Genomic DNA, 55,546 nt, shown 5'->3' with positions numbered 1-55,546 from the left:
GCCCTTGAGCAGTGCCAAACGGCGGCGCAGGCTCTCCTTAAAATCGGTGATCACGCCCTGCATTGCCGCCTCAGTGATGGCGGCCACCTCTGCTTTGCGCCCGGCCGCATCGGCAATTTCATCAATACATTCGATATTGATCAGGGTGGAATCCATATCAAACGCAATCAGTTTGAAATCCTGCAAGCGCAACGCAGCATCTATATTTTGAATCACAAGGCCGGGGGACAATTCTGTGGATGGCATAGCTATATGGTGGATACAGAGAAAATAAAAAATAAGGCGGCCCGGCCCCAGCCATCTGGCCCAATATGTCCAGCTCAGGCCGGTGGCGGACGCAGATACAACTGATCAGACCAAGTAGCCAACCATTCTGGCTTAAAGGCCACAAAGACGGCGGTGAGCATGCCCGTCATGAAGGCATCACCCCAAGCCATGAGCCAATGGGCCACCATCGACAGATTGCTGTCCACCCCCGGCAACGGTTGCCCCAACCATTGCGCCAGCCCCGATGAGGCAAACAGGCAAATCGCAGTGCCCAAAAAAGCCCGGCCCAACACATAAACAAACAGATGTTCCCCGGTCAGTCGCCGCAGCAAGGCACCCAGACCCAGTGCCAAAGTGGCGGGCAGCACGCCTTGCCATAGCGCCAAAGCCATCATGCTATCGAGCGATAAGGCACCACTGAGCATCTCGGCAATAAAGGCCACCAACAGCAGCAGGGGTACGGCCAACGGCCAGCCCAGCATCAACGTGACCATGCAGGCGCCCGAGAACTGCAATTGCAGCGGCATAGCATGCAATTGGGGCAAGGCCCACATCCACGGCAACACCACCAAGGTCGCCAATACCGGCGTGAGTAAGGTGCCACCACGCAACCAGCGCCACGGGCGCATCCACAGGGCCACAGCCAAGGTGCAGACCAACAAGCTGGCATTGAGAAAGGAGTCGCTGGCAGGAATCATGGGGTGTGGCCGTACCAATCGGCCAGTAACAAGCAGGGCATACGCGAGAACCCGTTGGTGTGGTGTGTGACCAAGGTCTGGTTATGCGCCAAGGCTGTAGTACCTGCGATCAGCGCGTCTATGGTGCCAATGGGTGTTCCCTGTGCAATCAAGGCATACAGGCCATATTTCAGTCAGAACCACCCCGCCGCAGGGGTAGCGATGGCGCTGGCTGGGGTTTGGCGCGGGCGACGACACCATCACCCATGCGAATGGCGACTTGCAACACAACGCCCCCAATGTAATGGGCAAAATTATACGTTCTGTCCCATTACATGGCTGGTACAGCCTCGCCCAGCGGCTTTCCCAAACTGCGCAAAATCTCGCGCACGGCTTGGGCACGGTCTTGTGGGTCGGGCAGGGCGCGTTCAATGCGCAGCTTTTCGTTGCCAGCCAACTTGATGTGCTTGTGCTTTTGCACCAGTTCAATAATGCGCATCGGATCGATGGGCGGCTGAGGCTTGAAGGTGATGATGATGACGCCCGGCGTGGCATCCACCTTCATGACGCCATAGGGCTGACTGAGCACACGCAAACGATGGACATCGATCAACGTTTGGGCTTGCGGTGGCAGCTTGCCAAAGCGGTCAACAATTTCTTCCAGCAGTGCATCCATTTGGTTGGCAGTTTTGGCCGTGGCCAGCTTTTTATAAAAGCTCAGGCGCAAATGCACATCGCCGCAATAATCGTCTGGCAACAAAGCCGGGGCATGCAGGTTGATGTCGGTGGTGGCCGAGAGTGGGGCCAATAAATCCGGCTCTTTACCCGCTTTCAGGCAGCGCACGGCCTCTGACAACATTTCGTTGTAGAGCTGAAAACCTATCTCCATCATGTTGCCGCTTTGGTTCTCGCCCAGCACCTCGCCCGCGCCACGGATCTCCAAATCGTGCATGGCCAAATAAAAGCCGCTGCCCAGCTCTTCCATGGCTTGGATGGCGTCTAGCCGCTGTTGTGCCTGTTTGGTCAGGCTTTCTACATCAGGCACCATCAGATAGGCATAGGCTTGGTGGTGGCTACGGCCCACCCGACCGCGCAACTGGTGCAATTGTGCCAAGCCAAATTTGTCGGCCCGGCTCATGATGATGGTGTTGGCGGTGGGCACGTCAATGCCGGTCTCGATGATGGTGGAGCACAGCAGGATGTTGAAACGCTGCGCCACAAAGTCGCGCATCACTTTTTCCAGTTCGCGCTCGGGCATTTGGCCGTGCGCCACGCCAATGCGCGCCTCGGGCAAGATTTCTAGCAACTTTTGGCGGCGGTTCTCAATCGTTTCCACCTCGTTGTGCAAAAAGTAACACTGGCCGCCGCGCTTGAGTTCGCGCAGCACTGCCTCGCGAATCACGCCGTTGTTCTCACTGCGCACAAAGGTTTTGATGGCCAAGCGCCGTTGTGGGGCCGTGGCAATCACACTCAGGTCGCGCAGGCCTTCTAGTGCCATGCCCATGGTGCGCGGAATCGGGGTGGCCGTCAGGGTGAGCACATCGACCTCGGCGCGCAAAGCCTTCATTTGCTCTTTGTGCCGCACACCAAAGCGGTGTTCTTCGTCAATGATGAGCAGACCCAGATTTTTGAATTGGGTGGACTCAGACAACAGCTTGTGCGTGCCCACCACAATGTCCACCGTACCATCGGCAATGCCCTTGATAGCGGCAGAGATCTCTTTGCCCGAGCGAAAGCGTGACACTTCGGCAATTTTGACCGGCCATTTGGCAAAACGGTCTACCAGCGTTTGGTAATGCTGCTCGGCCAGCAACGTGGTCGGGGCCAGCAAGGCCACCTGCTTGCCCCCAGTCACCGCCACAAAGGCCGCACGCAGCGCCACTTCGGTTTTACCAAAACCCACATCGCCACACACCAGCCTGTCCATGGGGCGGGGGCTGATCATGTCTTGGATCACGGCGTGGATGGCGGCGTTTTGGTCGGCGGTTTCTTCAAAGCCAAAGTCGTTGGCAAATTGTTCGTATTCTTGCGGGTGGAAGCGGAAGGCAAAGCCTTCGCGGGCCGCACGGCGGGCGTAGATATTGAGCAGCTCGGCCGCACTGTCGCGCACCTGCTCGGCAGCTTTGCGCTTGGCTTTTTCCCATTGGCCGCTGCCCAGCTTGTGCAGCGGGGCTTCGTCAGCACTCACGCCGGTATAGCGGCTAATCAGGTGCAACTGGCTGACCGGCACGTAGAGCACGGCTTGGGCTGCGTATTCCAAATGCAAGAACTCTTGCAGGGCCGGGCTGCCATCGGCGTTTTTCTCGCCCAAATCCATATTCACCAGCCCCCGATAGCGACCAATGCCATGCTGGCTATGAACGACCGGATCGCCGATATTGAGTTCACTCAAGTCCTTAATCAGCGCCTCCACATCGCTGACTTGTTCTTGCTTTTTGCGCCGGCGGGTGCTGGCCCCAGCAGCAAACAATTCGGTCTCTGTGATGAAATCTATGCCCTGTTCTACACAGGAGAAACCCGCCGTCAAGGCCGCAGTGGCCATGCCCAACGGCTCGGTGCTGGCTACAAAGTCAGCCAATGACTCAAACACCACCGGCTGCACTTTGCCAGCGCGCAGAAAGTCCAGCAAGCTCTCGCGTCGGCCATTGCTTTCGGCCAGCAGCAACACGCGCTGTGGCGTCTGGGCAATGTAGGTGCGCAAACGGGCCAATGGGTCTTCAGACCCCCGCACCACCGATACATCTTGGATGCTTTGGATGTCGGACTTGTCTGCCACCGCATCGCTGTTGGCGGGGCGCAGTGCCAGTTGGGCATGGGCCTTGCACTGGCCGTAGAACTGTTCAGCACTCAAGAACAGGGCTTGCGGTGGCAGCACGGGGCGCTCTGGATCGCCCTGCACCAAGCGGTAGCGATCTTGGGTGTCTTGCCAAAAACGTTGGAACACCGGTTCCAAATCACCATGCAGCACCACGGTGGCATGTTCGCCCAGGTAGTCAAATACGGTGGCAGTGTCGTCAAAGAACAGTGGCAGGTAATACTCAATGCCTGCGGTGGCTACCCCGTTGCCCATGTCTTTGTAGATACGGCTTTTGGTTGGGTCGCCCTCCAGCAACTCGCGCCAGCGGCTGCGAAACTTGGCCCGTGCGGCTTCATCCATCGGAAACTCGCGCCCCGGCAGCAAGCGCACCTCAGGCACGGGGTAAAGGCTGCGCTGGGTATCGGGGTCAAAGGTGCGGATACTGTCAATTTCGTCATCGAACAAATCAACCCGATAGGGCACGGGCGATCCCATCGGAAACAGATCAATCAGGCCACCGCGCACCGCATACTCGCCAGGGCTGACCACCTGTGTCACATGGTTGTAACCTGCCAAGGTGAGTTGGGCGCGGAATTGGGCCTCATCTAGCTTTTGTCCCACCTTGAAATGGAAGGTGTAGCCCGCCAGAAAGCTCGGTGGTGCCAGCCGGTACAGGGCCGTGGTGGCCGGCACAATCACCACATCGGCCCCTGTATCTTGCGCTTTTTGGCGGATACGCCAAAGTGCAGCCAGACGTTCGCTGATCAAATCTTGGTGCGGCGAGAACGTGTCGTAAGGCAGCGTTTCCCAGTCCGGAAACAGCGCACAGCGCAAGCCTGGCGCAAAGAATGCCAGCTCATCGAGCAAGCGCCCAGCATCCGTAGCATCGGCAGTCACGATGGCGGTGGTTCGGCGAGCAGCCTGCTCGCGCTCGCCCAGACAGGCCAGCAGCAAAGCATCGGCACTGCCCAGAGGGCGAGGAAGGGTAAAGCGTTTGCCAGGAGAGAGTTTGGGGAGGTCCATGCGCTCAGGAGGAAAATGGCCGCACCTCGGCCCCGGTGGCGCAAACGGCGCGCGCACCGTGCGCGGCGGGAATTCGCAATTCTAGAATGCGCCACCATGACTGCACCTTTGCTCTCTTCCCTCAGCCTGCCTGCGGCTTCTGTCTCCCCCCTCCCTCGGTTCTGGGCTGTGATTCCCTGTGCAGGGACGGGCAGCCGCGCTCTGGCAGCCGACCGTACCGATGGAGCTTCTGTGCTGCCCAAGCAGTACCAAACTGTGGCCGGTCAACCACTGGTATTGCACACCTTGGCCGCGTTTGCCTTGGTGCCACGCATACAAGCCACGCTGGTAGCGGTGGCTGCGGGCGATCGGTTTCTGGACGCCTATCCCTTGCCGTCCCTCTTGCGTGCAGAATGCGGTGGCCCCACACGGGCCGAGACGGTGCTGGGGGGCTTGCACGCATTGCGCCAACGCGGCGCGCAGGAGCATGACTGGGTCTTGGTGCATGACGCAGCCCGTTGCCTCATCACCCCACAGCAAATTGACGCACTGATCGATGCCTGTGCCACCGATGGCGTTGGAGGCCTGCTGGCCCACAAGCTGGCAGACACCTTAAAGACGGCCACCCATGGCCCCGGTGGTTTGCGGGTGGGCACCACGCTTGATCGCAGCGACAAATGGCTGGCCCAAACGCCTCAGATGTTTCGTATAGGGCCTTTGTGCCAAGCACTAGAGCACCTTGGGCCAGCGGCCACAGACGAGGCCAGCGCCATTGAAGCGATGGGACTGCACCCACGTCTGGTACCTGCCAGTGCGCTCAATTTCAAAGTGACCTATCCCGAGGACTTCGCACTGGCCGAGGCCGTGTTGGCCCAACGTGCCCATGCCGCCACACTAGAGCGTTTTGGTGGAGAGCGTGGGCTGGCCAGCGATGCCCCACCACGCACTATTTTTTAAGGACAAACTGCGATGAATTTCAGAATTGGCGAAGGCTGGGATATCCATGCACTGGTGCCAGGACGCCCCCTGGTGCTCGGTGGCATTGAGATTGCACACCACCACGGTCTGCTGGGGCATTCCGATGCCGATGCATTGCTGCACGCGATCACTGATGCGATATTAGGCGCAGCTGCGTTAGGAGACATTGGTAGCCATTTTCCAGATACCGATGCCACCTTCCAGGGTGCCCACTCGATGGTGCTGCTCGCCGAAGCACTGCGCCGAGTACGTGCGCAAGGTTATGAGGTGGGCAATATTGACAGCACCATCGTGGCCCAGGCTCCCCGTTTGGCCGCCCATATTCCAGCCATGCGCCAAGCTATTGCCCAGGCGCTAGGCTTGCAACTGCCACAAATCAACATCAAGGCCAAGACTGCCGAGCGTTTGGGGCCAGTAGGCCAAGGACTGGCCATCGAGGCCCGAGCCGTGGCCTTGTTGTTCAGCCCTGTGCCGGGGTTGGACGCGGCGGCAGCTTGCGCTTAACCTGCGGGCGTTGCAGCCTTTGCTGTGGGTCGGCACCGTCGGGCAAGTCGTGGGCACGTTGCAGTTGTATATGTGCCACCAACCCCCCGGCGCTGGAATTAGCCAAAGCAAACACCCCTCCCATACGCTGCACCGTTTTGTCCACAATCGATAAGCCCAAACCCGCACCAGCAGCCGCCGTGCGGGCCGAGTCTCCCCGGAAAAATGGCTTGGTCAAATTAGCCAATTGTTCCGAAGGCACCCCCGAGCCGTGGTCACGCACCTTGATCAGCACCCAGTTTTCATTGCCCTTGGCCGCAATATCTACATGGGTGATGCCTGCACTATCGGGGGTTTTGCCGTAGCGGCGGGCATTCTCCAACAGGTTGGAGATGATGCGTGCCAGCTCCACCTCGTCTGCCAGCACATTCAGGTCTTCAGGCACCGTCATGGTGATCTGTAACTCCCGATGGTCTTGCACTGCATAAACGCAGGAAGCCACCACAGCTTGCAAGTTCACGGGCTTGAGGGTGACGTGGTCAGGGCGGGCGTAATCCAAAAACTTGTCGATGGTGGCATCGAGCTGCACGATGTCAGCCACCATGTGCTCGCGGGCCACTTCGTCAGAGACGCTCATTTCGGTCTCTAAACGCAGACGCGCCAATGGAGTACGTAAATCGTGCGAGATACCAGCCAGCATCACAGCACGGTCTTGCTCCAACTTGGCCAGTTTTTCTGCCATGCGATTAAAGCCAATGTTGACTTCGCGAATCTCGTTGGTCACAGCCTCTTCATCCAAGTGGCTGGCAGCAAAATCGCCATCTTGCACCTTGTTGGCAGCATAAGACAGCTGCTTGAGTGGCTGATTGATGAGCCGGGCGATGGTGGCTGCACCAGCGAGTGACAACACGCCTGCGGTAACCAACCAAAACAGCCAGGTGTTGCCGCTGGCCGGGCTGATGCGGGTGCTGTCCATGCGCAACCACTGTGCCTCCCTGCCGGTGCTAAAGCTCACCCACAACCCCGCATCACCGTTGACACTGCTGGCTACGATGGTGCTTCTGCCCAGCCGTTGGGTCAGTGCTTGCTGCAAACGTTGGTTTGGGGTGGAAGGCGGCAGCAGCGCAAAGTGGTCTTCCGGCAAGCGGGGCACGATGCGCAGCCCTTCCTGATCGGCCAAATGCTGTAGCAACGAAGCCCTCGCTGGTGGATCGGTGTGCAGCAATGCCGTGCGGCTCAGGTTGACCAAAGAGGCCACTTGCTGTGCTGTATGCAGGGCGCGGGGTTCAAACTCCAACTCTCGCAGGGTTTGCAACCACGCCAAAATGCTGACCACCAGCAACAAGCCCAACAAAAAGAAAGTCCGCCAAAACAGATTCAGGCGCATCCGTTTGCTGGCTTCTCTCTGGATTTTGTTGGGTTCTAGCGGGGCAGGGCTGGTCGCATCAGGGTGTGCCGTGTGACTCATGGCTGCACGTCCCCTGTCCCTGATGCCCATGCGTCCTTAGTGGTTGCCATCGGGCACAAAGACGTAACCCACCCCCCAGACGGTCTGGATATAGCGTGGTGCTGCGGCATCGTCTTCAATCAGTTTGCGCAGGCGCGAGATTTGCACATCCAAACTGCGGTCAAATGGCTCAAACTCGCGGCCACGGGCCAACAGGGCCAACTTCTCTCGCGACAACGGCTGGCGGGGGTGGCGCACCAAGGCCTTGAGCATGGCAAATTCGCCCGTTGTCAATGGCAGTTCATCGCCACTCTTTTGCAGGGTACGGGTACCCATGTCAAAAGTGAAGGGGCCGAAAGTCACCACCTCATTCTCCCCCGATGGAGCGCCTGGGGCTTCTTGCGGTGGGCGTCGACGCAGCACTGCGTGGATGCGGGCCAACAGTTCGCGTGGGTTAAAAGGCTTGCCCAAGTAGTCGTCTGCACCTACTTCCAGACCCACAATCCGGTCTACATCTTCACCTTTGGCGGTGAGCATGATGATGGGTGTGCGGTCATTGGAGGCTCGCAGACGCCGACAAATCGACAGACCGTCCTCGCCCGGCATCATCAGATCCAGCACGATCAAATCGACCGTTTCGCGCAGCAACAATCGATTGAGTGCCTTGCCATCTTCGGCCACCATAACTTCAAAGCCTTCTTGTGCCAAATAGCGGCGCAGAAGATCGCGAATGCGGGCGTCATCATCGACAATCAAAATCTTGTCGGCCCGGTGGTTGGTGCTTGCCATATCGTACCCCGTGGTTATTTTTGTAACATTGCTGTGTAACAGCGGCCATTGTTACCACTTTGCACTGGTCTACCTTGGTGTTTTATGCCATTGCCTGACCAAAGGTTACAAGTTTTGCCGTCGGGGCACATTGCTGGCACCGCTCTGGTGCCAAACCAAGACTTATTGCGCTGCCCAGCCGCCGTCCATGTTCCAAGCCACGCCGCGCACGTTGTTGGCGGCAGGCGAGCAGAAAAACACCGCCAGCTCGCCCAATTCTTCGGGAGTGGTAAATTGCATAGAGGGCTCTTTTTCGCCCAAAAGCAGACGGGTGGCTTCTTCGTTAGAAATGCCCAAGTCTGCTGCCTTGGCATCTACCTGCTTTTGCACCAGCGGTGTGAGCACCCAGCCAGGGCAGATCGCATTGCAAGTGATGCCGGTGGTCGCATTTTCCAGTGCCGTGACCTTGGTCAGCCCCACCACCCCATGCTTGGCCGCCACATAAGCCGCCTTTTGTGCCGAAGCCACCAGCCCATGCACCGAGGCCACATTGATGATGCGCCCCCAGTTGGCCGCCTTCATCGCAGGCAGGGCCAGACGGGTGGTATGAAAAGCACTGCTGAGGTTGATGGCAATGATGCTGTCCCAGCGTTCTACGGGGAAATCCTCAATGCGGGCCACATGTTGGATGCCGGCATTGTTGACCAAAATATCCACGGCGCCAAACTCTGCGCTGCAATAGGCAAACATATCTTCGATATCGCTGGCCCGCGACATATCGGCGCCGTGGTAGCCCACTTTGGCTCCCCCCCCTTGGCCTGCGGCCAACACTTCGGCGCGGGGGGCTTCAACATCACCAAAGCCATTGAGCACCACATGGGCACCCTGGCGTGCCAGGGCTTTGGCAATGCCCAAGCCAATACCGCTGGTGGAGCCGGTAACGAGCGCTGTTTTGCCTTTGAGCATGGAATCTCCTGCGAATGAATTACGATGGAATAAAGCCATTATCTCGCCATGTTTCTTGGAGCCGACCCCATGATTGAACCTACGCTGAACTACGTACCCTGCCCTGTGGCTGCACCTGCTGGCAAGCCCGAGGCGGTGCGACGCATGGCGTATTGGGAATGGAACGCCACTGGCAATCCACAACACTCCCATGTCGTGGTCTGCGTACATGGCCTGGCCCGCCAAGGGCGGGATTTTGATGTGCTGGCCCGCAGTCTGAGTACGCACGCGCGTGTCATTTGCCCCGATGTGGCAGGCCGTGGCCGCAGTGACTGGCTGGCCGACCCCCAAGGCTACCAAGTGCCCCTGTATGTGGCTGACATGCTGGGCCTGCTCGCCCAATTGCACCAGCAAGCCCCTATTGCCACACTAGATTGGGTAGGCACCAGCATGGGAGGTCTGATTGGTTTGGGCCTCCTGGGCCAGCCCGGTCTGCCTCTGCCCGTACCCGTGCGCCGCTTGGTGCTCAACGATGTTGGGCCCGTCATTGAGTGGGAGGCTCTGGCACGCATTGGCGAATATGTCGGGCAAATGGAGCACTTTGATTCAGTAGCACAAGCAGCCGATGCCTTGTGGGCGATGTCGGGGGCCCATTTTGGGCCGCACACTGCGCAGCAATGGCTGGATTTGTGCACACCCCAACTGCGCCAGCGGCCCGAAGGCGGGCTGACCCTGCATTACGACCCCGCCATTGCTGTGCCGTTTCGTGCCTTGGCCCAGGCCACCCCAGAGATGGCCCAAGCCAGCGAGGCCGCCCTATGGCAACTTTATGACCAAATAACCGCCCAAACCTTGCTGTTGCGTGGCGCACAATCGGATCTGCTGTCTGCAGCCACAGCAACGGCAATGACCCAACGTGGCCCCAAGGCCCAGTGTGTCGAATTTGAAAAGGTGGGGCACGCCCCCACCTTGGTTGCAGCCGAGCAGGTAGCGGTAGTGCGTGATTTCTTATTGCAGGTCGATAGCCAAGGTAGTGCATGATTGTTTCTCCCAGCCCTGAGGCCAATGTCTTGTCCTTGTCCGAGGAGGTGGTGGTGGCCCCGCTGATTGCGGCCACATCCCACACCCTGCCAGAACAGGAGAACGCATTGGTTCGTGCCCGCGCCTTTGCAGAGCCTTTAATTGCTGGCGAGAACCTAGCCACTGGCGAAAATGCCCTCACCCATGCCGATGCCGTAGCCGCCATTCTCAAAACGATTGGTGGCTCTGAAGCCATGCAAGCGGCCAGTTATCTGGTGCATGCCTGTATGCACCTGAACAAGCCCGAAGAGGTGATTGCCAAGGCGTTTGGTCAAAACTTTGCCACCTTGGCCGTCGAGACCACCAAGCTGATGCGGGTGCAAGAGCGGGCACGCGCCGTGCATCCACCCGTGCAACAAGTCAACGACCCGGCAGTGCAGACAGAAAATGTACGCAAAATGCTGCTGGCCTTTTCGCGGGACTTGCGCGTGGTCATGCTACGGTTGGCTTCGCGCCTGCAAACTTTGCGCTACCACGCAGCCAGCAAAACGCCAGTGCCGCCCAGCATCTCACACGAGGCGCTGCATGTATTTGCACCACTGGCCAACCGGCTAGGCATCTGGCAGATCAAGTGGGAGCTGGAGGATCTGGCCTTTCGCTTTCTGGAACCTGAAACCTACCGCGAAGTAGCCTGCTTGCTGGACGAAAAACGGGCGTGGCGCGAGGTCTATATGGCACAACTGCGTGCCAGAGTGGAATCTGAACTGCGGGCACGCAGCATCAGCGCCAGCGTGCAAGGACGGCCCAAGCATATCTACAGCATTGTCAAAAAAATGCGCGGCAAGTCCCTGCACTTTGACCAGTTGTTTGATCTGCGAGCACTGCGGGTTATTGTGCCCACGGTGCGTGACTGCTATGCAGCCCTGAGCTGGATTCATGCACAGTTCGAGTCCATCGCCGAAGAGTTTGACGACTATATCGCCCGCCCCAAGCCCAATGGCTACCAATCACTGCATACAGTGGTGCGTGATGAGGGTGGGCGTACCATTGAAATCCAAATCCGCACCCAAGCCATGCACGACCACGCCGAGCACGGTGTGGCAGCACACTGGGCCTACAAAGAGGCTGGCACCAAAGGCTATGCCGGTGTTTCTGCCAGTGGCGACTACGATGCCAAAATTGCCGTGCTGCGCCAATTGTTGGCCTGGGAGCGTGATCTGGCAGGGGCACCGCAGCAGCAAGGCTTGTTTGATGACCGCATCTATGTGCTCACACCCGATGCAGCTATCGTCGAATTGCAGCAAGGCTCCACCCCTGTAGATTTTGCCTATGCCGTGCATACCAACTTGGGCCACCGCTGCCGGGGTGCCAAGGTCAACGGCAACATGGTGCCACTCAATACGCAGCTGCAAAACGGCCAAACCGTAGAGATCATCGCCACCAAGGAGGGTGGCCCCTCGCGCGATTGGCTCAACGCCGAACTGGGCTACCTCAACAGCAACCGGGGCCGTGCCAAAGCACGGGCGTGGTTCAACGCCCGCGCTTTGCACGAAACCGTGGCCCGTGGCCGTGAAGCAGTAGAAAAGCTCTTGCAACGCGAGGGCAAAACCGCCATCAAATTGGACGATCTGGCCGGGCAGTTGGGCTTCAAATCGGCAGACGCTTTGTTTGAGGTGGTGGGCAAAGATGAGTTTTCACTGCGCAACATCGAAATCCTGCTGCGCCCGCCCGAGCCTGCACCGCAAATTGAAGACTATTTGCTGCTCAAAAAAGCCCGTTACGCCGACCGCACCCCCAAAGGGGGTGTGCTGGTGGTCGGGGTCGATTCGCTCATGACGCAGCTAGCCAAATGCTGCAAGCCTGCCCCACCAGACGATATCCGTGGCTTTGTCACGCGTGGCAAAGGGGTGAGCGTACACCGTACCGATTGCACCAACTTTCATGAATTGGCTGCCCGCACCCCCGAGCGCGTGATCGAGGTGGAATGGGGCTTGCCTAAAAAAGCCGATGTGGCTTCGGTTTATCCCGTCGATGTGGTGGTGCAAGCATCCGACCGCCAAGGCCTGCTGCGCGATATCTCTGAAGTCTTTGCTAAAGAAAAGGTCAATGTGATTGGTGTGCAAACCCAAAGCGTCAAGGGCACGGCTTGGATGACCTTCACTGTAGAGGTGTCGGATGCCGGGCGTCTAAAAAGGGTGCTTACTGCGGTTGCAATGGTGCCGGGGATACGCTCGGCCCGTCGCCGTTGAAATTTCTTCCATCAATCCAATAAACCGTTTTTATGGTGCTACAATAGCGTTCTCTGTTAATTCAGAGGCGCGTAGCTCAGCTGGTTAGAGCACCACCTTGACATGGTGGGGGTCGTTGGTTCGATTCCAATCGCGCCTACCAACACGAAGAACAAAGCCGTTCAACTAAGTACAGTTGAACGGCTTTTTCATTGGGCGAATGGGTTAGCTACTGTGCAGGATAGGCCAAGGCGGTACACTGCAAGCCAGCACAAAACGGGGGAACAAACGGGGGAACAATTGGCCGGGATGCGAGAAACAGGGTTTTCTGTTCCCCCATCCCCCAATGAAAACGCCCCGTTTCTGCTGTTCCCCCACCGTCTGGAGGAACTGCCCCATGTTGACCGACACCGCCTGCAAGAAAGCCACCTGCCCACCAGATAAGAAGCGCGAACGCCTAGCCGACTCTGGTGGCCTGTACCTTGAAATCAGCCCCAACGGCTCTAAACGCTGGTTTTGGAAGTACCGCAAGCAAGGCAAAGAAGGCCGCATGGCCTTAGGCAGCTACCCAGACGTGGGCTTGGCTGCTGCCCGTACTGCCCGTGATGAAGCCAAGAACATCAAGGCGGGCGGGTTTGACCCAGTGCAGGAACGCAAGGTAGGCCAGCTCAAGGCCGCCGCCAATTTGGGCGATGGTTTCGAGCTGGTGGCCCGTGAGTGGTACACCAAGAAATCACCCCATTGGAGTGAGCAGCATTCCGTGCGAGAACTGCGCAACCTAGAGAAAGACCTGTTCCCGTGGCTAGGCCCACGCAAGGTGGGCGATATTGAGGCCGTGGAACTGCTAGCAACGGTGCAGCGAGTAGAGGCCCGTGGTGCCCTAGAGTCTGCCCATCGGGTGCTGTGTACCGCCCGTGGTGCGCTGGCCTACGCTGTGGCCACAGGCCGCGCCAGCCGCAATGTAGCCTTGGACTTGGCTGGTGCCCTGACCCCACACCGTACCAAGCACTTTGCCGCCATTACCGAACCGGCCAAGTTGGCAGGGCTGCTACGCGCCATCCGGAGCTATCAAGGTGGCCCTGTAGTGCGTACTGCGCTGGCGCTGGCCCCCATGTTGTTCCAGCGCCCGAATGAGTTGCGCGGCATGGCATGGGCAGAACTGGATTTAGAGGCTGGCCTTTGGACTATCCCCGCTGCCAGAATGAAGCGCACCAAGGACGGGAAAGAGAATGGTGCTCCCCACTTGGTGCCACTGCCCCAACAGGCCATAGAGCTACTGCGTGACCTGCACCCCCTGACCGGGCACACGGGATTGGTGTTTCCGGGGGAGAGAGGCACCACCCGCCCAATCTCGGACAACACCTTGCGCGTTGCCCTGCAAACCTTGGGGTTCGGCAGTGATATGCAGACCGTCCACGGCTTTCGGGCCACTGCACGCACCATCTTGGCCGAACGCTTGGAGTTTGACCCACTGATTGTGGAAGCCCAGTTGGCCCATGCGGTCAAGGATGCCAATGGCCGGGCCTATAACCGCACCAGCTATGTAGAGCAGCGCCGCGCCATGATGCAGACATGGGCCGATTACTTGGACAAGCTGCGCATTGGGGCCGACATCATCCCGCTGCACAGCAAGACGGCCTAGGGCACTAGCGCCCACACCACCAGCCCGGCCACTGTGCCGGGTTTTTCTTTGGCGCACAACACAAGCCCCTTAGCGAAACCTGCACAACAGTCTGACCATGCGGCTCGAATTACCCGCACTGGAGAACGCTAGGAGGGAGCCAGACTACCCACATCGCCCCGTGTGCTGCTGGCTGGGGCTAGGTTCTTCCCAGCAAGCAGCCATGCGGGTAATTCGAGCCGCATGGTCAGGCTGTTACGCGAATTTTCCCAAGGGGCTTAAGTGAAGTCTGTGCCTTTCTGTCTGGAGCCACAATAGCCGCAGCGCCCCGCAAAAGTTAAACTGTGTGCAACATTTGGAGAAACACCATGCACACATCTACCCTTCGCGCTGTGGGTGGTTCCATCGCCTTGACCATCCCGCAAAAGCTGGCCCGTGCCTTGGGCTTGCACGCTGGTGATGTGGTGAACTTGGACGCCGAACAGGGCCGCCTGATCGTGGCCCCAGCTACCCGGTGCAGCTACACCCTAGAGCAGGTGCTGGCTATGCAAGGGGACGCACCGCTGGCGCTGGATACCGACTGGGACACCATGCCCGCAGTAGGCCAGGAGGTGGCCTTGTGAGTAGCCCCGTGTTTCAGCGGGGCGACATCGTGGCCCTGACCTTTGACCCCACCTTGGGTCGTGAGCAACAAGGCCACCGCCCGGCGCTGGTGTTGACCCCACAAGCCTTTAACCGATTGGGTTTGATAGGCGTGTGCCCCATTACCCAAGGCGGACAGGGTGCCCGTGCTGTGGGTATGGCGGTATCCCTGACCGGGGCCGGTACAGAGACAGCCGGGATTGTGCTGGTGCAACAGTTCCGCATGATTGACGCCAGTGCCCGCCGTGCCCGTTGGATAGAACGTGCGCCTGACCACATTACTGAGGAAGTACGCGCCCGGCTGGCTGCATTGCTCGATTGACCACCAGCGCCAGCCACACCACCAGCCCGGCCACTATGCCGGGGTTGTGCTTTCTGGGGACGCCATAGGCTGGAATGCGCGCCAAATTCAAAAAATAAATCGGGGGAACAAAAACAAACGCGCGCGACTTGTATTTTTAGGTGCTACCTTACCTACTCTACAGAGGGAAAACAGGCCCAAAAGACGGTAGCACCGCCGGTGCTACCCGGTGCTACCACCAGTGCCAGCCCGTGCCATTGTTCGCTGGTGCTGGTGTCTATCCCCGCTGGTGCTGTGGCCGCCTGACCCACAGCTACACTGTTTCAGCCACCAGCTAGGCCGGGCCGCAAACCGGGCCAAACAGACAGGCCCCCGACTGTCCCCGCTGGTGGCTCCTATCAATCGGGGGAGCATCGGGGGATGCAATGACAGTAAGCCTTGCATGGCGTAATGCCGTGGCTTTGACAAATTCACGATGGATGTATGGCGACTACTTCGAGAAAACAGGATTCGTAGAGCGCCTACCTATTGAACTGGTGGCACGCTTTCAAATTGATTACAGGCCGTCTGCGAAAGTTTCAATGGGGACTGGCTTCGGAATGAAGAATGCTGACCCTGTGCCGGGTAATATGCTTCGGGCATTTGTTGAGCGCATATGGGATGCCTGCAAAGCGGGAGAGCTTTCCTATGTGCGTGAGTCGCATCAATTGCTTGGTGAAGATGTCCTGATGATTGCCTCCCAAGACTTTGCAAAATGGCTGGCTACCAATGAGATGCTGCCATCCGAGCATATTCAGGCTTGGTTCGATGAAACTGGGGTTACCTTTGGCAAGGCGAAACCAGTAAAGGAAAAGCCACTAGCCACCAGCGAAAGAAATAGCCTGCTTCTCATTATTGCCGCCTTGTGCAAAGAGGCCAATATCGACTACACCAAGCCCGCCAAAGCAGCAGGCCAAATACTGCACACGGCAGATATCATGAGGCTACAGATTGGTGAAACTACCATTGAACGCCACCTCAAGAGAATTCCTGATGCCGTGGGAGCCCGCATGAAATAAGGATTTCATGGGCCATGACGTGACCAGATAGGCCGTGGCCCCTTTTGTGGGGCAGAACCCGGCCAAATTGCTGCCATTGCAACTAAATACAAGGGCGGCCAAGATGGCTATTTTGCGAATTGACGGGGTACGCACCTGCACCGGGCACCGCTCCAAAACCAGTATTTACAACGCGGTACGCGCCGGGTTGCTTACCAAGCCCGTACCCATAGGGCAGCGTGTTGTAGGGTGGCCCGATTACGAAATTGAAATTCTGGTGTCTGCCCAAGTGGCAGGCCAAACACCTGACCAAATCCGTGAACTGGTGCAGCAGCTCCACGCCCAACGTGCCGAACGCTTCAAGGCACTGCTGATGCCTGCACAGACCACCAGCGCCAGCCCAGTCCCCGCCAACGTGGTGCAACTGGTGGGGGCAGCAGCATGAGTGCCCCAGCCAAAGATCACCAAGAAAATGTAGAGCAGACCCTCATGCACCTGCATGAGGCCATTCAAGACGTCCACGTTTACCAAGGCGATCAGGCCCAAGCCTTACAACGCATTGAGGCCGTTTTGCTGCGTATTGAGGCTGCATTGACCGGCGGCAAGCCCCACCCTGTGGAGGTGCAGTAATGGTCGTTGCCATCTTCTATCTGTTCATTCGCTTTCGCCAGTGGAGGGCTGCCAAATGAGAAAGGCCCACTGCAATCCGAAAATCACAGCAGGCCACACAGACAAGGCCCATTCTGCCACCACGGTGCAGGCCGTCAAGCCGCTGGCGCTGCTCTGCACTTGCTTGGCTTTGGCTGGCCGTGCTACAGTCCGCCCCGGTGCCGAAAACACCCTACAAATAGCGGCAAGCCGCCCCGAGAGAGCGGTTTTGTCATGCCCAAAATTTGCCGTTGCCGGTATTGCGGCAGCGCGTGGTTACGGGCTGGATGGCCGAAGCGGTAACGCCCGGCGCACGACTATTTGCGTGTTTTCGCATCCAGCCCACCCCCTGTACCCGAAAAGTGCAGAGAGTGGTTTTCAAACTCAAATAGGAGTTGGAACCATGACCACATCCCCCGTGGCCAGCCGCTGCGCTGCGCCCACACATCAGGCCACCCCGGCCAACACCACCCCCAACACGACCGAAGAAGCACAGGCCCATGCCTTGCTGCAAGCCATCACCAGCACCAGCTTGGCCGGGTTCTACCTGCGCCGCGATAACGTGGCCCAAGCCCGGCGCAAGCTGCGCCAAGCCCTGCAAGCCCTGCACACATTGGGGGTAGCAGCATGAGTGACTTTGACCTGAAAGACCCCAAAGGCCGCCCAGCATCGGCGCCCAACTTTTCGCCCTATGACGCCTACCGCCACGATGCCGCCGCCATGGTGGGGGAACTTGGGGTGGCCCGTATCGGCGCTGCCCACGATGGCATCCGCGCCATCATCACCATCCTGCAACAGCGTGAGGTAGATATGGAGAGCGATGGTGACAACGTACTGGCCTTGCCTTCTGCGACCGTGGTGGGGCTTCTAAACGCCATTGCTTGCTGCGCGGACTTTGCCGAGATGCACGCTACTGGTTGCAAACCGATTGATACCCACCGCTTTGCCTGCAACACCACTGACCACCATGCAGCCATGAGGGCCGCCGTAGCCGCTGCAAAACGCCCGGTCAAAGCCGAGTAAGGAGCCACTCCCATGACTGATTTTCAGAACCCGCACCACAGCGGGATGGGCGAAGCCTTGCCCAAACTGCGCACGGAGACTCCCCATGCCGCTGGATAAATCCCGCCTGCCAGACCCAGCCAGCTACTACGAAGCCCAAGGCTTACGCCTGATAGGCCCACGCCGCGCCCAGTGGAAGACCACCCGCTGCGAATTTCACGGCGGCAGCGATAGCCTGCGTATCAACACTGAGACAGGCGCTTTCGTGTGCATGGCCGGTTGCGGCACCCGTGGTGGGGATGTGTTGGCCTACCACATGGCAGCAACTGGCACCGGCTTTGTGCAAGCGTGCAAAGACTTGGGGGCATGGGTGGACGATGGCACCACCCCGCCCGGCCATGTGCGTGCAGCACCACTACCAGCACGCGCCGCCTTAGAGCTGCTGGCCTTTGAAGCCCACCTTGTCGCCATCGCCGCCGGAAACATCGCCTACGGAGTGCAACTGAGTGACGAAGACCGCTGCCGCATGCAGCAAGCCGCTGGCCGTATCCAAATGATGCAGGACTTTTTCCAATGACACACGACATCGAACGCATTCAAGCGTTGGGCGCTTTGGCAGACCAGCATGTTTTGCCACGCCACATACCCAAGCCCCCAGCCCAGTTACCGGCCATGCCAGCACCCGCACCACAGGCAGCACCGACTGAAGCCATATCGTTGGTGGATACGGCTGGCGCTGCTGGTGATGCGTGGCCCGAGTTGGTGCCCCTGCCTGAAGACACCAGCGACACCACACCGCCCGCCCCCTTCCCCTTTGCTGCACTGGGGCCACTGCTAGGCGCTGCGGCCCAAGCCATTGCCCAAGACGTGCAAGCGCCCGATGCGATGGCCGGGGGCAGCGTATTGGCCGCTGCCAGCTTGGCCGTGCAACCGCTGGCAGACGTGGTGTTGCCACATGGCAAAGCCTGTCCCCTGAGCCTCTACCTTGTCACCAGTGGCAGCAGCGGCGACCGTAAAAGCGCGGTGGACGATGTGGCCTGCATGGAGATTGCCCGGCGCAAGCAAGAGCAAAGCCGACAGCACCACCATGCAATGCAAGCCTACCAGCAAGAACAGGCCAGCCACAAAAAAGGCGACCCTGAGCCGCAAGAGCCAATGATGAAATCCCTCACTGTGGGCAATGCCACCGTGGAAGGCGTAGCCCGGCTACTCAGGGGGCAAAGCAGCGTTGGCGTTTTCAGTGCTGAAGGGGGTGAAGTGCTGGGAGGCCACAGCATGAAAGAGGTCAACCGCATGGGGGCGATGGCCTTTTTCCTCAAGGGGTGGAGCGCAGAAACCCTAGACGTGATGCGCGGTGGCACGGGCTACAGTTCTTTGCTTGGCCGCCGTATTGCCCTACACATCATGGTGCAGCCCTTACTGTTGCGTGCCCTGCTGTCTGACCCGCTGGCAGACGGTCAGGGCTTCTTGGCCCGCTGCTTGATAGCGCAACCCCAGACACTGGCCGGAACGCGCTTTTATAACGGCCACAACCCGATGGAAAGCCCAGCGGTGCTGGCCTACGCCCACCGCATGGGGCAACTGCTGGACACCCGCCCGGAACTGTGGCCCACCGGGGATGGCTACGAACTCAAGCCCAAGCGCCTACCCCTAGACCCTGATGCACGCACCCTATGGGTTGCGTTCTACAACGCTGTGGAAGCACAGCAGGCAGACGGGCAAGAACTAGAGCAGGCCCGCGCCTTTGCCAGCAAAGCTGCCGAACAGGCCGCCCGTATCGCTGCCATCATCGCCTTGTTCAACAACCCCCAAGCGGTGGCGGTTGACGTACTGGCAATGGACGGTGCCATCGGGCTGGTGAACTTCTACCTGACCGAACATGTGCGCCTGATGGGCACCGGCAAACAGGCACAGACAGACAAGCGGTTGCGCGCGTTGTGGGATTGGATGCAGGAGCAGGGGGCAATTGTTCAACAAAAAGACATCTTGCAGCGATGCCCGAATCCAATCCGCAAGCTGAAAGCCCAAGGCATCAAGCCCCTGTTAGAACAGTTGGGGCAGCGTGGGTATATCCGCGCGCTGGGTGCTGGCTGGGAGGTGCGCCATGTTGATTGACATGGAAGCTGTACGAACAGCCGCAAAAAACAATACTGTTACCCCTTGCTACCCTGCTAATCCTGCTAACGGGAAGCATGGGGAAATTAGCAACGTTAGCAAGGTAGCAGGGGGTAGCAATGCACTGCCGCCTGACCCCGGCATGGCCCAACTGCTGGCGCTGGCAATGGCCTACTGTGACCGCACGGGCGCAAGCGACAAGGCCCGCGCAGATTGGCGCAGTGACATACAGGCCACCTCGCCCGGTCAACGTGAGGGACTGGCGGCCTACCTTCGGGGGCCACTGGCAAAGTTGGTGCCCACGGCCCCGGCCAGCACCACATGGCGCAAAGCCGCCAAGCCACTACCCAAGTTCCACCGTGCCCAGCCTTGGAAAGCCATAGATCGTGCGTTCCAAGCCCACTACTGGCAGTGCCCAGACTGCAAAGTGGCAGGCCGCACCGGTGGCCCGCTGTGCCCCCAAGGCCAGCCATTGAAAGACGCCGTGGATCAGGCATTTGACGCCGCCTAGCCCACCTGCTGGCGCTGCCTGACACCCAGCGCCAGCCACCCCCACCCAAGACCGAAAAAACGACCGTATCAAAGACCGAAGAACGTCCAAAAACTGACAAACCAAGGTAAACACCATGTCACTGACCATTGCAGAAACCAGCACCACCGACTACACCCCACCCGAAGCGGGCACCTTTACCGCCCGGCTGGCTAGCCTGATCGACTTGGGCACCCAGACCAGCGTTTGGGAGGGAGAGGAAAAACGCGCTCACAAGGTGCTGCTGTCTTTTGAAATCACCGACCCCGACAACCGCCGCAGCGATGGCAGCCCCCACACCATCAGCAAACGCTTTACAGCCAGCCTGCACGCCAAGGCGGGCCTGCGCAAGTTCTTGGAGAGCTGGCGCGGCAAACCCTTCACCCCCGAAGAACTGGCAGGCTTTGACCTCAAGAATGTGCTGGGGCTGGCCTGTCTGGTGGGTGTGGTGCATGAAACCAAGGGCGACAAGACCTATGCCAACTTGGCCAGCGTAATGAAGCTGCCCAAGGGGATGCCTGCTGGTGCTGGTGAACTCAACCCGGTGGCCTTCGATCTGGCTGCACCTGATTGGCAGGTCTTTGCGGGCCTGTCCTCACGCCTGCAAGGGCAGATTGCAGATAGCCCCGAGTACCAAGCCATCCCTAACAAGCCCAAGGTGATCAGCGTGGGCAGTCCTGCCCCTGCCCCAGCGCCAGCCTCTACGCGCTCTGCTATGGCCCCTGTAGCGCCTGCTGCCGCCCAGTCCGCACCTCCGGCCCATGCCACCGAGTTTGCGCCCTTTGACCCCGATATGGACATCCCCTTCTAAGGAGCACGCACCATGAATCTGTTTATCGACATCGAGACCGTGCCCAGCCAACACCCTGATGCACTGGCTACCGTGGCCCTCAACATCCGGCCACCGGGCACCTTGAAGAAGGCCGAATCCATCGCTGCATGGTGGGCGAATGAGGCAGACCAAGCCACACAAGAGGCATGGCGCAAGCAAGCCTTAGACGGTGGCACCCAAGGCGAAATCATCAGCATTGCCTGCACTGATGGTGATGGCCGGGACTGGGTGGCTTGCCGTGCCCAAGGGGGCGACACTGAGGCCGTGCTGTTGCAGTCTTTCATCGACATGGTGGAAGGCTGGACGCAAGCCGAGGCGGTGCAGGTGGCTGGCCGGGCCAGTGCCTTCCCGGTGGATGACCACTTCCCGGTAGCCCATAACGCGGCCTTTGATCTGGGGTTCCTGTGGCGCCGGTGCGTGGTGCATGGGGTACGCATCCCCAAGTGGTTGCGGGGGCCGATGGCACGCGCTGGCTGGGACTACGGCGACACCATGCAGGTGTGGGCAGGGTACGGCAAGTTCATCGGCCTAGACGCCCTGTGCAGTGCGCTGGGGCTGCCCAGTCCCAAGGCCGATGGCATGGATGGCAGCCAAGTCTTTGACCGCTGGCTGGCTGGGGACTGCGATGCCATTGCCCGCTACAACCTGCAAGATGCCCAGGCCGTAGCTGCTGTTTGGCATCGACTGCAATTGGTAGGAGCTGTCTGATGGGTGGCATGTCTCGCAACAAAGGCAAGTGCGGCGAGCGTGAGCTGGCCCGCCTGCTGTCTGATCTGACTGGCTACCCCGTTGCCCGCCGGGTACGCAACCTTGCTGGAGAGGATGACCTGCAAGGGCTGCCCGGATGGTCTATCGAGTGCAAGCGGTATGCCGCTATCACCCCGGCCCTCATCGCTGGCTGGTGGGCACAGGCACAGCGGCAGGCCCAAACCATTGGTCAAATGCCGGTGCTGTTCTACCGTGCTGATCGTGGCGACTGGATGGCCGTGTGGCCCGTCTGCCTGCACATTGGAGGCACCGACACCACCGACCACCTGACCGCTACACCGTCAACGTGGTGGGCGATGACAGGGGATGCTGTGTAGATTGAAAAGGTACTCCGACAGCTTTTCCCAGTGCGGGTAATCCGAGCCCCATGCAGGGTGTAGTCAATCCTTATAAAAGTTACTGACAACTGTTCCAGTTAGCCCATGCCAAAAGCCACCAGCGCCAGCGCACGCCATTCGAGAAATGCCGCCATGCGGGCCGACCGTGCCCGTGGCTGGAGTTATCGCAAACTGGCTCAAGTGCATGGCGTCTCGCTGGCGCTGGCCTACCGATTGGCCCGTGATGTTCACATGGTGCTGCACAGCCCGTGGCACCGTGCCAGACTGCCCAAGGAAGCACCGCAGCCTGCGTACCTAGAAGACATTGCATGTCGCTACAAGTGGGTGCTATACGCCAGCCACCGCAATAGCCCACCTTGACCACCAGCCCGGCCCAGTGCCGGGTTCTTACTTTTGGGGCCGCATGACCGTTAACAGAAGCGCCCAAACACCACCACACTTCAAACCCAAAGCGGGGGAACAAAACGAAACGGGGGAACAAATGGGGGAACAAATCGCACTTTTTGCGCTTTCTTCATTGGGGAATTCAATTCCAATCGCGTGATTTTCTGAATCAACGGGTTTTTTCATGGGCCATTTTGCCCGGTCGGCTCTTGTCTTCCAAGAAGCATGGAGATTCCTGCCCAAAGGCTCCCCGCCATAGCAGGTGCCTTTGAAGCCGTGCCGCTACCCAGTCCAGTTAAGCCAGGGTGTAGGCTGTTTTGACCGTGGTGTAAAACTCTTGTGCATAGCGGCCCTGCTCTCGGGGGCCATAGCTGGAGCCTTTGCGTCCACCAAACGGCACATGGTAGTCCACCCCTGCCGTGGGCAGATTGACCATCACCATGCCCGCTTGGCTGTGGCGCTTGAAATGGCTAGCGTACTTCAAACTGGTGGTGGCAATGCCAGCCGATAGGCCAAATGGCGAGTCATTGGCCATGTGCAGAGCTTCCTCGTAATCCTTGACGCGGGCTACACTGACCACTGGGCCAAAGACCTCTTCCCGGTTGATACGCATACCCGCCTCGGTATCTACAAACAGTGTAGGGGCCATGTAGTAGCCCTCTTTGCCACTGCCACTGCCACTGTGGCAGGCCACACGGGTGCCACCGGCTGCCAGCAAAGCACCCTCGGCCTTGGCAATTTCCACATAACCAAGGTTCTGCTCCAATTGGGCCTGACTGACAACGGGGCCGATATCCGTGCCGGTAGCGCGGGCATCACCCACCCGCAGTTGGGCCATGCGTGTTTGCAATGCTTGAATAAAAGCCGGGTAGATTTTGTCGGTCACAATCAAGCGACTAGAGGCCGTGCAACGTTGCCCAGTGGAATAAAAGCCACTTTGCACCGACAGCTCCACCGCCTGGGCCAGGTCGGCATCATCGAGCACGACCTGTGGGTTTTTGCCGCCCATCTCCAGTTGTACCTTCTTGCCACTGTGCACGCAGGCTTGGGCGATGCCTCGGCCCACGCCCACAGATCCCGTAAAGCTGATCGCAGCCACATCGGGGTGCTGCACCAGCGCATCGCCTATCACCCGCCCCCGCCCCATGACCAGGTTGAATACGCCTGCGGGTAAGCCACTGCGGTGAATGATGTCTGCCAGCGCCCAAGCACACCCAGGCACCAACTCGGCGGGCTTAAAAACCACACAATTACCAAAGGCCAATGCTGGAGCAATTTTCCAAGCAGGAATAGCGATCGGGAAGTTCCAAGGGGTGATCAAGCCAACTACGCCTATAGGCTCGCGGGTGATCTCGACACCAATGCCCGGACGTACGGATGGCAGGGTCTCACCAGACAGGCGCAAACACTCACCCGCAAAAAACTTGAATATTTGACCGGCACGGGCCACCTCGCCCATAGCTTCAGGGCGGGTTTTGCCTTCTTCGCGGGCCAACAATTCGCCCAGTTCTTCTTTGCGTGCCAGAATTTCGCTGCCGATTTTGTCCAGTGCATCGTGGCGTGCCTGTATGCCAGACAACGCCCATGCAGGAAAGGCGGCGCTGGCTGCAGCCACGGCTGCCTGCACATCTTCGGCCCCACCTTGGGCATATTCGCCAATGGTGTCAGACAGATCGCTGGGGTTGATATTCGGGCTGTAGGCAATGGCGGCCGTCCACTGGCCGTTGATAAGGTTGTCGTAGCGGGACATAGGGGCTCCGTGTGCTGCAAGCGCCGAGGGCTGGCCCCGGCAGAGGATGGGTAAAAGGTCTGGTCAGCGCACCATGCAAGGGCGCTTGTTGTCAAATGTCCAGCCGGGCATCAGGTACTGCATGGCCACGGCGTCGTTGCGCGCCCCCAAGCCATGCTCCAAATACAAGGCATGGGCGCGTTGCAAAGCAGCCCGGTCTACGGTCACGCCCAAACCGGGGGTCTGGGGCACTTCGACAAAACCACCTTGGATTTGCAGTGGGTTCTGCGTCAGGTATTGGCCGTCTTGCCAGATCCAGTGGGTATCAATGGCGGTGACCTTGCCGGGTACAGCAGCGGCCACATGGGTGAACATAGCCAGCGAGATGTCAAAATGGTTGTTGGAATGTGAACCCCAGGTCAGCCCCCAATCGTGGCAAGTTTGGCCCACACGCACCGAGCCAGCCATTGTCCAGAAGTGTGGATCGGCCAGCGGAATATCCACCGACTGCAAGGACAGGGCATGGGCCATCTGACGCCAATCGGTAGCAACCATGTTGGTAGCGGTAGGCAAGCCCGTGGCACGGCGAAACTCAGCCATGATCTCGCGGCCAGAGAAGCCGCCCTCGGCACCACAAGGGTCTTCGGCATAGGCCAACACGCCATGCATGTCGCGCATCAGGCGAATAGCATCTTTGAGCAGCCAACCGCCGTTAGGGTCGAGGGTGACACGCGCCTGAGGAAACCGGCGAGCCAACGCCGTGACAGCTTCTACTTCTTGTTCACCGGCCAATACGCCCCCCTTGAGCTTGAAGTCATTGAAGCCATAACGGGCATAAGCGGCTTCGGCCTGGCGCACAATGGCCTCAGGGGTCATGGCGGTCATGTGGCGCACCTGTGTCCAGTCGTCACCGCCGGTCTGATCTTGACCAGGCTGGAGGTAAGGCAGGTCTGTCTGGCTGCTGGGGCCCACAAAAAACAAATAGCCCAGCATTTCTACACGGTCACGTTGTTGGCCTTCACCCAGCAGGGCCGCCACAGGCACGCCCAAATGCTGGCCTAACAGATCCAGCAGACAGGACTCTATGGCCGTCACGGCATGGACACCAATGCGCAAGTCAAAGGTTTGCAAACCCCGCCCTCCAGGATCACGGCCTGCCAGGGCTTGTCGTACCTGTTGCAACAAGTGCAGGTGTTGTCCGATGGAGCGGCCCATCAGTAAGCTTTTACTGTCTTCCAGTGCCTGACGAATGCTTTCGCCACCGGGCACCTCGCCCACGCCCGTATGGCCTGCGCTGTCATGGATCAGCACAATGTTGCGCGTGAAGTAGGGTGCATGTGCACCGCTGAGGTTCATCAGCATACTGTCACGGCCCGCAACGGGAATGACTTCAATTTGGGTGATAGTGGGGGTCAGGCAAGACATAAGAAGGGGTTCTGCAAGATGTGGAACAAGGGGTGGGGAGCGGCTATTGGGCAGCAGACCAAGGCACCTCGGCCACAGGAGCGCCGGTGGCCATGAACTGCTCTAAATTGCGCAAAGTCAGGTCGGCCATAGCACGCCGGGTTTCCAAGGTGCCGCTGGCAATGTGGGGAGCCAATACCACGTTGTCCAGCGCCAACAGCGCCGGAAGGGGGTAGGGTTCATGCTCGAACACATCCAAACCCGCCCCGGCAATGCGGCCCTCTTGCAAAGCGGATACCAGTGCAGCCTCGTCCAGAACGTTGCCGCGTGCCACGTTGATCAGAAAACCCCGTGGCCCCAAAGCATCCAGTACCTCTGCATTGACGAGGTGGTGCGTACCATCGCCCCCAGTGGCTGTAATGACCAAAAAATCGGCCCAACGGGCCAGCTCCAACAGGGATGGCTGATAGAGATAGGGCGAATCTGCCAGTGGACGGCGATTGTGGTACGCCACCGGCATGTCAAAGCCACTGGCACGGCGGGCCACGGTGCTGCCAATACGACCCATTCCCAAGATACCTAAACGTTTGCCACTGACACGGCTCTGGAGGCCAAAACGCTGCTGACTCCAATGGCCCTGACGCACAAAACGGTCGGCAGCAGACAAGCCACGGGCCGCATCCAAGAGCAGTGCCAAGGCCATGTCGGCCACGCAATCATCCAACACGCCTGGGGTGTAGCCCACACGCACACCACGGCGCAATAAGGCCTCTTTGTTTAATGCGTCAAAGCCTACGCCAAAACTGCTGACAAACCGAAGCCGGGGCAGGGCATCCACCACCCAAGCAGGCACACCCATCGCGGCAGAGGTGACCAGGTATTCAAACTGCGCACCCTGCTCTGCCAAGAACTGCTGCGGGTCGGCCTGCTCAGACAGAAGATGCACGTCATAAATCTGCGCCAGTTCGGTATCAAGCTGGGGCAGCGGCATCTTGCCGTACTGGAGGATGCGGGGTCGGGAGTGCGCCATGCCGGAGGCTCCTTGCGGTGGTTCGATATTTGGAAAGGGGCTAGACAGGGCTGGCCTGTCCAGGGTCAGTCGGCTGTGATTTTTCGGGTCTGGATGAGCTGCTTCCAGCGTTCCGACTCCTTGGCCTGGAAGCGGGTGAACTCTTCTGGGCTGTTGCCCACAATTTCCAACCCCTGCTCTACCAAGCGGCGTTTGATATCGGGCTGTTGAACCGCCGCAATGGCGGCCTTGACCAACTTGGCTTTGACATCGGCAGGCAGTCCTTTGGGGGCAGCCATGCCCTGCCAAGAGTAGATGTCAGCCCCCTTGATGCCGGACTCACCCAAGGTGGGCACGTCTGGCAATACTGGGGAACGTTGGGTGCCCGTGATCGCAATGGCGTGCAATTTTCCGCTGCGCAGATGGGACAGCACCGCATTGACGTTTTGGAATGAAAAGTCCACCTGCCCACCGAGCAAATCGGTAATGGCTGGGGCGCCCCCCTTATAGGGCACATGCATGCCTTCTGTGCCCGTTTGTTGCCAGAACAATTCGGCGGCCAGATGGTCGGAAGAGCCATTGCCCGAGCTGGCAAAGCTCAGTTGCCCAGGGTGGGCCTTGAGCGTGGCAATGACTTCGGCCACGGTGCGGGCTTTCTGGCGGGGGCTGGCTACCAGCACATTGGGTGCCTGAACGGGAATGGTGATGTAATCAAAATCCCTAGCGGCGTCATAGGGAACGCTCTTGACCAGGTGCGGCGTGACCACAAACGGCCCCAAGGACGCTACCAGCAATGTGTAGCCATCGGCTGGAGCGCGCTTGACGGCCCCCGCACCAATCGTGCCCGTGGCGCCAGGACGGTTGTCCACCACAAAAGGCTTGCCCAATTGTTCCCCCATGCTTTGGGCCAAAGCGCGGGCCACGGTGTCGGTAGAGCCGCCCGCCGGAAAAGGCACGATGATGTTGACGGCTTTTTCTGGCCAGCCGCCCGCAGCCTGGGCCGTCAGTGCCAATGCGGCACCCCATGCGATCAGTAGCTTTTTCATATAGTTGTCTCCTCCAACAGCGGTTTTACTGTGCGCCCAAAGAGGCGATCAGGCTAGCCAACTCTTCAACCTCGTGGGGCTGGAGATCAGCCAAGGGCGTGCGCACCGGGCCCGCATCGTGGCCCACAATCTTGGCACCGGCCTTGATGATGCTGACGGCGTAGCCTGCACTGCGGTTGCGGATCTTCAAGTAAGGCATAAAGAAGTCCTTGAGCAAACGGTGCTGGGTAGCATGGTCGTCCGTGCGTACGGCCTCATAAAACTCCATAGCCGTCTTGGGAATGAAGTTGAACACGGCAGAGGAATACACGGGTGTACCCAACGCTTTGTAAGCGGCGGCATACACTTCAGCGGTGGGCAGGCCACCCAAGTAGGCCAAGCGATCCCCCATCGTCAGGTACATGGCAGACATGGCCTCGATGTCACCCACGCCATCTTTAAAACCGACCAGATTGGGGTTGCGTTCGCACAGCCGGGCCACGGTTTCGGGGGTAAAACGGCTGATGCCACGGTTGTAAATGATGACGCCAAACTGAACGCTCTGGCACACAGCCTCGACGTGGGCGGCCAATCCTTCTTGACTGGCTTCGGTCAGGTAGTGGGGCAGCAGCAAGACGCCATGAGCACCTGCTTTTTCTGCGGCTTGGGCACACTCGATAGCAAAACGTGTAGAGCCACCAGCACCGGCAATGATGGGCACCTTGCCACGGCAGGTATCCACCGCCGTTTGGATGATGCTGGGGTATTCGCTAGAGGTCAGTGAGAAGAACTCCCCAGTGCCGCCAGCAGCAAACAAGGCGCTGGCACCATAAGGGGCCAACCACTCCAGCCGGGCTGCATAGCCCTTGGCGTCGAAGTTGCCATCGCTATCAAAGTCCGTCACAGGAAAGGACAGCAGGCCGGAGCTCATCACATCTTTAAGGTCTTGGGGTGTCATGGTGTATGCAGGAAGTAAAAAAAGAATGGTGAATAGGGGGTCGCTGGAGGCGCAACCACGGCTTAATCGAGCTTGAGGCCCACTTCCTGCACCACCTTGTGCCAGCGTTGGCGCTCGGTGCTGATAAAGCGGGCGGTTTCGGCGGGGGTCATGGTGACTACTTCGGCGCCCTGGCTGCTCAAGCGCGAACGCACTTCGGGGCTGCGAATGGCGGCCACCAGTGCATCGTGCAGGCGCTGCACCACAGCCTCGGGGGTCTTGGACGGCACGATCACGCCCTGCCAAGTGCCCGTCTCAAAACCAGGCACGCCCTGCTCCGCAATGGTGGGAACATTGGCGGCCAAGGGCATTCGGGTGCCCTTGGAGAGCCCCAGCAGCTTGAGCTTGCCGCTTTGCACATGGGGGTAAGTAGCCAACATGCCGTTCATGAGCACTTGGGTCTGGCCTGCCACGGTGTCCTGCACCGATTGCACCCCCCCTTTGTAGGGGATGTATTCCCATTTCGCCCCCGTGCTGCGGGCCAGCTCTACACCTGCTAAGTGGGGGGCACTACCAGTCGCAGTGACAGCAAAGTTGAGCGGCTGCTTTTTAGACAGTGCCACCAGTTCTTGTAGATTGTTGGCAGGCACCGAGGGATGTACCACCAGCAAATGGGGCGAATAAGCCAACATGGCGGTGCCACGCAGATCTTTGCCCAAATCAAAGGGCAATTGGGTGTAGAGCGATGGCGAGATAGCCAAAGCCCCTAAGTCACACAACAACAGGGTATGCCCATCGGCAGGGGACTTGGCAACAAAATCGGCCCCCAGATTGCCATTGGCGCCTGCCTTGTTTTCAATGATGACCGGCTGCTTGAGTTGCTGTGACAGCAGCGGGCCAATAGTGCGGGCAATGATGTCAGAACTCCCCCCCGGTGGGTAGGGCACCACAATGCGCAGGGTCTTGGTAGGCCAGTTTCCTGGGTTCTGGGCCAGCGCGCCACCACAGGCCACCAGCATGGTGGCTGCACAAGCAGCGCGAAGGAATTGTTGTCGTTGCATAGGCTTGTCTCCAGAATTTAAGTTGTAGGTTGTCATACAACTTGGATGTATTGTGGCCTGCGTTTGCTGGCTGCTGTCTCAGTAATAACCCTAGGTGTTGGGCACGGCGTGGTGTGCGGGTCAGGTGCGGGAAGCCGCCAACCCACTGATTTGCTGTGCCAAACGCAACCGCTCGCGGCTGTTGGTCAGATGGATGCGTATTGCAGCGCGGGCCGACTCCGCATCTTGGCGCTCTATGGCACGCAAAATTTCATCATGCTCCCGGTTGACGCGGGGCAGATAATCAGGGTCTCGCTGGGGCTGCGAAACGATGCGTTTGCGGGGAATAAGCAATGCGCCAAAGTGGCGCAGAATGTCGGCAAAATAAGGGTTGCCCGTAGCCTCTGCAATGCGAATATGAAAAGTGAAGTCGTGGGCCACCGTGTCTTCACCGCGCTGAAAAGCCTGCTCAAAAGCAGACAAGGCCGCCCTGATACCCTCAAGCTGGTCTGGAGTGCGTCGCAACGCAGCCAATCCCGCACTTTCAGTTTCTAGGCCAATGCGCAACTCCAGCACGGCCATCACATCTACCGAGGCACTGAGTTCTTCTGCATTCAGAGACAACGTGGGAGCCGCCTGCGAAGCACGCACAAACGTGCCAATGCCGTGGCGCGTCTCGGCCAAGCCAGCGGCCTGCAAACGTGACAGCGCCTCTCGCACCACGGTACGACTGACCTCGTAGGTGCGCACCAAGGCCGACTCGGTCGGTAACTTGTCTCCCTCGTTGAGCAAACCGTTGCGAATTTTGCTTGAGTATTCCTCAAACAGCAGGGTAGCCAAATTGCGCCCACTGTGCCCAGATTTGCCACGCAAAGGCAAATGGCTAGGCTGCGTGACGGAGGGAAACCCCTTTGTAGAACTTTCCATACCAGCAATGATAATCTGTTTATGTTGTATGACAACATATCATTAAACTCCAGATTGAGTGCCTATTCACCCCAGCGCAAAACCCTATGCCCATGACCTCCTGACCCGCAACAGGTATCCTTGAAAGCATGGCTCTCCTCATGGACTCCTTTTTCCGTGCCTTGGCATACTGCATGCTGCCCCGTGTGATAGCGTGGTCTGTCTTGCCACTGGCTTTGATGGTCATATTGGCGCTAGGCGGAGGCTACTTTTATTGGGGTAGTGCCATAGCGGCCATGTCTGCGGCACTAGAGGCCAGCACTTGGCTGGCTCCGCTATGGGCTTGGCTGCAACAACAAGGACTCCACAACGCCACAGGCGTGTTGGCCCCCGTGCTGGTGGTGGTGCTGCTTACCCCGTTGATCGTGCTGGTGTCCCTTTTGGCGGTCGCTTTTCTCATGACGCCCATGCTGGTCTCCTTGGTAGGACAAAGGCGTTTCCCAACCTTGGAGCGCCAACACGGGGGCTCATTTCTGCACAGCGTGGTCTGGTCTCTAGGCTCCACCCTGGTGGCACTGGTGGTGCTGTTGCTGTCCATGCCCCTGTGGTTGATTCCGCCACTGGTGCTGATTTTGCCGCCCCTGATCTGGGGCTGGCTGACCTACCGGGTCATGGCCTTTGATGCGTTGGCAGAACACGCCAGCAAAGCCGAATGCGAAGAACTGCTGCGGCGCCACCGCATGACATTGCTGCTGATGGGAGTAGTCTGTGGCTACCTCGGGGCAGCACCAGCCATTGTCTGGGCTTCGGGGGTGCTGTTTGTGGCAGCCTTCTTTATCTTGGTGCCTTTGGCTATCTGGATTTACGCACTGGTGTTTGCCTTTTCGTCATTGTGGTTTGTGCACTTTTGTCTGGCAGCACTGCAACAATTGCGGGCCGAGCAGCCATCCCCTGTGCCAGACGTGCAGCCGCCCGTGGTGACCTGCCCCCCCGAGAGCACACAACAGCTGCCTCCCCCCGTTTCCTGAAAGAGCAACCCCCATGCAAAAATTTGGTCTCATCATCGTTGGCGATGAAATCCTCTCGGGCAAGCGTGCTGACAAGCATCTGGGCAAAGTCATCGAACTGCTGGCAGCGCGTGGACTGTCCCTGTCTTATGCCGAGTATGTAGGAGACGACCCCGACCGCATCACCGCTACTTTGGCGCGGGCCTTTGCGTCAGGCGACGTGGTGTTCAGCACTGGCGGCATTGGCGCCACCCCCGACGACCACACCCGCCAATGCGCTGCCCGCGCCTTGGGCGTAGCACTGGAGTTGCACCCACAAGCAGCCGCCCTGATCCGCGAACGCATACAAGACACAGCCCAAGAGCAGGGAGTGCCATTCGAGCCAGAACGCCCCGACAACATACAACGCCTGCAAATGGGCGTGTTTCCGGTGGGCGCCCGCATCATTCCCAATCCATACAACAAAATTCCGGGTTTCAGTTGCAGCGTGCCCAGCGGTGGTGCAGTGCATTTTGTGCCCGGCTTTCCAGTCATGGCATGGCCGATGGTGGAATGGGTGCTAGAACAGCAATACCACCACCTGTTCCACCAAGCACCACAAACCGAGCATTCTGTGCTCGTCTATGGTGCGATAGAAGCCACTCTGACACCTATGATGGAACAGATCGAACAGGCCCATCCTGAAGTGCGCGTGTTCAGTCTCCCCAGTGTGGATCACCCCGTACATGGGCGCCATATTGAATTGGGCGTCAAAGGCCCAGCTACCGCCGTACCTGCCGCTTGGGTCGATTTGCGTGCACGACTGCACCAATTTGGTGCCAAATGCAGCCCCGAATTGGTGCGCAATCTCTGAGTATCGTCAAAAGCCGAGTAATGCCCCCACAACGGCCTCGTTGCCTTGGCACGAACAGGCACAATGTGGGTTGTGGCTGGCATGTAATCTGCTTTGACCGGACATATCCATTTTTTCAACGAGCGTTTTTCCAGGAGAACCTGATGGCCAAGACCGTTGCGGACGTGATGAACATGGTGAAAGAAAACGAAGTCAAGTTTGTTGACTTCCGTTTCACCGATACCCGTGGCAAGCAACACCACACCACGGTGCCGGTGTCGCATTTTGATGAAGACAAGTTCTCGTCGGGCCATGCTTTTGATGGCTCCTCCATTGCTGGTTGGAAAGGCATTGAAGCCTCCGACATGCAACTGATCCCCGACCCCAACACTGCCGTGGTAGACCCCTTCTTTGAAGAGCCCACCCTGGTGCTGACCTGTGACGTGATCGAGCCCAGCGATGGCAAGTCGTACGACCGTGACCCCCGCTCCATCGCCAAGCGTGCAGAAGCCTACCTGAAGGCATCTGGTTTGGGCGACACCGCCTTCTTTGGGCCAGAGCCAGAATTCTTCATTTTTGATGGCATCCGTTGGGGCACCGAGCCACACAACACCTTCTACGAAATCGAAGAATACGAAGCCCCTTGGAACACCGGCGCCAAGCTCGACGGCGGCAACCGTGGTCACCGCCCCACCGTCAAGGGCGGCTACTTCCCTGTGCCCCCCGTCGACAGCACGCAAGACATGCGCGCTGAAATGTCTTTGATTCTCGAATCCTTGGGCATTCCAGTCGAAGTGTTCCACCACGAAGTGGCAGGCGCAGGTCAAAACGAAATCGGTACCAAGTTCAGCACGCTGGTAGAGCGCGCCGACTGGACCATGCTGCAAAAGTACGTGATCCACAACGTGGCGAATGCCTACGGCAAGACCGCCACCTTCATGCCCAAGCCCTACCACGGCGACAACGGCTCTGGCATGCACGTTCACCAATCGGTCTGGAAAGACGGCAAAAACCTGTTCGCCGGTGACGGCTATGCGGGCCTGAGCGATTTTGCCCTGTACTACATCGGTGGCATCATCAAGCACGCCCGCGCCCTGAACGCCATCACCAACCCCGGCACCAACAGCTACAAGCGCCTGGTGCCCCACTTTGAAGCCCCCGTCAAGCTGGCCTACTCGGCCAAAAACCGCTCGGCTTCTATCCGTATCCCCTACGTGTCCAACCCCAAGGGTCGCCGCGTCGAGGCCCGCTTCCCCGATCCACTGATGAACCCCTACTTGGGTTTTGCCGCCCTGCTGATGGCGGGTCTGGACGGCGTGGAAAACAAGATCCATCCCGGCGAAGCTGCCACCAAGGACTTGTACCATTTGCCCCCCGAAGAAGACAAGCTGGTGCCTACCGTGTGCCACAGCTTGGATCAAGCACTGGAGCACCTCGACCAAGACCGCGCCTTCCTGACCAAGGGTGGCGTGTTCTCCGACTCCATGCTCGATGCCTACATTGAGCTGAAGATGAGCGAAGTGACCCGCTTCCGCATGGCCGTGCATCCGGTCGAGTACGACATGTACTACTCGCTGTAAACTCTGATGCTGGGCCTTATTGGCCCACATGCAAGACACAAGGCGGTGATATACACCGCCTTTTTTCATGGTCGCACCCTATCATGCACTGCCACGGAACCTGTACGGCTGGCCTACATCCCACCTGCTGTCGGGGTGTCGCGGCGGTTTGTTCGTTGGAGCAGGAGAGTGTTTCGCAGATACTCTGGCGCATACCCCCTGCATGTTCCAGGCGAGAAAATTCATGAAAAAAACACGCTTCATCTGGCTCTCGGGCCTGCTGTTCGCCCTTCTGGGAGCCCCTGTGGTTGCTGGGGCACAGGACCGCATCTACCGTTGTGGCAATGAGTACACCAACAATGCCAACCAAGCCCGTGAGCGCGGCTGCAAACCGGTAGATGGGGGCAATGTCACCGTATTGCAGTCCAACCCCGCCAGCCCACGCAGCAGCACTGCCGCCCCCACCTCCAGCAAACCCGCCCCAGTGGCATCACCGGCTGGTGCCCCCCGCGTAGACAATGGCGAGCAGCGTGCCCGCGACTCAGATGCCCGCGCCATTTTGGAGGCCGAATTGCGCAAAGCCCAAACCCGATTGGCAGACTTGGAAAAAGAATACAACAACGGTGCCCCCGAACGCAATGCACTGGATTTGCGCAACCCCCAACGCTATGCCGAGCGCACCGCAGAACTCAAGGCCCACATTGCCCGCACCGAAAGTGATATCGCAGGCATCCAGCGTGAGATAGGACGGCTCAAATGAAGGCTCCCGCACTGACTGGCCGCTTCCAGTCGCTGGATTTGTTGTCGGTGCTGGTGGCCGTGTTGCGGCCCGATGGTACTGTGCAGTTTGCCAATGCAGCCCTCGAAGATACGGTAGGTTTGTCACGCCGCACCCTCGAAGGCATGGACTTTGCCCAATTCTTCACCTTGCCATCGCTGTTGCAAAATGCACTGGCCGGTAGCTGGGGAGAAGATTTTGCTGCGGTGCGCTTTGATGGCTGCCTCAAACGCTTGCACCAAGAATCGGTGCTGGTGCATGTGAGCGTTGTGCCCGCAGACCACCCTGGTGAAGTGCTGGTCGAATTGTGGCCGCTAGAACAACAAGCCCGCCAAGACCGAGAAGAACGCCTACGCGATCAAGCACAGGCGCACAAAGAACTGATCCGCAATCTGGCACACGAAATCAAAAACCCACTGGGAGGCATTCGGGGAGCCGCGCAGTTGTTGGAAATGGAACTCGACAGCCCCGAGATGACGGAGTACACCCAAGTCATCATCCATGAAGCCGACCGCCTGCAAAGTTTGGTAGATCGGCTGCTGGCCCCACACCGCCACCCCCATCTGGTGGGGGATGTGAACATCCACGAAGTCTGTGAGCGGGTGCGCTCACTGGTGTTGGTGGAGTATCCGCAGGGGCTGAGCATTGAGCAAGACTACGACATCTCGATTCCAGAGTTCCGAGGAGACCGAGCGCAACTGATCCAAGCCGTGCTCAATGTGGTGCAAAACGCAGCACAGGCACTGGTGCCACAGATGGCACAGAGCAACGCGCGCATCATGTTGCGCACCCGGGTGGCCCGGCAAGTCACCTTGGGGCGCGAGCGTTACAAGCTGGCATTGGAATTGCATGTCATAGACAACGGGCCAGGCGTGCCCGATGCCATACGGGAGCGGATCTTCTATCCCCTGGTGTCGGGACGGGATGGCGGGTCGGGGTTGGGCCTGACGTTGGCACAAACCTTTGTGCAGCGCCACCACGGCATGATCGAGTGCGATAGCGCACCCGGTCGCACCGACTTCCGCATCCTGATTCCTTTGCCCTAAGGATATATAACCGGCAACCAGTGAGACACAACACCCATGAAGCCGATCTGGATAGTAGATGACGACCCCTCGATCCGCTTTGTGCTAGAAAAAGCACTGGCGCGTGACAACCTGCCCACCCGCAGTTTCACCAACCCACGCGAAGTGCTAGATGCCTTGGCCGACATTGGGGCCGGTGACGCATCCCAGCCAGGGCCACAAGTGCTGGTCAGTGACATTCGCATGCCCGGTGGCTCTGGGCTGCAATTGTTGGAAAAAGTCCATGCCTTGCAACCGGCACTGCCGGTGATCATCATGACGGCCTATTCCGATCTGGACAGCGCCGTCTCCGCCTTTCAGCGCGGTGCGTTCGAGTACCTGCCCAAGCCGTTTGATCTGCCCAAAGCAGTCGAGCTGATCCGTCGGGCTGTGCAAGAGAGCCAGCGCGAAAGCGTGGCCCAAGACAGCCCCGCTGCTGCGGCGGAGATGTTGGGCCAAGCCCCGGCCATGCAAGACGTGTTTCGTGCCATTGGCCGCCTGAGCCAAAGCATGGTCACAGTGCTCATCACCGGCGAATCCGGCTCGGGCAAAGAGCTGGTCGCACGCGCCCTGCACAAACATTCGCCCTGCGCCAATGGGCCATTTGTCGCCATCAATACAGCGGCCATCCCCAAGGATTTGTTGGAATCCGAATTGTTCGGCCATGAGCGCGGCGCTTTTACCGGCGCACAAACACAGCGCCGGGGCCGTTTTGAACAGGCGGAGGGCGGCACGCTGTTTTTGGATGAAATCGGCGATATGCCGTTTGATTTGCAAACCCGCTTGCTGCGCGTGCTGTCAGATGGGCAGTTTTACCGCGTGGGTGGGCACAGCGCCGTCAAAGCCCATGTGCGTGTCATTGCCGCCACCCACCAAAATCTGGAGCAGCGGGTCAAGGACGGTGCCTTCCGTGAGGACTTGTTCCATCGGCTCAATGTGATCCGGCTGCGGCTGCCAGCCCTGCGCGAGCGCCCCGAAGACGTGCCCATGCTCACGCGCCATTTTTTGCAGCAAAGTGCGCGCCAATTGGGGGTGGAGCCCAAGCGCATTGCAGATGCTGCACTGGCCCGGCTGGCACAGTTTGCCTTTCCAGGCAATGTGCGCCAACTAGAAAATATTTGCCATTGGCTCACAGTCATGGCACCGGCCCAAGTCATTTCTGTGCAGGATTTGCCTCCAGAAGTGCTGGAGGCGCCACCACCACAGCCCCCCATTTTGCCTTTGGCACAACCCTCGCTACAGGCCACCAGCATGATGGCTGGATCTGGCATTACCACCGCTGGGTCTGCCCCACCCGCTTGGCCCACCCCAGCGGCAGGCACAGGGCCAGAGTTGGCCGTTCACAGTGGGTGGGAAGCCCCTCTGGAGGCCGAAGCCCAATTGCTGCTGGCCAGTGGGCAGTCAGATGTCTGGGATGTATTGACGCGCCGCTTTGAGTCCCGACTCATCGCGGCAGCCTTGGCTGCCACACATGGCCGCCGCATGGAGGCTGCGCAACGTTTGGGCATTGGGCGCAACACGATCACCCGCAAAATCCAAGAGTTGGGCCTCGATGCCCATGAAGACTAGCACGGCAACGCTGGCCCTCAACCCAAAGTCACGACCACTGGAGCATGGTCACTGGGTTGCGGTTTTTTGCGAGGCGTGCGGTCGATGGTGCAAGCAGTGACCGTATGGCGCAATGCTGCACTGACCAAAATATGGTCAATGCGCAAGCCACGGTTCTTCTGAAAACCCAACATCCGGTAATCCCACCAAGAAAAGCTTCTCTCGGGCTGCTCGAACAGACGAAAGGCGTCGTGTAGATCCAAATCGAGCAAGGCTTGGAATTGCCCCCGTTCCTCCACGGTGTGGTGGATGCTACCGCGCAGGCCTTCGGGATCATGAGAGTCGCGGTCTTGCGGGGCAATATTAAAGTCACCCAGCAGCACCAACCGCTGGTGGCAAGCCAGCTCAGCAGCCACCCAAGCATGCAAAGCAGAAAGCCAGCGCATCTTGTAGGCAAACTTATCGGTGCCAGGTGCTTGCCCGTTGACAAAATAACCATTGATCAACCGCACTGGCCCCTGAGGGGTGTCGAGCGTGGCGGCAATGGTGCGGGCCTGTTCATCGGCCAAACCGGGAATATTGCGCACCACCTCCAGCACCGGACTGCGCGTGAGCCAGGCCACACCGTTGTAGGTTTTTTGGCCGTGAACTACCGCGTGGTAGCCTGCCGCTTCTAAGGCAGCGAAAGGAAATCTCTCCTCCACCAGTTTGAGCTCTTGCAAACCAAGGGCATCGACAGGGTTGCTGGCCAACCAGTCCAACACCTGCGGCAAACGGACAGAGAGAGAGTTGACGTTCCAAGTAGCGATTTGCATTGCCAACTTTGCTTTGCGCTCAGAGCACATCGCTGGCAAAGTCGGCCAACCGCGAACGCTCACCACGGGCCAACGTGATATGACCGCTGTGTGGCCAGCCCTTGAAACGATCTACCGTGAAAGTCAGGCCCGAAGAGCCTTCCGTCAGGTAGGGCGTATCAATCTGCGCCAAATTGCCCATGCAGACAATTTTGGTGCCTGGCCCAGCACGCGTAATCAGCGTTTTGAGCTGCTTAGGGGTCAGGTTTTGTGCCTCGTCGATGATGACGTACTTGTTCATGAACGTGCGCCCACGCATAAAGTTCATGCTCTTGATCTTGATACGACTGCGAATTAATTCATTCGTGGCAGCACGGCCCCACTCGCCGGGGTTGCCCCCCTCACCTTTGGCTAAAAACTCGAGGTTATCGTCCAAGGCACCCATCCACGGCCCCATTTTTTCTTCTTCGGTGCCAGGCAAGAAACCAATATCTTCGCCCACACTCACCGTAGCACGGGTCATGATGATTTCGGTATAGCGGCGCTCATCCAGCACTTGGGTCAGGCCAGCGGCCAAGGCCATCAAGGTCTTGCCCGTGCCTGCCGTGCCAGTGAGCGTGACCAAATCGACCTCTGGATCCATGAGCAGGTTGAGGGCAAAGTTTTGCTCGCGGTTGCGACTGTTGACACCCCACACCGCATTTTTGGCATGGGCATAGTCTTTAAGCGTACGCAACACGGCAGTTTTGTCGCGGATTTCGGTAACGCGCGCATACAGACTGGGCTCGCCGGGGGCTTCAAAATAGACAAACTGGTTGATCATCCACTGCGCTACGATCGGGCCACTGATGCGATAGAAAGTATTCGGGCCGCTCTGCCAGCTCTCTACCGCCTTGCCGTGGCGGCTCCAGAAGTCGGCAGGCAGCGCCAAAGCGCCTGAATAGAGCAGGTCATCATCATCGAGTGCTTTGTCGTTCTGGTAGTCTTCAGCAGGCAAGCCCAACGCACGGGCCTTGACACGCATGTTGATGTCTTTGGAGACCAACACCACTTCGCGCGGAGCATGCAACTTGCGCAGTGCCTCCACCACACCCAAGATTTGGTTGTCTGCTTTGCCCTGAGGCAAGCTGGTAGGCAGTTGGTAGTCCAACGCCGAAGTCTGGAAATACAAATGCCCAGTGGCCCCACGCTGGCCGGTAGAGTCGAGCTTAAGCCCCTGGCCGATGTCGGCACCTTGGGTGGCAGCCAAAGCATCCAGCGACCGGCTGACCTGGCGACCATTGCGCGCCACTTCGGTCATGCCCTTCTTGTGGGCATCCAGCTCTTCGAGCACGATCATCGGCAGATAGATATCGTGTTCTTCAAAACGGAACAAGCTGGTCGGGTCGTGCAGCAACACATTGGTGTCGAGCACAAACAGTTTGGTCGGGCCACTACTGCGGGCCGCCTTGCGTGTCTGATGGCGCTGGCGCTTCTCAGGGGCAACCACCACGGGTGCAGTGGCTGCCATAGGGGTTGCAGGCGCTGTGACCACAGAAACCTCTGGAGACGCCACCACAGATGCCGGTGTTTGCACCAAGGCCGGCGTTGGCACATTGCGGCGGCTACGGGAAGCAGGTGTGGCGATGGCGGTAGCAGCCACAGCAGGAGTGCTCACTGGGGTGGCAGCAGGGCGACGACCACCCTTGCGCGCAACTGGGGCCACCACTGGCGTGTCCGCCACTGCGCTGACAGAAACAACGGTATCTGTGGCTGGGGCAGGGGGGCTTTTGTCGGTGGCACTGGCCTTACGGGCTACAGGCTTGAAGGCCTCGGGAGGCAGTTGGGCGGCACGCCGGGTGGGAGCAGGTGGCAGGGGTGGCATGGGCAAAGACCTCAATCAGGCAGGTTCAGAAAGCAAAAAGCCGCCGGGAAACCCAGGCGGCTTGTCGGTCAGAAAGGAGCTTCGCAGAGTTCAGCGGCATCGGGCCATTATGCACGGCAGCGATGTCGGCAGCATCAGGCCGCTTTTTTCAGCGCCTTGAGTAACTTGACAGCCTTGAGCACTTCTTCGACATGGCCGGGCACCTTCAAACCACGCCATTCGTGGGTCAGGATGCCTTCCTCATTGATCAGGAAAGTGCTGCGCTCAATACCCTTGACCTTTTTGCCATACATGATCTTGTTCTTGACGACACCGAACATGTGGCACATTTTTTCTTCGGTATCGGCAATCAGCTCAAACGGCAGTTCCAGCTTTTCTTTGAACTCGTCATGCGACTTCATGTTGTCACGCGAGACGCCAAACACCGCAGCACCGGCTTTGACAAAGTCTTTGTACTTGTCGCGGAACTGCATCGCCTCGGTGGTGCAGCCGGGCGTGTTGTCTTTGGGGTAAAAATACAGCACCATGACCTGCCCGTGATGCGAGGTGTTGGTCACCTTGATGCCGCCGGTGGCGTTGGCTTCAAATTCGGGAAGGGGCTTGTTGACAACGATCGCCATATAAACTGCAGTCTCTCGGGAGTGTGGTCGTTGGAAGCCGGAGGAACGGATGTATTGTTCTGGATTGCCTCCGACCGCAACCCGGCATTTTACCCCGAAACGGCTTTTGGCCTGTTTTAAGCTGTCTCCAACAGCAACGCGGCCACCACATTGCGGCCTTCACCAGCCAAGATGTTGTAGGTGCGGCAGGCCGCTTGGGTGTCCATCGTTTCCAAGCCGATGCGCCGCTCCATCAGGGGCCGCAGCCAAGCGGGGGGTACAAAACGGTTGCGCACACCGCTACCAAACAAAATCAATTCGACCTCAATGTCTGCCAGAGGGGCAAAGTGTGCCGCCGTCAGGTCTTCAAACCGGGCACAGTCCCAAGGCAAGCGCAAACCATGCGCCCCCAAAATCAGGCTAGAAGTCACTTTGTCCGGCCCTACGCTAATCCATCCGGGGCCGTAGCCGGTAATGCTGTGGATATTGTGGCGGTCGGGCTGAAATTTCATGGTGCTGGCGTACTGCGCCGGGTGGCGCAAGAGAGGACGGAACTGTGGTCAAATTATAGGTTTCACCCTAGCGCCCTGCGTCAGGGTGGGTCTGTGGTCCCCTTGCACCCTCGTCAGCCATGAAATCGATACGCAAATCTGCCAAGCTCGCCAACGTCTGTTACGACATCCGAGGCCCGATCATGGACGCGGCCAAGCAGATGGAAGAAGACGGCCACAAAATCATCAAACTCAACATTGGCAATTTGGCGGTGTTTGGCTTTGATGCCCCCGAAGAAATCCAGCAAGACATGATCCGCAACCTGCCCAACTCGGCAGGCTACTCCGACAGCAAGGGCATCTTTGCCGCACGCAAGGCGGTGATGCACGAGACGCAAAAGCAAGGCGTCAAGGGCGTCACGCTGGATGACATTTATCTGGGCAATGGGGCGTCTGAGCTGATTGCTATGGCTACCAACGCGCTACTCGACACTGGCGACGAGTTGCTGCTGCCTGCTCCCGATTACCCATTGTGGACGGCTTGCACCAGTCTCTCGGGGGGCACCCCAGTGCATTATTTGTGCGACGAAGACAACGGATGGATGCCCAGCCTAGACGACATCCGAGCCAAAGTCACACCCCGCACCAAGGGCATCGTAGTCATTAACCCCAACAACCCCACAGGTGCGCTGTATTCTGACGAACTGCTCAAGGGCATCGTGGCGATTGCGCGTGAGCACAACTTGGTCATTTTTGCCGATGAGGTCTATGACAAGGTGCTCTACGATGGCATTAAACACACGCCATTGGCCAGCCTGAGTGACGATGTGCTCACACTCACCTTTAACTCACTGTCCAAGAGCTACCGCTCTTGCGGCTACCGTGCGGGCTGGTTGGTGGTGTCGGGTGATAAAAAAGCCGCCAAAGACTACATTGAGGGCTTGAACATGCTCTCCAACATGCGCTTGTGCGCCAATGTGCCCGGCCAGTGGGCCATCCAAACAGCACTGGGCGGCTATCAAAGCATCAATGATTTGGTCTGCGAGGGGGGCCGCCTGCGCAAACAGCGCGATTTGGCCCATGCACTCATCACGGCCATTCCGGGGGTCAGTTGCGTCAAGCCGCAGGCGGCGCTGTACATGTTTCCACGCCTCGATCCCAAGGTGTATCCCATTGAAGACGATCAGCAGTTCTTCCTAGAACTGTTGCAGGAGACCAAGGTCATGTTGGTGCAGGGCACGGGCTTTAACTGGCCCAGCCCCGATCACTTTCGTATCGTGTTTCTGCCCCACGAGGCCGATCTGCGTGAGGCCATTGGCCGCGTGGCCAAGTTCTTGGAGCAGTACCGCAAGCGCCACGGCACTGAGTAATTCTTTGGCCGTACAGCACCGCAACTTTTTTAATTAGCACATTACCTTATGAAACCCATTCAAGTTGGCCTGCTGGGCATCGGTACCGTTGGTAGCGGCGTTTTTAACGTACTGCAACGCAACCAAGAAGAAATCAGCCGCCGTGCCGGTTGTGGCATCCAAATCACGATGGTGGCCGATTTGGACGTAGAACGTGCCCAAAGCGTGGTCGGCAACAGCGTGCAGGTGGTCAATGATGCCCGCGCCATCATTGCCAACCCCGATATCGACATCGTGGTCGAATTGATTGGTGGCTACGGCGTAGCCAAGGCACTGGTGCTCGAAGCCATTGCTGCTGGTAAACATGTGGTCACGGCCAACAAGGCGCTGCTGGCCGTGCATGGCACAGAGATTTTTGCTGCCGCCTCAGCCAAGGGCGTGATGGTGGCCTACGAGGCCGCCGTGGCCGGGGGCATCCCTATCATCAAGGCACTGCGCGAAGGCCTGACGGCCAACCGCATCCAATGGCTGGCGGGCATCATCAACGGCACGACCAACTTTATCCTGTCTGAGATGCGCGACAAAGGCCTGGACTTTGACGTGGTGCTCAAAGAGGCGCAACGCTTGGGCTATGCCGAAGCCGACCCCACCTTTGATATTGAAGGCGTGGATGCAGCGCACAAAGCCACGCTGATGAGCGCGATTGCCTTTGGTATTCCGGTGCAGTTTGACAAAGCCTATGTCGAAGGCATTACCAAGCTGGGCGCGGCCGACATCAAATATGCCGAGCAACTGGGCTACCGCATCAAGCTGCTGGGCATCAGCAAGCGCACCGACAAGGGCGTAGAGCTGCGCGTGCATCCCTCTTTGGTACCGGCCAAGCGCCTGATTGCCAATGTGGAAGGCGCAATGAATGCTGTGGTGGTGCATGGCGATGCCGTGGGCACAACGCTCTACTATGGCAAGGGTGCCGGTTCCGAACCTACGGCCAGCGCCGTGATTGCTGATTTGGTCGATATTGCCCGCCTGCATACCGCTGACCCCCACCACCGCGTGCCGCACTTGGCCTTCCAAGCGCACACGCTGGATGCCGCGATGGACAGCCTGCCGGTGCTGCCCATGAGCGAAGTCGTCACCAGCTACTATCTGCGCCTGCGCGTGGCCGACCAAGCCGGTGTATTGGCCCAAGTGACTGGCATTTTGGCCGGTGCAGGCATCAGCATCGATGCCATGCTGCAACGCGAAGCCGACGAAGTGGGCGGCGAAGGCAGCACGCAAACCGACCTCATCATCCTGACGCACGACACGCGCGAAGGCACGATGAACGATGCCATCGCCCAGATGCAGGCCTTGCCCACCGTGCTGGCCCCCATCACCCGTATCCGTAAAGAGGAGTTGAACTGATGTTGTACCTCTCCACGCGCGGCCACCCCGACCGCAAGCACTTCTGCGACATTCTGCTCGAAGGCTTGGCCCCTGATGGCGGCCTGTACCTGCCCGAACACTATCCCCAAGTGGACGATGCCACGCTCGCCCGTTGGCGCACCGTTTACCACAAGCAAGGTTACGCTGAGCTGGCCTTTGAAATTTTGTCGCTCTACATTGACGACATCCCTGCCGACGACCTGCGCGCCCTGTGCCACAAGACCTACACCGCCGCCGTTTTTGGCACGGGCGAGATTGTGCCGCTGCGCCATATCGAAGACAGCCTGTGGCTAGAAGCTCTGTCCAACGGCCCCACACTGGCCTTCAAAGACATGGCCATGCAGTTGCTGGGCAACTTGTTTGAATACGAACTCAAACGCCGGGGCGAACAGCTCAACATTCTGGGCGCCACCAGTGGCGACACCGGCAGTGCCGCAGAACACGCCATGCGTGGCAAAGAAGGTGTGCGCGTCTTCATGACCAGCCCACATGGCCGCATGAGTGCCTTCCAACAGGCACAAATGTTCAGCCTGCAAGACGAGAACATCCACAACATCGCCATTGAAGGCGTGTTTGACGACTGCCAAGACATCGTCAAAGCCGTCAGCAACGACTTGGAGTTCAAGCGCAAATACAAAATTGGCACGGTCAACTCCATCAACTGGGCGCGTTTGTTGGCGCAAGTGGTGTACTACTTTGCCGGTTACATCCAAGCCACCGAGAGCAATACCGAGCAAGTCAGCTTTACCGTGCCCAGCGGCAACTTTGGCAACGTCTGCGCCGGTCATGTGGCCCGGATGATGGGCTTGCCCATCCACACCTTGGTGGTAGCTACCAACGAGAACGATGTGCTGGATGAGTTCTTCCGCACCGGCGTGTACCGTGTGCGCAGCAGTGCCGACACGCACGAGACATCCAGCCCATCGATGGACATCTCCAAAGCCAGCAACTTTGAACGCTTTATTTTTGACCTGCTGGGGCGTGACGGCGCACAGGTGCAGGCTCTGTTTGGCGATGCCCTGAGCCAGCAAGGCTACTTCGACTTGAGCCAACACCCGGCTTTTGCCCAAGCGGCCAGCCGCTATGGTTTTTGCAGCGGCAAGAGCACCCATGCAGACCGCTTAGCCACCATCCGCGACACCCATGCCCGTTTTGGCATGACCATCGACACCCACACCGCTGATGGCGTGAAGGTGGCGCGCGAACACCGCAGCCCCGGCATTGCCATGCTGGTGCTAGAGACCGCGTTGCCCATCAAGTTTGCCGAAACCATTGTCGAAGCCTTGGGCCATGCCCCTGAGCGCCCAGCCAAATTTGTTGGTATTGAAGATTTGCCCAAGCGCGTGCAGGTGATGCCCGCCGATGTGGCCCAAGTCAAAGCCTACATCGCACGCCACTGCGATTGAGCAGCGCATGTCTGCGGTGCATCCAATGGGCCGGTAGTGCAGGAGCGTGTCGCCATGAGTGACCGTCCCCTGCACCAAGACTTGGTGTTACTGCAAGAAGAAATCCTTTGGTACAAAAAGGCACTGGAGTTTGCGGGTATTGGCGTTTACAAATGGGAGCGCCAAAAAGATCAATGGCACTGGTCTGACAAAGTGTACGAAATCCGGGCCTTCGGCAAAGACCCCCAGTATGCCAACCCGGTCGATTTTTACGATCGGGTTCACCCCGATGACCGCGCCATGCTGCTGGCCGCTGAATTGGACTGCAAAAGTGGCATCGCTGCGCTCAATGTCGAATATCGCTTTCTCTGGCCCTCGGGCGAGTTGCGTTGGCACCGCGAACTGGCCAACATGCTGTACGACGGGCACGGCCAACCCGCCTTGATGTGTGGTGTCGTGATCGACATCACACAAGAAAAACAACGTATGGCGCAGCTGGCCTTGATTGCCCAGACCGATCCACTGACCGGGTTGGCAAACCGCGCCGCATTTGACCGCTGGTTGGACGATCACATCCCACAGACACCAGATCCCCACCATGCTGTGGTGTTGGCCTTTATCGACCTCAATGGCTTCAAAGCCGTCAATGACCGTTTTGGCCATGCGGCTGGCGACCAAATACTGCGCCAAGTGGCCGCAGGCTTGCGCGCGCATTGTGCAAAGCAATGGCTGGTGGCCCGGCTAGGGGGGGATGAATTTGCGGTGTTGGCTCCTACACCTACGGCCACCTTGGAAGTGCAGCGCGAGCGACTCCAGCAAACGCTGGTGACCGTATTCACGCAAATGGCACAGGAGGCCAGCGAATGGGCCGTGGGCGCGGCCATTGGCTTGAGTTGTTATCCTCGGGACGCAACAGCCGCCCAATCATTGCTTTCCCAAGCGGATGCGGCCATGTATGCCGCCAAACGCACTGGGCAACGGATTGCCGTTTGCGACTCCCCCCGCTAGATAAGAAAGGTAATCATGGGGCGCACCAACCCACTGAAACCGCTAGACGATGCCTTGGCAGAACTGCTGGCCCACGCCCAGCCCCTGCCTGACCATGAACGGGTAGACACACTCATGGCCGATGGCCGGGTGCTGGCACAAGAGGTGATCTCAGCGTTGCATGTGCCACCCCAAGACAATAGTGCGATGGACGGTTATGCCGTGCGCTGCGCTGATGTGCAAAGCACAGGTACTGTTTTGCCTATCTCCCAGCGCCTGACCGCAGGCAGTGCGGGCAGTGCATTGGCATCAGGAACAACGGCACGCATCTTTACTGGCGCACCAGTCCCAGCAGGGGCCGATGCCATCGTGCTGCAAGAAGACTGTACGTCCCTACCCGAAGGCACAGTGCAATGCCATACTATTCCCGTACCCGGCCAATGGATACGTCGGGCCGGTGAAGATATTGCCCGTGGCACTGTGGTGCTGGCGGCAGGCACCCGTATGACCCCTGCCGCATTGGGCTTGGCTGCAAGTGTCGGTCTGGCAGACCTGCTGGTGGTACGGCGTCCACGAGTAGCTCTGTTTTCCACCGGGGATGAGTTGGTCATGCCAGGCGAGATAGCCCCCGACGCGATGCCTGTTGGCGCCATTTACAACAGCAACCGCTTCTTTTTACGGGCCTTGTTGCAGCGCCTAGGTTGTGAAGTGACTGATCTGGGCACCGTTGCCGATCAGCGTGAAGCCACTTTGGCTCTACTGCAAGAGGCCAGCGCCCACCACGACCTGATCCTGAGCAGCGGTGGCGTATCCGTAGGCGAAGAAGACCATGTCAAACCCGCCGTAGAAGCACTCGGACGCTTGGATCTGTGGCAAATTGCCATCAAACCGGGTAAGCCTTTTGCCTATGGCCGTGTGGGGGCCGCGCATTTTATTGGGCTGCCAGGCAACCCTGTGTCCAGCCTGATCACGTTTGCGGTATTGGTACGCCCCTTCCTGCTGCGCCTGCAAGGAGTCCACGCCGTGGCGCCACACGCTAGCTTGGCCCGTGCTGATTTTGCTTGCCCACACCCAGACCAACGCCGTGAGTTTTTGCGCGTGCGCCGTAATGCCTCTGGAGGGCTGGACTTGTTCCCCAACCAAAGTTCTGGGGTGCTGACCTCTATGCTCTGGGGTGATGGCTTGGTGGACAAAGCCGCTGGACAACCCATTGCTTTTGGAGACACGGTACGCTTTCTACCGTTTTCGGAGCTTTTGGTTTGAAAATTACCGTGCTCTATTTTGCGTCCATCCGAGAAGCATTGGGCGTATCCCAAGAAACCGTAACCACCGAAGCGGCGACCGTGGGAGCGTTGCGTGACCACTTGGTACAACGTGGTGGTGCCTATGCAGGCTTGGCTACCAAGCCACCTGGGGTGTGTATGGCCCTGAATCAACAACTCTGCCAGACCTCTGCCCCCTTGAGTGACGGTGCCGAAGTTGCATTTTTTCCTCCCGTGACCGGCGGCTAAGCCCAGTCCACGGCCTGCGTACCACCAATGCCGTCGCTCCTCAGCCGTCAAGATGCCCTCATTCTGAAGACGCAATGGGCTTGAGTTCAGGACATGGCCACTCCAATAGCTCGGCCAAACGGCAAACCACCCACACCGATTCTTCTGCCAACAAGCCTGCATCTGCACTGCTCAACCCAGCATGAATACGGCGCAGCACCTCAAACTCCGAAGGCACCTGCAACTGGTACAGCGTTTGTGCCTGCCCCACCAGATGCCCGGCCAAGTCTTCACACAGTTCATAGCGTTCGCGTACCCAAGCGGGGCGTTCACGCAAACGCCCACGGGCATCGCTGTACAGGGCAATGAAAGAGGGCGGGACGAAAATCTGGTTTTCGCTGTCAGACATATCAATCAGGAGTGAACAGGCGCTCAAACCGGGCCAGATCGGCGGGCAACTCAAACGTCACCAATTGCCCCATTTTTTGATCGGCCAGCCGACAGGCTGCAAACAAAGTGGCGGCACCTGCAAGGTTGTAATCGGGCAGATGGATCAGTGCATAGGGGTAAGGCACAAACAACTCATGGGCAAACAAGGTGTTACTGTGGTTGCGCGGTGATGGATACAGTTGGTAGGTGGCAGTAGTGATGGTAGAGGTGGCCATAGCGTGCCAATGTGGGTTAAAGGAGCGTTAAAGTGCAGCCCCATGCTACCGGCATTTGTGCCGGACTCACAGAAAGGCGACAATGGCGCGAGGAAAAAACGAATGGGCGACCAAGGTGTTTACACTGGTCAAATCGGGGCAGTTGCCTGCGGCCGTGGCCCAAATCAAGGTAGCGCCCACGGTGGCAGATCTGTCCCGACTGCAAACCCTGCTAGCCACCTTGCCCTCTACTCCAGCACAAAAGCAGCTAGATAAAGTGGTGGAGGAAGAGCGTGCCATGCTGGCCGCTCCCCGCTTGCACCGCTCCCCATAAAAAGAACGCTGCCGATCATGCCCCTTATGCCAGCACTGCATGTGGCAGTGCAAACCGCTGACTTCGATATTTCTACCGAGTTGGCTGCCCTGCGCAGACAAGATCCCCGGGTGGGTGCTGTCTGTTGCCTGGTAGGTACCGTGCGTGAATGCCATGCAGGCGATACCGTGTCTACCTTAGAGCTGGAACACTATCCTGGCATGACCGAGCGCACCATCATGGCACTGGCGCAGCAGGCCATCAGCCGGTTTGGCATTTTGGGAGCGCGCATCATCCACCGTGTGGGCCGTTTGCAACCCTCTGACCACATTGTGCTGGTGGCAGTCACGGCCATCCACCGGGCAGAGGCTTTTACTGCCTGCGAATTTTTGATGGACCATCTCAAAATGCAGGCCCCGTTCTGGAAAAAAGAACACACTCTGACAGGTGCCCGCTGGCTGGATGCCCGCAGCAGTGATGCCGCAGCACTGGCTCGTTGGCAGTCTGATGCAGAAAATTAGGTGCCATCTTGAAATGATGGATTTTTCAGGTATATAATTCAATTCTTCGGTGTGTGGCGCAGCCTGGTAGCGCACTTGCATGGGGTGCAAGGGGTCGAAGGTTCGAATCCTTTCACACCGACCATATCGATAAAATCCCGCTTATTGGCAACAGTAAGCGGGATTTTTTCATGGGCACGGTATTGCACCATGTCCCCCCCAACCAAAAGCCATGTACGCGCAAAGGTACTGGAGAAATGGTTTAGGGTTAACCCTGATGTGGAACCCCACACTTGGCTAGAAAGTGCCTCCCCCCTATCGTCACGGGTATAGGCCAGCGCCACCACAGGCGCTGTTTCCACTCACTTTCAGCAGGGGACACCCATGTCGTCACCAACACCGCAGCGCAAGCCGCTCTACCAATCCCTTTACGTCCAGGTGCTAATCGCCGTGATCGCTGGCGTATGCTTGGGCCACTTTCACCCACAACTGGGCGCCGACCTCAAACCACTGGGAGATGGGTTTATCAAGCTCATCAAGATGATTATTGCCCCCATCATCTTTTGTACTGTGGTGGTGGGTATTGCGGGTATGGAGGACATGAAAAAGGTCGGCAAGACCGGCGGCTTGGCCCTGCTGTATTTTGAAGTTGTGTCCACCATCGCACTGGTGATTGGGTTGGTGGTGGTCAACCTGCTGCAACCGGGCAGCGGCATGCATGTGGACCCCAGCACGCTCGATACCAAGAGTATTTCTGCCTATACGGCCCCCGGCAAAATGCAGGGCACAGTGGACTTTTTGCTCAACGTGATTCCGTCTTCGGTGGTAGATGCTTTTGCCAAGGGCGAAATTTTGCAAGTGCTGCTGTTCTCGGTGCTGTTTGGCTTTGCACTGCACAAGTTTGGTGGCCGGGGCACACTGGTGTTTGACTTTATCGAACGTTTCTCGCATGTGCTGTTTGACATTGTCGGCATCATCATGAAGGTCGCTCCCGTGGGTGCGTTTGGTGCGATGGCTTTCACCATCGGCAAATACGGCATTGCCTCGTTGTTCTCGCTGGGCAAGCTGATGGGTACGTTCTACCTGACTTGCCTGTTGTTCGTGTTTGTCGTGTTGGGCATCATCAGCCGCTTGCATGGCTTTAGCATCGTCAAGTTCATCCGCTACATCAAGGAAGAACTGTTGATTGTGCTGGGTACTTCGTCGTCAGAATCGGTGCTGCCGCGCATGATGGAAAAATTGGAAAACCTGGGCGCACGCAAATCGGTGGTGGGCTTGGTGATTCCTACTGGCTATTCGTTCAACTTGGATGGCACGTCGATTTACCTGACGATGGCAGCAGTTTTCATTGCCCAAGCCACCGACACCCCCATGACCTTGACGCAGCAACTCACACTGTTGGCTGTGCTGTTGCTAACCTCCAAGGGCGCCGCAGGTATTACGGGCAGTGGCTTTATTGTGTTAGCAGCCACGCTGTCGGCAGTGGGCGGTGTGCCAGTGGCTGGTTTGGCGCTGATTCTGGGCATTGATCGCTTTATGTCCGAAGCCCGTGCCCTGACCAATTTGGTTGGCAATGGCGTGGCAACTTTGGTCGTAGCCAAATGGACGGGGGACTTGGACATGCAACGCTTACAACAAGGCTTGGATGCCCCCACCCAAGTAGAAGCCCAAGAGCCTGAAGTGCTGATGGATGAGCGCCAAGAGCACATGGCAGTGGCCCCTGCCACCCGCTAAATCCACCCCTCAGATGGACACCCCCAAAGCCGTGGCAGCATCCGTCTGCCACGGCTTTGGGGTTTTAAGCAGCCTCGGGGGGGGATAGCTCCAAGCCACAAGCGCGGATGTCGGCCACAGTGGTCGCCAAGGCGGCGGCTGAATCGACCCCCAACTTCTCAAACACCTTGGCGCGGTGCACTTCGACCATGCGCTCAGAAATGTTGAGCTTGGCGGCAATGACCTTGTTCAAATCGCCTGCGGCTACCAGCACCGCAACGCGGCGCTGTTGTGGGGTCAGGCTTTCTACCATCGATTGCAAAAACTCAGCCCGCTTGGCCGCCGCTTGCCACTGGGCTTCTTGCACCAATGCGTCACGCAAAATGGCAATCAGGGAATCATCGGTGTAAGGCTTTTCCACAAAGTTGAGCGCCCCTCTGGCCATAGCCGCCACAGCCATCGGAATATCGCCGTGGCCGGTCAGAAAAATCACCGGGTTGCGCTGGCGCAAGCCACGTTGCAACAATTGCTCATGCACTTGTGGCCCCGACATTGGCTCCATGCGCACATCGAGCAAAAAAACACCACGCACCGGTGGCGGCAAAGCATCTATGGCAGCCAGCAGTTCAGGGCCACTGCTGTAGGCGCGTACCTCAAAACCATATTGCCGCAACAAAAATGACAGCGCACCACTCACGCCCGCATCATCGTCGCAGAGAAAAAGCGTACTCATGGCAAAGACTCCGGCAGAGAGGGTGGCAATGGTGCTGCCATAGGCAGGGCAAAACGGAAGATGGCACCACCAGATTCTGCATCGCTGGCCGTCAAAGTGCCGCCATGCGCCTCGATAATGGAGCGACAGATGCCCAGCCCCAAGCCCATGCCCTGCGTTTTGGTGGAATAAAAGGTGGCGCACAGATCGTCAATATTGCGACCTTGCACACCGGGGCCGTTGTCACAGACAGCAACCTCTACGCTCCCGACACCCCCTTCCGGGGCATGGCGCGGGGTGAGGGTGATCTGGACATGGCCCGTCGGGCTTTGCTGCTCCGACAATGCTTCTAAGGCATTGCGCAACAGATTGCCCAACACCTGCTCTATGCCCACACGATCGGCCAATACAGGGCACGCAATGCCAGGGGGAGTCCACTCCAGCACCATGCCAGCTTGCTGGAAGGTGTGCCGGTGCATTGCCAGCACCTCGGCCACCAATACGGCCATATCCAACCACTGGTGTTGGGCAGGCACACGGCTGGTTTGACGCCGAATCCAATGCACAATATCGCCCGCCTTGCGGGCATTCTGTTGCAAGGCATCCAAGGCGGCCAAGATGTCGGGGCTGGCTTGCTCCATTTTGCGCACGGCCATCGACAGGCCCGAGCTGTAGGCAATCACAGTCGCCAGCGGCTGGTTGAGCTCGTGCGCCAACTCCGAAGCCAGCAACCCCAAATCGCTCAGACGGGCATGTTGGGCCATCAGCGCGGTATAGCGGCGGTTTTTTTCTTCCAGCAATTTGCGATCACTGATATCGACGATAGACCCCATCCAGCCCAAGTGCTGGCCCTGCGGATCATGCAGTCGGGACTCAAAAATCATCACGTCAATAAAGTGACCATCGCGGTGCTGCCAACGGCTCTCAAAACCTGTGGCTGGGGCAGCTCCGGCCAAGGTATCAAGGTTGCGGGCCATCATGGCATCCACGGCGTCGGGCGGCCAAAACGGCAGCGGAGGCCGAGAGCCAATCAACTCCTGCGCACTGTAGCCCACCATATCGCACAGGGTTTTGTTCACGTAGAGGATGCTGCCCTCAGTATCTCGGGCGCGCAAACCCACCAAGGCCGAATCTTCCATCGACTGCCGCCAGGCCGCTTCAGTTTGGGCATCGGCCACGGCTTGGGCTACGCGTCGCATTTCGCGGCGCAACAGCAAGGAGCCTCCGGCCCCCAGCAACAACAAGCCCGCCAACAGGGCAAAGGTGCGCGGGCTGCGCCACCAAAGGATGGGCATGTCGTAGGGGCGCAGAATAAGACGGGTGTCGGCAGAGGAAGCCAAGTGCCGCTCAAACGGGGCACCGTGGGCCATGCGCTGCGGATGCGCTGTGGTGGCGATGACCTCGCCCAACTCTGATAAAAATGATACCTCGTAGCGACGGTTCAGCCAGGCCAGATCGGTACTGCCCAATAGGTCGGTGATTGCGTAACGGGCCAGCAATTGACCTCCGGGCTGCCCGTCACCTCTGGGGGCAGGCACCACCAAATGCTCGGCCTGCCCGCGCATTTGGATGCGCAAATCAGCACTGTCCTCCAGCGTGCTCCAGCGCACTTGGCGCTCGGCACTGGCCAACAGGCGCAGCTTGTCATCCAACCACACCAATCGGTTGGATAAACGCTGCAACGCTGCCTGCACCTCTGCCAATTCGGCAAAGCCAGTGCGGTTTCTGGACGACCCCAGCGACAGTTGGCGGGCAATGTCACGCAAACGCGCCCGCTCCACCTCCAAGCGGGCCGCTATCTGTGCCTCTACACTGGCGGCATCGGAGGCCAATGTTTGGGCAAATGCACGCTGTTCAGCAGCATCGTTTACCGATGCCCAAGCCCCGACCATCAACACAAACACCAGCGCCAACAAACTAGGCAGCAGCCAGTAGTTGCGTTTGACAAAAGACGCCCTCACCATAGGACGGAATGGGGTAGGAAGGTGAGCCGCTAGCATTTGTGCATTCTAGGATTGACCACACAAGACCATGCGCAACCCCAGCCCCCCCAAAAACTCCCCCCCCAGCTTTGACGCGCCGGTGCTTTGCCAGTGCGTTGGCGCTGGCTATGGCGAACGGTTGGCCCTTGCCTGACACCACAGCCCAAGCACAAACGGCCAAAGATCCCATCATCATCCAGTTCAGCCATGTGGTGGGGGCCGATACGGCCAAAGGCAAGGCCGCATTGAAATTTAAAGAACTGGCCGAAGCCCGCACAGCTGGGCGAGTGCGGGTAGAAGTCTACCCCGACAGCACGCTCTACAAAGACCGGGAAGAATTGCAGGCACTGCAAATTGGTGCCGTACAAATGCTGGCCACCTCGCTGTCCAAACTCGCCACCGTGGGAGGCAGCGATTTTGAGGTGTTTGACCTGCCTTTTCTGTTCAAAGACCATGCGGCCTTTCGGGCGGCCGTGGATGGCCCCGTAGGAGCCACCCTGCTGCGGCGCTTGGAGCCCAGCGGCCTGCAAGGCTTGGCGTTTTGGGACAACGGTTTTAAGGTGTTTACGGCCAACCGTCCGCTGCTAAGCCCCGCCGACTTTCGTGGCATCAAAATCCGGATTCAATCGTCGCGTATTTTGGTGTCACAGATGAAGGCGCTGGGGGCCGATGTGTCCATACACCCCATGGCCAATGTGTACGAGGCACTGCGCTCAGGCCAACTCGATGGTCAAGAAAACGTACCCACCAACATCTACAGCCAGCACCTGCACGATGTACAAAGCCATTTGAGCGTCACCCGGCATGGTTATCTGGCTTATGTGGTGCTGGTGAACCGGCAATTTTGGAACCAACTTCCCTACGACATTCGTGAAGCACTGCGCCTGGCCTTGCACGAAGCCACACAATACGCCAACAGCATTGCCGAGGCAGAAAACCAGCGGGCGCTGGAGCTGCTCAAGGCCAGCGGCAAACTGACCGTGCATGAGCCCACGGCCCAGATGTTGGCACTGTGGCGCGAAACACTGGCCCCAGTCTACCGACAGGCAAGCGCCTGGATTGATCCAGCCATGCTGGCAGCGATCCGGGCCAGCAGTGCCGGTGCCCGCTAAGCGGGCCAACGCGCGTCTAGAGCATGTTATGAACTCTGACTTGACCCAAGAGCAGAGCAAATTGTGGCTATGTCCCGCAAACCCCACCCTACCAATGTCAGGAACGAAGAATGGGATTTCATTCTGCCGTACTTGGCACTGATTCGTGCGTGCGGTGGCACCTTGGCACATGCCGCCCAATGATCTGCCTGTTTGAGAAGCGGTCTACCAACCAACACACCGCTGGTTGCAGGCTGGTTGCTTTAAGGTGATAACCTCGGATCTGCGCTCTAGCATTCGTGTTGCTTGAGGCGAACAAGGCCGTCCTAACTTTCTGGTGTTTGTGGTGCTGATGTGGCCAGCGGCGAGCCAGATCTTAGCTACCGCTGGCAGTTCATAACACGCTCTAGGAGAACGAATCCACCGACCCTGTGTACCAACTCACGCCTGTCAAAGCGGCTGTGGGCACCAGTTGCACATAATCTTTGAGCTCGACATACACATTCTCTGCGGGCTGGGGCAGCCCCACCGGAACTTGGT

The 55,546-nt window shown here is 58.6% G+C and carries 57 protein-coding genes and 2 tRNA genes (1 of these 59 cut by a window edge); 37 read left to right on the top strand and 22 right to left on the bottom strand.

Features of this window, described 5'->3' with window-relative positions:
• The 4 genes from serB to mfd form a co-directional block, all read right to left on the bottom strand.
• Positions 1-246, bottom strand: the 5' end (the start) of a protein-coding gene (serB, locus tag ACFO6X_RS06830) for a phosphoserine phosphatase SerB (RefSeq protein ID WP_382431376.1). 465 nt of this gene lie to the left of the window's left edge; 246 of the gene's 711 nt are visible here — the first part of the coding sequence; the start codon lies at positions 244-246; the stop codon falls past the left edge of the window.
• A 74-nt stretch (positions 247-320) separates the two neighbouring features.
• On the bottom strand, positions 321-965 hold the full coding sequence (locus ACFO6X_RS06825) for a hypothetical protein (RefSeq protein WP_382431374.1): 645 nt from the start codon (positions 963-965) through the stop codon (positions 321-323).
• Positions 962-1,117 (bottom strand): PIN domain-containing protein, encoded by a 156-nt coding sequence (locus tag ACFO6X_RS06820; protein WP_382431372.1) that lies wholly within the window; start codon positions 1,115-1,117, stop codon positions 962-964. Before ACFO6X_RS06820 ends, ACFO6X_RS06825 begins: the two co-directional genes overlap by 4 nt.
• A gap of 158 nt (positions 1,118-1,275) precedes the next feature.
• A complete protein-coding gene (gene mfd / locus ACFO6X_RS06815; protein ID WP_382431370.1) occupies positions 1,276-4,764 on the bottom strand; it encodes a transcription-repair coupling factor in 3,489 nt (1,162 codons plus the stop codon).
• Between the two features lie 96 nt (positions 4,765-4,860).
• On the opposite strand from mfd, the gene ACFO6X_RS06810 reads away from it, so the two are divergent.
• Positions 4,861-5,700: an IspD/TarI family cytidylyltransferase gene (locus ACFO6X_RS06810; protein WP_382431368.1), complete on the top strand. Its 840-nt coding sequence runs from the start codon at positions 4,861-4,863 to the stop codon at positions 5,698-5,700.
• A 12-nt stretch (positions 5,701-5,712) separates the two neighbouring features.
• Positions 5,713-6,225 (top strand): 2-C-methyl-D-erythritol 2,4-cyclodiphosphate synthase, encoded by a 513-nt coding sequence (gene ispF / locus ACFO6X_RS06805; RefSeq protein WP_382431366.1) that lies wholly within the window; start codon positions 5,713-5,715, stop codon positions 6,223-6,225.
• Here the strand turns inward: ispF and ACFO6X_RS06800 are convergent.
• From ACFO6X_RS06800 to ACFO6X_RS06790, 3 genes are all read right to left on the bottom strand, one after another.
• A complete protein-coding gene (locus tag ACFO6X_RS06800) occupies positions 6,182-7,672 on the bottom strand; it encodes an ATP-binding protein (RefSeq protein WP_382431364.1) in 1,491 nt (496 codons plus the stop codon). The two genes, ispF and ACFO6X_RS06800, sit on opposite strands and share 44 nt — an antisense overlap.
• Positions 7,673-7,708: 36 nt before the next feature.
• The gene (ompR, locus tag ACFO6X_RS06795) at positions 7,709-8,440 is read right to left on the bottom strand and encodes an osmolarity response regulator transcription factor OmpR (protein ID WP_382431362.1); all 732 of its coding nucleotides are present in this window, start codon (positions 8,438-8,440) and stop codon (positions 7,709-7,711) included.
• 162 nt (positions 8,441-8,602) lie between these two features.
• Entirely contained in the window at positions 8,603-9,385 is a 783-nt protein-coding gene (locus tag ACFO6X_RS06790) for a 3-hydroxybutyrate dehydrogenase (protein WP_382431360.1), read from the bottom strand.
• A 69-nt stretch (positions 9,386-9,454) separates the two neighbouring features.
• On the opposite strand from ACFO6X_RS06790, the gene ACFO6X_RS06785 reads away from it, so the two are divergent.
• The 18 genes from ACFO6X_RS06785 (at position 9,455) to ACFO6X_RS06700 (ending at position 22,805) form a co-directional block, all read left to right on the top strand.
• Positions 9,455-10,405: an alpha/beta fold hydrolase gene (locus ACFO6X_RS06785; RefSeq protein ID WP_382431358.1), complete on the top strand. Its 951-nt coding sequence runs from the start codon at positions 9,455-9,457 to the stop codon at positions 10,403-10,405.
• A complete protein-coding gene (locus ACFO6X_RS06780) occupies positions 10,402-12,633 on the top strand; it encodes a RelA/SpoT family protein (RefSeq protein ID WP_382431356.1) in 2,232 nt (743 codons plus the stop codon). Before ACFO6X_RS06785 ends, ACFO6X_RS06780 begins: the two co-directional genes overlap by 4 nt.
• Positions 12,634-12,698: 65 nt before the next feature.
• Positions 12,699-12,775, top strand: a tRNA-Val gene (locus ACFO6X_RS06775).
• Positions 12,776-13,009: 234 nt separating this feature from the next.
• Positions 13,010-14,254 carry a tyrosine-type recombinase/integrase gene (locus ACFO6X_RS06770; RefSeq protein ID WP_382431354.1) on the top strand — a complete coding sequence of 415 codons (1,245 nt, stop codon included), beginning with the start codon at positions 13,010-13,012 and terminating at the stop codon, positions 14,252-14,254.
• A 347-nt stretch (positions 14,255-14,601) separates the two neighbouring features.
• Positions 14,602-14,856 carry an AbrB/MazE/SpoVT family DNA-binding domain-containing protein gene (locus tag ACFO6X_RS06765; protein WP_382431352.1) on the top strand — a complete coding sequence of 85 codons (255 nt, stop codon included), beginning with the start codon at positions 14,602-14,604 and terminating at the stop codon, positions 14,854-14,856.
• Positions 14,853-15,197, top strand: a complete 345-nt coding sequence (locus ACFO6X_RS06760; RefSeq protein WP_382431350.1) for a type II toxin-antitoxin system ChpB family toxin — start codon at positions 14,853-14,855, stop codon at positions 15,195-15,197. The genes ACFO6X_RS06765 and ACFO6X_RS06760 overlap by 4 nt, the downstream gene beginning before the upstream one ends.
• A 404-nt stretch (positions 15,198-15,601) precedes the next feature.
• Entirely contained in the window at positions 15,602-16,234 is a 633-nt protein-coding gene (locus ACFO6X_RS06755) for a hypothetical protein (RefSeq protein WP_382431348.1), read from the top strand.
• Positions 16,235-16,337: 103 nt separating this feature from the next.
• Positions 16,338-16,658: a helix-turn-helix transcriptional regulator gene (locus ACFO6X_RS06750; RefSeq protein ID WP_382431346.1), complete on the top strand. Its 321-nt coding sequence runs from the start codon at positions 16,338-16,340 to the stop codon at positions 16,656-16,658.
• On the top strand, positions 16,655-16,843 hold the full coding sequence (locus ACFO6X_RS06745; protein ID WP_382431344.1) for a hypothetical protein: 189 nt from the start codon (positions 16,655-16,657) through the stop codon (positions 16,841-16,843). Before ACFO6X_RS06750 ends, ACFO6X_RS06745 begins: the two co-directional genes overlap by 4 nt.
• Positions 16,844-17,264: 421 nt before the next feature.
• On the top strand, positions 17,265-17,492 hold the full coding sequence (locus tag ACFO6X_RS06740) for a hypothetical protein (RefSeq protein WP_382431342.1): 228 nt from the start codon (positions 17,265-17,267) through the stop codon (positions 17,490-17,492).
• The gene (locus ACFO6X_RS06735) at positions 17,489-17,884 is read left to right on the top strand and encodes a hypothetical protein (protein ID WP_382431340.1); all 396 of its coding nucleotides are present in this window, start codon (positions 17,489-17,491) and stop codon (positions 17,882-17,884) included. The genes ACFO6X_RS06740 and ACFO6X_RS06735 overlap by 4 nt, the downstream gene beginning before the upstream one ends.
• Positions 17,885-17,969: 85 nt before the next feature.
• On the top strand, positions 17,970-18,440 hold the full coding sequence (locus tag ACFO6X_RS06730) for a hypothetical protein (RefSeq protein ID WP_382431338.1): 471 nt from the start codon (positions 17,970-17,972) through the stop codon (positions 18,438-18,440).
• A complete protein-coding gene (locus tag ACFO6X_RS06725; RefSeq protein WP_382431336.1) occupies positions 18,437-19,978 on the top strand; it encodes a YfjI family protein in 1,542 nt (513 codons plus the stop codon). The genes ACFO6X_RS06730 and ACFO6X_RS06725 overlap by 4 nt, the downstream gene beginning before the upstream one ends.
• A 142-nt stretch (positions 19,979-20,120) precedes the next feature.
• Complete coding sequence (locus tag ACFO6X_RS06720) at positions 20,121-20,489, top strand: hypothetical protein (protein ID WP_382431334.1); 369 nt, start codon at positions 20,121-20,123, stop codon at positions 20,487-20,489.
• A 115-nt stretch (positions 20,490-20,604) separates the two neighbouring features.
• On the top strand, positions 20,605-21,318 hold the full coding sequence (locus ACFO6X_RS06715) for a phage replication initiation protein, NGO0469 family (protein WP_382431333.1): 714 nt from the start codon (positions 20,605-20,607) through the stop codon (positions 21,316-21,318).
• Between the two features lie 12 nt (positions 21,319-21,330).
• On the top strand, positions 21,331-22,047 hold the full coding sequence (locus ACFO6X_RS06710; RefSeq protein ID WP_382431331.1) for a 3'-5' exonuclease family protein: 717 nt from the start codon (positions 21,331-21,333) through the stop codon (positions 22,045-22,047).
• Positions 22,047-22,424 (top strand): putative PDDEXK endonuclease, encoded by a 378-nt coding sequence (locus ACFO6X_RS06705; RefSeq protein ID WP_382431329.1) that lies wholly within the window; start codon positions 22,047-22,049, stop codon positions 22,422-22,424. The genes ACFO6X_RS06710 and ACFO6X_RS06705 overlap by 1 nt, the downstream gene beginning before the upstream one ends.
• Before the next feature lie 105 nt (positions 22,425-22,529).
• On the top strand, positions 22,530-22,805 hold the full coding sequence (locus tag ACFO6X_RS06700) for a hypothetical protein (RefSeq protein WP_382431327.1): 276 nt from the start codon (positions 22,530-22,532) through the stop codon (positions 22,803-22,805).
• A 319-nt stretch (positions 22,806-23,124) separates the two neighbouring features.
• Here the strand turns inward: ACFO6X_RS06700 and ACFO6X_RS06695 are convergent, their stop codons facing one another.
• The 7 genes from ACFO6X_RS06695 to ACFO6X_RS06665 form a co-directional block, all read right to left on the bottom strand.
• Positions 23,125-24,579 (bottom strand): aldehyde dehydrogenase family protein, encoded by a 1,455-nt coding sequence (locus tag ACFO6X_RS06695; protein WP_382431325.1) that lies wholly within the window; start codon positions 24,577-24,579, stop codon positions 23,125-23,127.
• A 63-nt stretch (positions 24,580-24,642) separates the two neighbouring features.
• The gene (locus ACFO6X_RS06690) at positions 24,643-25,983 is read right to left on the bottom strand and encodes an enolase C-terminal domain-like protein (protein ID WP_382431323.1); all 1,341 of its coding nucleotides are present in this window, start codon (positions 25,981-25,983) and stop codon (positions 24,643-24,645) included.
• Positions 25,984-26,026: 43 nt separating this feature from the next.
• Positions 26,027-26,992: a 2-hydroxyacid dehydrogenase gene (locus tag ACFO6X_RS06685; protein ID WP_382431321.1), complete on the bottom strand. Its 966-nt coding sequence runs from the start codon at positions 26,990-26,992 to the stop codon at positions 26,027-26,029.
• A gap of 65 nt (positions 26,993-27,057) precedes the next feature.
• The gene (locus ACFO6X_RS06680; RefSeq protein WP_382431320.1) at positions 27,058-28,017 is read right to left on the bottom strand and encodes a Bug family tripartite tricarboxylate transporter substrate binding protein; all 960 of its coding nucleotides are present in this window, start codon (positions 28,015-28,017) and stop codon (positions 27,058-27,060) included.
• Between the two features lie 25 nt (positions 28,018-28,042).
• Entirely contained in the window at positions 28,043-28,954 is a 912-nt protein-coding gene (gene kdgD / locus ACFO6X_RS06675) for a 5-dehydro-4-deoxyglucarate dehydratase (RefSeq protein WP_382431318.1), read from the bottom strand.
• Positions 28,955-29,016: 62 nt separating this feature from the next.
• Positions 29,017-29,994 carry a Bug family tripartite tricarboxylate transporter substrate binding protein gene (locus ACFO6X_RS06670; protein WP_382431316.1) on the bottom strand — a complete coding sequence of 326 codons (978 nt, stop codon included), beginning with the start codon at positions 29,992-29,994 and terminating at the stop codon, positions 29,017-29,019.
• 120 nt (positions 29,995-30,114) lie between these two features.
• Complete coding sequence (locus tag ACFO6X_RS06665; RefSeq protein WP_382431314.1) at positions 30,115-30,900, bottom strand: FadR/GntR family transcriptional regulator; 786 nt, start codon at positions 30,898-30,900, stop codon at positions 30,115-30,117.
• 128 nt (positions 30,901-31,028) lie between these two features.
• Between ACFO6X_RS06665 and ACFO6X_RS06660 the strand changes: the two genes are divergently transcribed.
• From ACFO6X_RS06660 to ntrC, 6 genes are all read left to right on the top strand, one after another.
• Positions 31,029-31,907: an EI24 domain-containing protein gene (locus ACFO6X_RS06660; RefSeq protein WP_382431312.1), complete on the top strand. Its 879-nt coding sequence runs from the start codon at positions 31,029-31,031 to the stop codon at positions 31,905-31,907.
• A gap of 13 nt (positions 31,908-31,920) precedes the next feature.
• Complete coding sequence (locus ACFO6X_RS06655) at positions 31,921-32,739, top strand: competence/damage-inducible protein A (protein WP_382431310.1); 819 nt, start codon at positions 31,921-31,923, stop codon at positions 32,737-32,739.
• Between the two features lie 143 nt (positions 32,740-32,882).
• A complete protein-coding gene (gene glnA, locus ACFO6X_RS06650; RefSeq protein WP_382431308.1) occupies positions 32,883-34,298 on the top strand; it encodes a type I glutamate--ammonia ligase in 1,416 nt (471 codons plus the stop codon).
• A gap of 223 nt (positions 34,299-34,521) precedes the next feature.
• Complete coding sequence (locus ACFO6X_RS06645) at positions 34,522-35,037, top strand: SH3 domain-containing protein (RefSeq protein ID WP_382431306.1); 516 nt, start codon at positions 34,522-34,524, stop codon at positions 35,035-35,037.
• Positions 35,034-36,101 (top strand): nitrogen regulation protein NR(II), encoded by a 1,068-nt coding sequence (gene glnL, locus ACFO6X_RS06640; protein WP_382431304.1) that lies wholly within the window; start codon positions 35,034-35,036, stop codon positions 36,099-36,101. The genes ACFO6X_RS06645 and glnL overlap by 4 nt, the downstream gene beginning before the upstream one ends.
• Before the next feature lie 36 nt (positions 36,102-36,137).
• A complete protein-coding gene (ntrC, locus tag ACFO6X_RS06635) occupies positions 36,138-37,688 on the top strand; it encodes a nitrogen regulation protein NR(I) (RefSeq protein WP_382431302.1) in 1,551 nt (516 codons plus the stop codon).
• 17 nt (positions 37,689-37,705) lie between these two features.
• Here the strand turns inward: ntrC and xth are convergent, their stop codons facing one another.
• The 4 genes from xth to ACFO6X_RS06615 form a co-directional block, all read right to left on the bottom strand.
• Positions 37,706-38,482 carry an exodeoxyribonuclease III gene (gene xth, locus ACFO6X_RS06630; RefSeq protein WP_382431300.1) on the bottom strand — a complete coding sequence of 259 codons (777 nt, stop codon included), beginning with the start codon at positions 38,480-38,482 and terminating at the stop codon, positions 37,706-37,708.
• Positions 38,483-38,501: 19 nt separating this feature from the next.
• Positions 38,502-40,325: a PhoH family protein gene (locus ACFO6X_RS06625; RefSeq protein WP_382431298.1), complete on the bottom strand. Its 1,824-nt coding sequence runs from the start codon at positions 40,323-40,325 to the stop codon at positions 38,502-38,504.
• 134 nt (positions 40,326-40,459) lie between these two features.
• Positions 40,460-40,945: a peroxiredoxin gene (locus ACFO6X_RS06620; RefSeq protein ID WP_382431296.1), complete on the bottom strand. Its 486-nt coding sequence runs from the start codon at positions 40,943-40,945 to the stop codon at positions 40,460-40,462.
• A gap of 116 nt (positions 40,946-41,061) precedes the next feature.
• Entirely contained in the window at positions 41,062-41,436 is a 375-nt protein-coding gene (locus ACFO6X_RS06615; RefSeq protein WP_382431294.1) for an Mth938-like domain-containing protein, read from the bottom strand.
• Positions 41,437-41,555: 119 nt separating this feature from the next.
• On the opposite strand from ACFO6X_RS06615, the gene ACFO6X_RS06610 reads away from it, so the two are divergent.
• Genes ACFO6X_RS06610 through moaD form a run of 6 tightly spaced genes read left to right on the top strand, consistent with a single transcriptional unit; the run spans position 41,556 to position 48,072 of the window.
• Complete coding sequence (locus tag ACFO6X_RS06610) at positions 41,556-42,785, top strand: pyridoxal phosphate-dependent aminotransferase (protein WP_382431292.1); 1,230 nt, start codon at positions 41,556-41,558, stop codon at positions 42,783-42,785.
• A 48-nt stretch (positions 42,786-42,833) separates the two neighbouring features.
• Entirely contained in the window at positions 42,834-44,168 is a 1,335-nt protein-coding gene (locus tag ACFO6X_RS06605; RefSeq protein ID WP_382431290.1) for a homoserine dehydrogenase, read from the top strand.
• Positions 44,168-45,595: a threonine synthase gene (gene thrC, locus ACFO6X_RS06600; protein WP_382431288.1), complete on the top strand. Its 1,428-nt coding sequence runs from the start codon at positions 44,168-44,170 to the stop codon at positions 45,593-45,595. Before ACFO6X_RS06605 ends, thrC begins: the two co-directional genes overlap by 1 nt.
• A 54-nt stretch (positions 45,596-45,649) precedes the next feature.
• Complete coding sequence (locus ACFO6X_RS06595; RefSeq protein ID WP_382431286.1) at positions 45,650-46,582, top strand: GGDEF domain-containing protein; 933 nt, start codon at positions 45,650-45,652, stop codon at positions 46,580-46,582.
• Positions 46,583-46,597: 15 nt separating this feature from the next.
• Entirely contained in the window at positions 46,598-47,824 is a 1,227-nt protein-coding gene (locus tag ACFO6X_RS06590; protein WP_382431284.1) for a molybdopterin molybdotransferase MoeA, read from the top strand.
• Positions 47,821-48,072: a molybdopterin converting factor subunit 1 gene (gene moaD / locus ACFO6X_RS06585; RefSeq protein WP_382431282.1), complete on the top strand. Its 252-nt coding sequence runs from the start codon at positions 47,821-47,823 to the stop codon at positions 48,070-48,072. Before ACFO6X_RS06590 ends, moaD begins: the two co-directional genes overlap by 4 nt.
• A gap of 58 nt (positions 48,073-48,130) precedes the next feature.
• Here moaD and ACFO6X_RS06580 read toward each other — a convergent pair whose 3' ends face one another.
• Positions 48,131-48,460, bottom strand: a complete 330-nt coding sequence (locus ACFO6X_RS06580; RefSeq protein WP_382431280.1) for a hypothetical protein — start codon at positions 48,458-48,460, stop codon at positions 48,131-48,133.
• Position 48,461: 1 nt separating this feature from the next.
• Positions 48,462-48,716 (bottom strand): hypothetical protein, encoded by a 255-nt coding sequence (locus ACFO6X_RS06575; RefSeq protein ID WP_382431278.1) that lies wholly within the window; start codon positions 48,714-48,716, stop codon positions 48,462-48,464.
• Positions 48,717-48,798: 82 nt separating this feature from the next.
• Between ACFO6X_RS06575 and ACFO6X_RS06570 the strand changes: the two genes are divergently transcribed.
• The 4 genes from ACFO6X_RS06570 (at position 48,799) to ACFO6X_RS06555 (ending at position 51,242) form a co-directional block, all read left to right on the top strand.
• Positions 48,799-49,029, top strand: a complete 231-nt coding sequence (locus tag ACFO6X_RS06570; protein WP_382431276.1) for a hypothetical protein — start codon at positions 48,799-48,801, stop codon at positions 49,027-49,029.
• A 26-nt stretch (positions 49,030-49,055) separates the two neighbouring features.
• Positions 49,056-49,529 (top strand): molybdenum cofactor biosynthesis protein MoaE, encoded by a 474-nt coding sequence (locus ACFO6X_RS06565; RefSeq protein WP_382431767.1) that lies wholly within the window; start codon positions 49,056-49,058, stop codon positions 49,527-49,529.
• A gap of 47 nt (positions 49,530-49,576) precedes the next feature.
• Positions 49,577-49,653: transfer RNA gene (locus tag ACFO6X_RS06560), tRNA-Pro, on the top strand.
• 239 nt (positions 49,654-49,892) lie between these two features.
• Positions 49,893-51,242, top strand: a complete 1,350-nt coding sequence (locus ACFO6X_RS06555) for a dicarboxylate/amino acid:cation symporter (protein WP_382431274.1) — start codon at positions 49,893-49,895, stop codon at positions 51,240-51,242.
• 64 nt (positions 51,243-51,306) lie between these two features.
• Here the strand turns inward: ACFO6X_RS06555 and ACFO6X_RS06550 are convergent, their stop codons facing one another.
• Positions 51,307-51,954, bottom strand: a complete 648-nt coding sequence (locus ACFO6X_RS06550) for a response regulator transcription factor (protein ID WP_382431272.1) — start codon at positions 51,952-51,954, stop codon at positions 51,307-51,309.
• Positions 51,951-53,933 (bottom strand): sensor histidine kinase, encoded by a 1,983-nt coding sequence (locus tag ACFO6X_RS06545; protein WP_382431270.1) that lies wholly within the window; start codon positions 53,931-53,933, stop codon positions 51,951-51,953. Before ACFO6X_RS06545 ends, ACFO6X_RS06550 begins: the two co-directional genes overlap by 4 nt.
• Positions 53,934-54,004: 71 nt before the next feature.
• Here ACFO6X_RS06545 and ACFO6X_RS06540 point away from each other — a divergent pair, with 71 nt between their 5' ends.
• On the top strand, positions 54,005-55,027 hold the full coding sequence (locus tag ACFO6X_RS06540) for a DctP family TRAP transporter solute-binding subunit (protein WP_382431268.1): 1,023 nt from the start codon (positions 54,005-54,007) through the stop codon (positions 55,025-55,027).
• Positions 55,028-55,546 lie beyond the last annotated feature (519 nt).

The sequence above is a fragment of the Giesbergeria sinuosa genome (assembly GCF_042652905.1).
GTDB lineage: Bacteria > Pseudomonadota > Gammaproteobacteria > Burkholderiales > Burkholderiaceae_C > Simplicispira > Simplicispira sinuosa.
This window is presented reverse-complemented; position numbering and strand designations above follow the sequence as displayed.

What these genes read in the sequence shown, in the direction of transcription:
- ACFO6X_RS06700 (WP_382431327.1), top strand. Translation starts at nt 22,530, where the DNA reads ATGCCAAAAGCCACCAGCGCCAGCGCACGCCATTCGAGAAATGCCGCC.
- ACFO6X_RS06735 (WP_382431340.1), top strand. Translation starts at nt 17,489, where the DNA reads ATGAGTGACTTTGACCTGAAAGACCCCAAAGGCCGCCCAGCATCGGCG.
- ACFO6X_RS06570 (WP_382431276.1), top strand. Translation starts at nt 48,799, where the DNA reads ATGGCGCGAGGAAAAAACGAATGGGCGACCAAGGTGTTTACACTGGTC.
- ACFO6X_RS06660 (WP_382431312.1), top strand. Translation starts at nt 31,029, where the DNA reads ATGGCTCTCCTCATGGACTCCTTTTTCCGTGCCTTGGCATACTGCATG.
- ACFO6X_RS06625 (WP_382431298.1), bottom strand. Translation starts at nt 40,325, where the DNA reads ATGCCACCCCTGCCACCTGCTCCCACCCGGCGTGCCGCCCAACTGCCT.
- ACFO6X_RS06580 (WP_382431280.1), bottom strand. Translation starts at nt 48,460, where the DNA reads ATGTCTGACAGCGAAAACCAGATTTTCGTCCCGCCCTCTTTCATTGCC.
- ACFO6X_RS06725 (WP_382431336.1), top strand. Translation starts at nt 18,437, where the DNA reads ATGACACACGACATCGAACGCATTCAAGCGTTGGGCGCTTTGGCAGAC.
- ACFO6X_RS06720 (WP_382431334.1), top strand. Translation starts at nt 20,121, where the DNA reads ATGGCCCAACTGCTGGCGCTGGCAATGGCCTACTGTGACCGCACGGGC.
- ACFO6X_RS06705 (WP_382431329.1), top strand. Translation starts at nt 22,047, where the DNA reads ATGGGTGGCATGTCTCGCAACAAAGGCAAGTGCGGCGAGCGTGAGCTG.
- ACFO6X_RS06605 (WP_382431290.1), top strand. Translation starts at nt 42,834, where the DNA reads ATGAAACCCATTCAAGTTGGCCTGCTGGGCATCGGTACCGTTGGTAGC.
- ACFO6X_RS06785 (WP_382431358.1), top strand. Translation starts at nt 9,455, where the DNA reads ATGATTGAACCTACGCTGAACTACGTACCCTGCCCTGTGGCTGCACCT.
- ACFO6X_RS06750 (WP_382431346.1), top strand. Translation starts at nt 16,338, where the DNA reads ATGGCTATTTTGCGAATTGACGGGGTACGCACCTGCACCGGGCACCGC.
- ntrC (WP_382431302.1), top strand. Translation starts at nt 36,138, where the DNA reads ATGAAGCCGATCTGGATAGTAGATGACGACCCCTCGATCCGCTTTGTG.
- ispF (WP_382431366.1), top strand. Translation starts at nt 5,713, where the DNA reads ATGAATTTCAGAATTGGCGAAGGCTGGGATATCCATGCACTGGTGCCA.
- ACFO6X_RS06765 (WP_382431352.1), top strand. Translation starts at nt 14,602, where the DNA reads ATGCACACATCTACCCTTCGCGCTGTGGGTGGTTCCATCGCCTTGACC.
- ACFO6X_RS06550 (WP_382431272.1), bottom strand. Translation starts at nt 51,954, where the DNA reads ATGAGTACGCTTTTTCTCTGCGACGATGATGCGGGCGTGAGTGGTGCG.
- ACFO6X_RS06615 (WP_382431294.1), bottom strand. Translation starts at nt 41,436, where the DNA reads ATGAAATTTCAGCCCGACCGCCACAATATCCACAGCATTACCGGCTAC.
- ACFO6X_RS06655 (WP_382431310.1), top strand. Translation starts at nt 31,921, where the DNA reads ATGCAAAAATTTGGTCTCATCATCGTTGGCGATGAAATCCTCTCGGGC.
- ACFO6X_RS06590 (WP_382431284.1), top strand. Translation starts at nt 46,598, where the DNA reads ATGGGGCGCACCAACCCACTGAAACCGCTAGACGATGCCTTGGCAGAA.
- ACFO6X_RS06620 (WP_382431296.1), bottom strand. Translation starts at nt 40,945, where the DNA reads ATGGCGATCGTTGTCAACAAGCCCCTTCCCGAATTTGAAGCCAACGCC.
- glnL (WP_382431304.1), top strand. Translation starts at nt 35,034, where the DNA reads ATGAAGGCTCCCGCACTGACTGGCCGCTTCCAGTCGCTGGATTTGTTG.
- ACFO6X_RS06645 (WP_382431306.1), top strand. Translation starts at nt 34,522, where the DNA reads ATGAAAAAAACACGCTTCATCTGGCTCTCGGGCCTGCTGTTCGCCCTT.
- ACFO6X_RS06780 (WP_382431356.1), top strand. Translation starts at nt 10,402, where the DNA reads ATGATTGTTTCTCCCAGCCCTGAGGCCAATGTCTTGTCCTTGTCCGAG.
- ompR (WP_382431362.1), bottom strand. Translation starts at nt 8,440, where the DNA reads ATGGCAAGCACCAACCACCGGGCCGACAAGATTTTGATTGTCGATGAT.
- ACFO6X_RS06685 (WP_382431321.1), bottom strand. Translation starts at nt 26,992, where the DNA reads ATGGCGCACTCCCGACCCCGCATCCTCCAGTACGGCAAGATGCCGCTG.
- ACFO6X_RS06710 (WP_382431331.1), top strand. Translation starts at nt 21,331, where the DNA reads ATGAATCTGTTTATCGACATCGAGACCGTGCCCAGCCAACACCCTGAT.
- ACFO6X_RS06595 (WP_382431286.1), top strand. Translation starts at nt 45,650, where the DNA reads ATGAGTGACCGTCCCCTGCACCAAGACTTGGTGTTACTGCAAGAAGAA.
- kdgD (WP_382431318.1), bottom strand. Translation starts at nt 28,954, where the DNA reads ATGACACCCCAAGACCTTAAAGATGTGATGAGCTCCGGCCTGCTGTCC.
- ACFO6X_RS06665 (WP_382431314.1), bottom strand. Translation starts at nt 30,900, where the DNA reads ATGGAAAGTTCTACAAAGGGGTTTCCCTCCGTCACGCAGCCTAGCCAT.
- thrC (WP_382431288.1), top strand. Translation starts at nt 44,168, where the DNA reads ATGTTGTACCTCTCCACGCGCGGCCACCCCGACCGCAAGCACTTCTGC.
- ACFO6X_RS06770 (WP_382431354.1), top strand. Translation starts at nt 13,010, where the DNA reads ATGTTGACCGACACCGCCTGCAAGAAAGCCACCTGCCCACCAGATAAG.
- ACFO6X_RS06755 (WP_382431348.1), top strand. Translation starts at nt 15,602, where the DNA reads ATGACAGTAAGCCTTGCATGGCGTAATGCCGTGGCTTTGACAAATTCA.
- ACFO6X_RS06610 (WP_382431292.1), top strand. Translation starts at nt 41,556, where the DNA reads ATGAAATCGATACGCAAATCTGCCAAGCTCGCCAACGTCTGTTACGAC.
- ACFO6X_RS06670 (WP_382431316.1), bottom strand. Translation starts at nt 29,994, where the DNA reads ATGCAACGACAACAATTCCTTCGCGCTGCTTGTGCAGCCACCATGCTG.
- ACFO6X_RS06545 (WP_382431270.1), bottom strand. Translation starts at nt 53,933, where the DNA reads ATGCTAGCGGCTCACCTTCCTACCCCATTCCGTCCTATGGTGAGGGCG.
- mfd (WP_382431370.1), bottom strand. Translation starts at nt 4,764, where the DNA reads ATGGACCTCCCCAAACTCTCTCCTGGCAAACGCTTTACCCTTCCTCGC.
- ACFO6X_RS06800 (WP_382431364.1), bottom strand. Translation starts at nt 7,672, where the DNA reads ATGAGTCACACGGCACACCCTGATGCGACCAGCCCTGCCCCGCTAGAA.
- ACFO6X_RS06695 (WP_382431325.1), bottom strand. Translation starts at nt 24,579, where the DNA reads ATGTCCCGCTACGACAACCTTATCAACGGCCAGTGGACGGCCGCCATT.
- ACFO6X_RS06715 (WP_382431333.1), top strand. Translation starts at nt 20,605, where the DNA reads ATGTCACTGACCATTGCAGAAACCAGCACCACCGACTACACCCCACCC.
- glnA (WP_382431308.1), top strand. Translation starts at nt 32,883, where the DNA reads ATGGCCAAGACCGTTGCGGACGTGATGAACATGGTGAAAGAAAACGAA.
- ACFO6X_RS06555 (WP_382431274.1), top strand. Translation starts at nt 49,893, where the DNA reads ATGTCGTCACCAACACCGCAGCGCAAGCCGCTCTACCAATCCCTTTAC.
- ACFO6X_RS06810 (WP_382431368.1), top strand. Translation starts at nt 4,861, where the DNA reads ATGACTGCACCTTTGCTCTCTTCCCTCAGCCTGCCTGCGGCTTCTGTC.
- ACFO6X_RS06730 (WP_382431338.1), top strand. Translation starts at nt 17,970, where the DNA reads ATGCCGCTGGATAAATCCCGCCTGCCAGACCCAGCCAGCTACTACGAA.
- xth (WP_382431300.1), bottom strand. Translation starts at nt 38,482, where the DNA reads ATGCAAATCGCTACTTGGAACGTCAACTCTCTCTCTGTCCGTTTGCCG.
- ACFO6X_RS06690 (WP_382431323.1), bottom strand. Translation starts at nt 25,983, where the DNA reads ATGTCTTGCCTGACCCCCACTATCACCCAAATTGAAGTCATTCCCGTT.
- ACFO6X_RS06680 (WP_382431320.1), bottom strand. Translation starts at nt 28,017, where the DNA reads ATGAAAAAGCTACTGATCGCATGGGGTGCCGCATTGGCACTGACGGCC.
- ACFO6X_RS06825 (WP_382431374.1), bottom strand. Translation starts at nt 965, where the DNA reads ATGATTCCTGCCAGCGACTCCTTTCTCAATGCCAGCTTGTTGGTCTGC.
- ACFO6X_RS06745 (WP_382431344.1), top strand. Translation starts at nt 16,655, where the DNA reads ATGAGTGCCCCAGCCAAAGATCACCAAGAAAATGTAGAGCAGACCCTC.
- ACFO6X_RS06790 (WP_382431360.1), bottom strand. Translation starts at nt 9,385, where the DNA reads ATGCTCAAAGGCAAAACAGCGCTCGTTACCGGCTCCACCAGCGGTATT.
- ACFO6X_RS06565 (WP_382431767.1), top strand. Translation starts at nt 49,056, where the DNA reads ATGCCAGCACTGCATGTGGCAGTGCAAACCGCTGACTTCGATATTTCT.
- ACFO6X_RS06740 (WP_382431342.1), top strand. Translation starts at nt 17,265, where the DNA reads ATGACCACATCCCCCGTGGCCAGCCGCTGCGCTGCGCCCACACATCAG.
- ACFO6X_RS06575 (WP_382431278.1), bottom strand. Translation starts at nt 48,716, where the DNA reads ATGGCCACCTCTACCATCACTACTGCCACCTACCAACTGTATCCATCA.